47 protein-coding genes, 1 tRNA gene and 4 pseudogenes (1 of these 52 running past the window's edge) are annotated in these 57671 nt (G+C 35.2%); 41 read left to right on the top strand and 11 right to left on the bottom strand.

Annotated features, from left to right (window positions below; all coding sequences use genetic code 11):
* Positions 1-18: the 3' end of a GGDEF domain-containing response regulator gene (locus tag I2490_RS00265; RefSeq protein WP_206457787.1), read on the top strand. 1632 nt of this gene lie to the left of the window's left edge; the window shows 18 of its 1650 coding nt (coding positions 1633-1650); its start codon lies off the left edge, out of view; its stop codon occupies positions 16-18.
* A 102-nt stretch (positions 19-120) separates the two neighbouring features.
* Here the strand turns inward: I2490_RS00265 and I2490_RS00260 are convergent, their stop codons facing one another.
* Together I2490_RS00260 and I2490_RS16500 are read right to left on the bottom strand one after the other, a co-directional pair.
* Positions 121-2253: a methyl-accepting chemotaxis protein gene (locus I2490_RS00260; protein WP_206457786.1), complete on the bottom strand. Its 2133-nt coding sequence runs from the start codon at positions 2251-2253 to the stop codon at positions 121-123.
* Between the two features lie 306 nt (positions 2254-2559).
* Positions 2560-4536 (bottom strand): methyl-accepting chemotaxis protein, encoded by a 1977-nt coding sequence (locus tag I2490_RS16500; RefSeq protein WP_245157031.1) that lies wholly within the window; start codon positions 4534-4536, stop codon positions 2560-2562.
* A gap of 316 nt (positions 4537-4852) precedes the next feature.
* Between I2490_RS16500 and I2490_RS00250 the strand changes: the two genes are divergently transcribed.
* Positions 4853-5437 (top strand): TetR/AcrR family transcriptional regulator, encoded by a 585-nt coding sequence (locus I2490_RS00250; RefSeq protein WP_206457785.1) that lies wholly within the window; start codon positions 4853-4855, stop codon positions 5435-5437.
* A 49-nt stretch (positions 5438-5486) separates the two neighbouring features.
* Positions 5487-6275 carry a tryptophan-rich sensory protein gene (locus tag I2490_RS00245; RefSeq protein WP_206457784.1) on the top strand — a complete coding sequence of 263 codons (789 nt, stop codon included), beginning with the start codon at positions 5487-5489 and terminating at the stop codon, positions 6273-6275.
* Here the strand turns inward: I2490_RS00245 and I2490_RS00240 are convergent.
* Positions 6264-7325 (bottom strand): type IV pilus twitching motility protein PilT, encoded by a 1062-nt coding sequence (locus tag I2490_RS00240; RefSeq protein WP_206457783.1) that lies wholly within the window; start codon positions 7323-7325, stop codon positions 6264-6266. The two genes, I2490_RS00245 and I2490_RS00240, sit on opposite strands and share 12 nt — an antisense overlap.
* Positions 7326-7563: 238 nt before the next feature.
* Between I2490_RS00240 and I2490_RS00235 the strand changes: the two genes are divergently transcribed.
* From I2490_RS00235 to I2490_RS00180, 12 genes are all read left to right on the top strand, one after another.
* Complete coding sequence (locus tag I2490_RS00235; protein WP_206457782.1) at positions 7564-8814, top strand: BTAD domain-containing putative transcriptional regulator; 1251 nt, start codon at positions 7564-7566, stop codon at positions 8812-8814.
* The gene (locus I2490_RS00230; RefSeq protein ID WP_206457781.1) at positions 8811-9260 is read left to right on the top strand and encodes a hypothetical protein; all 450 of its coding nucleotides are present in this window, start codon (positions 8811-8813) and stop codon (positions 9258-9260) included. Before I2490_RS00235 ends, I2490_RS00230 begins: the two co-directional genes overlap by 4 nt.
* Positions 9261-9356: 96 nt before the next feature.
* Positions 9357-9560, top strand: coding sequence for a hypothetical protein (locus I2490_RS00225; RefSeq protein WP_206457780.1), 204 nt, complete (start codon positions 9357-9359; stop codon positions 9558-9560).
* 291 nt (positions 9561-9851) lie between these two features.
* Entirely contained in the window at positions 9852-10709 is an 858-nt protein-coding gene (locus I2490_RS00220; protein ID WP_206457779.1) for a hypothetical protein, read from the top strand.
* 27 nt (positions 10710-10736) lie between these two features.
* Positions 10737-16232: an InlB B-repeat-containing protein gene (locus tag I2490_RS00215; protein WP_206457778.1), complete on the top strand. Its 5496-nt coding sequence runs from the start codon at positions 10737-10739 to the stop codon at positions 16230-16232.
* 175 nt (positions 16233-16407) lie between these two features.
* Positions 16408-17406, top strand: a complete 999-nt coding sequence (locus tag I2490_RS00210) for a transglutaminase-like domain-containing protein (RefSeq protein WP_245157030.1) — start codon at positions 16408-16410, stop codon at positions 17404-17406.
* Positions 17407-17504: 98 nt separating this feature from the next.
* Positions 17505-18533 (top strand): type II secretion system F family protein, encoded by a 1029-nt coding sequence (locus tag I2490_RS00205; protein WP_206457777.1) that lies wholly within the window; start codon positions 17505-17507, stop codon positions 18531-18533.
* A gap of 8 nt (positions 18534-18541) precedes the next feature.
* Positions 18542-18829, top strand: coding sequence for a hypothetical protein (locus I2490_RS00200; protein ID WP_206457776.1), 288 nt, complete (start codon positions 18542-18544; stop codon positions 18827-18829).
* An 11-nt stretch (positions 18830-18840) separates the two neighbouring features.
* The gene (locus tag I2490_RS00195) at positions 18841-19335 is read left to right on the top strand and encodes a DUF4860 domain-containing protein (RefSeq protein WP_206457775.1); all 495 of its coding nucleotides are present in this window, start codon (positions 18841-18843) and stop codon (positions 19333-19335) included.
* The gene (locus I2490_RS00190) at positions 19332-19715 is read left to right on the top strand and encodes a hypothetical protein (RefSeq protein WP_206457774.1); all 384 of its coding nucleotides are present in this window, start codon (positions 19332-19334) and stop codon (positions 19713-19715) included. The genes I2490_RS00195 and I2490_RS00190 overlap by 4 nt, the downstream gene beginning before the upstream one ends.
* Complete coding sequence (locus I2490_RS00185) at positions 19716-20225, top strand: hypothetical protein (protein ID WP_206457773.1); 510 nt, start codon at positions 19716-19718, stop codon at positions 20223-20225.
* A 108-nt stretch (positions 20226-20333) separates the two neighbouring features.
* A complete protein-coding gene (locus I2490_RS00180; protein ID WP_206457772.1) occupies positions 20334-20747 on the top strand; it encodes a PspC domain-containing protein in 414 nt (137 codons plus the stop codon).
* 141 nt (positions 20748-20888) lie between these two features.
* On the opposite strand, the pseudogene I2490_RS00175 reads toward I2490_RS00180, so the two are convergent.
* The 3 genes and pseudogenes from I2490_RS00175 to I2490_RS00165 form a co-directional block, all read right to left on the bottom strand.
* A pseudogene (locus tag I2490_RS00175) lies at positions 20889-21580 on the bottom strand (YoaK family protein).
* A 183-nt stretch (positions 21581-21763) separates the two neighbouring features.
* A pseudogene (locus I2490_RS00170) lies at positions 21764-23126 on the bottom strand (IS1182 family transposase).
* A 180-nt stretch (positions 23127-23306) separates the two neighbouring features.
* Positions 23307-24500 (bottom strand): pyridoxal phosphate-dependent aminotransferase, encoded by a 1194-nt coding sequence (locus I2490_RS00165; RefSeq protein ID WP_206457771.1) that lies wholly within the window; start codon positions 24498-24500, stop codon positions 23307-23309.
* A gap of 298 nt (positions 24501-24798) precedes the next feature.
* Here I2490_RS00165 and I2490_RS00160 point away from each other — a divergent pair, with 298 nt between their 5' ends.
* The 4 genes from I2490_RS00160 (at position 24799) to I2490_RS00145 (ending at position 29275) form a co-directional block, all read left to right on the top strand.
* Positions 24799-26100, top strand: a complete 1302-nt coding sequence (locus I2490_RS00160; RefSeq protein WP_206457770.1) for a phenylacetate--CoA ligase family protein — start codon at positions 24799-24801, stop codon at positions 26098-26100.
* On the top strand, positions 26100-26510 hold the full coding sequence (locus I2490_RS00155) for an ACT domain-containing protein (protein ID WP_206457769.1): 411 nt from the start codon (positions 26100-26102) through the stop codon (positions 26508-26510). Before I2490_RS00160 ends, I2490_RS00155 begins: the two co-directional genes overlap by 1 nt.
* Positions 26511-26622: 112 nt before the next feature.
* Positions 26623-27144, top strand: coding sequence for a cysteine hydrolase family protein (locus I2490_RS00150; RefSeq protein WP_206457768.1), 522 nt, complete (start codon positions 26623-26625; stop codon positions 27142-27144).
* Between the two features lie 163 nt (positions 27145-27307).
* Positions 27308-29275, top strand: coding sequence for a fructose-1,6-bisphosphatase (locus tag I2490_RS00145; protein WP_206457767.1), 1968 nt, complete (start codon positions 27308-27310; stop codon positions 29273-29275).
* A 150-nt stretch (positions 29276-29425) separates the two neighbouring features.
* On the opposite strand, the pseudogene I2490_RS00140 reads toward I2490_RS00145, so the two are convergent.
* Together I2490_RS00140 and I2490_RS00135 are read right to left on the bottom strand one after the other, a co-directional pair.
* A pseudogene (locus I2490_RS00140) lies at positions 29426-30789 on the bottom strand (IS1182 family transposase).
* 190 nt (positions 30790-30979) lie between these two features.
* The gene (locus I2490_RS00135; RefSeq protein ID WP_206457766.1) at positions 30980-32005 is read right to left on the bottom strand and encodes a 1-aminocyclopropane-1-carboxylate deaminase/D-cysteine desulfhydrase; all 1026 of its coding nucleotides are present in this window, start codon (positions 32003-32005) and stop codon (positions 30980-30982) included.
* 262 nt (positions 32006-32267) lie between these two features.
* Here I2490_RS00135 and I2490_RS00130 point away from each other — a divergent pair, with 262 nt between their 5' ends.
* From I2490_RS00130 to I2490_RS00075, 11 genes are all read left to right on the top strand, one after another.
* The gene (locus I2490_RS00130; RefSeq protein WP_206457765.1) at positions 32268-34820 is read left to right on the top strand and encodes an FAD-dependent oxidoreductase; all 2553 of its coding nucleotides are present in this window, start codon (positions 32268-32270) and stop codon (positions 34818-34820) included.
* An 89-nt stretch (positions 34821-34909) separates the two neighbouring features.
* Complete coding sequence (locus tag I2490_RS00125) at positions 34910-35599, top strand: response regulator transcription factor (RefSeq protein WP_206457764.1); 690 nt, start codon at positions 34910-34912, stop codon at positions 35597-35599.
* A 79-nt stretch (positions 35600-35678) separates the two neighbouring features.
* Positions 35679-37076: a sensor histidine kinase gene (locus I2490_RS00120; protein WP_245157029.1), complete on the top strand. Its 1398-nt coding sequence runs from the start codon at positions 35679-35681 to the stop codon at positions 37074-37076.
* Positions 37077-37169: 93 nt separating this feature from the next.
* Complete coding sequence (locus I2490_RS00115) at positions 37170-37796, top strand: M23 family metallopeptidase (protein WP_206457762.1); 627 nt, start codon at positions 37170-37172, stop codon at positions 37794-37796.
* A gap of 28 nt (positions 37797-37824) precedes the next feature.
* A complete protein-coding gene (locus I2490_RS00110; RefSeq protein WP_209010557.1) occupies positions 37825-38073 on the top strand; it encodes a phage holin in 249 nt (82 codons plus the stop codon).
* A 210-nt stretch (positions 38074-38283) separates the two neighbouring features.
* Positions 38284-39303 carry an ornithine cyclodeaminase family protein gene (locus I2490_RS00105; protein WP_206457761.1) on the top strand — a complete coding sequence of 340 codons (1020 nt, stop codon included), beginning with the start codon at positions 38284-38286 and terminating at the stop codon, positions 39301-39303.
* A gap of 20 nt (positions 39304-39323) precedes the next feature.
* Entirely contained in the window at positions 39324-40448 is a 1125-nt protein-coding gene (locus I2490_RS00100; protein WP_206457760.1) for an aminotransferase, read from the top strand.
* A 30-nt stretch (positions 40449-40478) separates the two neighbouring features.
* Positions 40479-41441, top strand: a complete 963-nt coding sequence (locus I2490_RS00095) for a threonine ammonia-lyase (RefSeq protein ID WP_206457759.1) — start codon at positions 40479-40481, stop codon at positions 41439-41441.
* 98 nt (positions 41442-41539) lie between these two features.
* Positions 41540-42160, top strand: a complete 621-nt coding sequence (locus I2490_RS00090) for a DUF4397 domain-containing protein (RefSeq protein WP_206457758.1) — start codon at positions 41540-41542, stop codon at positions 42158-42160.
* Positions 42161-42441: 281 nt separating this feature from the next.
* Complete coding sequence (locus tag I2490_RS00085; RefSeq protein WP_206457757.1) at positions 42442-42855, top strand: hypothetical protein; 414 nt, start codon at positions 42442-42444, stop codon at positions 42853-42855.
* Positions 42856-43606: 751 nt separating this feature from the next.
* Positions 43607-44176: an acetylglutamate kinase gene (locus tag I2490_RS00075; protein ID WP_245157028.1), complete on the top strand. Its 570-nt coding sequence runs from the start codon at positions 43607-43609 to the stop codon at positions 44174-44176.
* Between the two features lie 192 nt (positions 44177-44368).
* Here the strand turns inward: I2490_RS00075 and I2490_RS00070 are convergent.
* A pseudogene (locus I2490_RS00070) lies at positions 44369-45732 on the bottom strand (IS1182 family transposase).
* Between the two features lie 268 nt (positions 45733-46000).
* Between I2490_RS00070 and I2490_RS00065 the strand changes: the two are divergent.
* Positions 46001-47395, top strand: a complete 1395-nt coding sequence (locus I2490_RS00065) for a Kelch repeat-containing protein (RefSeq protein WP_206457755.1) — start codon at positions 46001-46003, stop codon at positions 47393-47395.
* A 556-nt stretch (positions 47396-47951) separates the two neighbouring features.
* The gene (locus I2490_RS00060; protein ID WP_206457754.1) at positions 47952-48428 is read left to right on the top strand and encodes a hypothetical protein; all 477 of its coding nucleotides are present in this window, start codon (positions 47952-47954) and stop codon (positions 48426-48428) included.
* A gap of 235 nt (positions 48429-48663) precedes the next feature.
* Here I2490_RS00060 and I2490_RS00055 read toward each other — a convergent pair.
* Positions 48664-48737: transfer RNA gene (locus tag I2490_RS00055), tRNA-Gly, on the bottom strand.
* Between the two features lie 157 nt (positions 48738-48894).
* Here I2490_RS00055 and I2490_RS00050 point away from each other — a divergent pair.
* On the top strand, positions 48895-49596 hold the full coding sequence (locus tag I2490_RS00050) for a response regulator transcription factor (RefSeq protein ID WP_206457753.1): 702 nt from the start codon (positions 48895-48897) through the stop codon (positions 49594-49596).
* 26 nt (positions 49597-49622) lie between these two features.
* A complete protein-coding gene (locus tag I2490_RS00045) occupies positions 49623-51035 on the top strand; it encodes a sensor histidine kinase (RefSeq protein WP_206457752.1) in 1413 nt (470 codons plus the stop codon).
* A gap of 102 nt (positions 51036-51137) precedes the next feature.
* Here the strand turns inward: I2490_RS00045 and I2490_RS00040 are convergent, their stop codons facing one another.
* A complete protein-coding gene (locus I2490_RS00040) occupies positions 51138-51551 on the bottom strand; it encodes a DUF3788 domain-containing protein (RefSeq protein ID WP_206457751.1) in 414 nt (137 codons plus the stop codon).
* A gap of 335 nt (positions 51552-51886) precedes the next feature.
* On the opposite strand from I2490_RS00040, the gene I2490_RS00035 reads away from it, so the two are divergent.
* From I2490_RS00035 to I2490_RS00005, 7 genes are all read left to right on the top strand, one after another.
* Entirely contained in the window at positions 51887-52753 is an 867-nt protein-coding gene (locus I2490_RS00035) for a phosphate ABC transporter substrate-binding protein (protein ID WP_206457750.1), read from the top strand.
* A 1-nt stretch (position 52754) separates the two neighbouring features.
* On the top strand, positions 52755-53642 hold the full coding sequence (gene pstC, locus I2490_RS00030) for a phosphate ABC transporter permease subunit PstC (RefSeq protein ID WP_206457749.1): 888 nt from the start codon (positions 52755-52757) through the stop codon (positions 53640-53642).
* Positions 53642-54490 carry a phosphate ABC transporter permease PstA gene (pstA, locus tag I2490_RS00025; RefSeq protein WP_206457748.1) on the top strand — a complete coding sequence of 283 codons (849 nt, stop codon included), beginning with the start codon at positions 53642-53644 and terminating at the stop codon, positions 54488-54490. Before pstC ends, pstA begins: the two co-directional genes overlap by 1 nt.
* Positions 54491-54503: 13 nt before the next feature.
* The gene (gene pstB / locus I2490_RS00020; protein ID WP_206457747.1) at positions 54504-55286 is read left to right on the top strand and encodes a phosphate ABC transporter ATP-binding protein PstB; all 783 of its coding nucleotides are present in this window, start codon (positions 54504-54506) and stop codon (positions 55284-55286) included.
* A 97-nt stretch (positions 55287-55383) separates the two neighbouring features.
* Entirely contained in the window at positions 55384-56061 is a 678-nt protein-coding gene (gene phoU / locus I2490_RS00015; protein ID WP_206457746.1) for a phosphate signaling complex protein PhoU, read from the top strand.
* Between the two features lie 140 nt (positions 56062-56201).
* Entirely contained in the window at positions 56202-56879 is a 678-nt protein-coding gene (locus tag I2490_RS00010; RefSeq protein ID WP_206457745.1) for an amino acid ABC transporter ATP-binding protein, read from the top strand.
* A 239-nt stretch (positions 56880-57118) separates the two neighbouring features.
* Positions 57119-57671, top strand: a 553-nt coding sequence (locus I2490_RS00005) for a transposase (protein ID WP_206457744.1), incomplete at its 3' end; no start/stop codon positions are given.

Raw genomic sequence — 57671 nt, 5'->3', positions numbered from 1 at the left:
GTCAGATGTATTGATTAGGATCATTACGTATACATAATCATATTTAAATGGGTTGGTAATTCAAATTACCAACCCATTGTTTTTTATAAAAAGGTATTCCGTTTTAAGGTCTAATTATTATTAATATTTATTATTGTTGCTGTCCTCATAATTATATTGTTTTGATGAAGCATAGGTGTCATCATACTGTGTAGTTGGGTTCACATAATTGTCATAGCTGCTATAGTCAACTTGGCTATTGTAGTCAGTTTGGTTGTTATAGTCGTTATAGCTATTATCGTGATTATTAAGTTTAAACTTTGCAATTAATCCTTTTAATAGGCTGGATTGGCTTGAAAGTTCTTCACTTGCAGCAGCACTTTCTTCGGCAGTTGCAGCATTTGTTTGTACAACAGCAGATATTTGTTCCACTCCTAAGTTAACTTGAGAAATGGATACTGCTTGATGATCAGATGCTTGTGCAATTTTATCAATGATACCAACCGCCTCCATAGCAATCTGAGCACTTGATTCAAGAGAGTGAGCTGTTCTGTCCGCAATGGAAGAACCGTTTTCAACCGCATAAATGGTTTCTTCAATAAGTGCAGTTGTATTTTTTGCAGCTTCCGCTGATTTTCCTGCTAGATTTCTTACTTCATCTGCAACAACAGCAAAGCCTTTTCCTGCTGCTCCGGCACGCGCGGCCTCGACTGCAGCATTCAATGCAAGAATGTTTGTTTGGAATGCAATGTCATCGATTACTTTAATGATTTTTGAAATTTCATTGGATTTTAAAGTAATTTCATTCATTGCTCCAAGCATATTACTCATTTCATCATTGCTCTTATGTAATTCTTTTCCGGCAAGTTCTGCCATACCACTGGCTTTTTTTGCATTGTCCGCATTTTGCTGGATTTCTGTGGTGATTTCTGAAATGGATGCAGATAATTCTTCGATGGAACTTGCCTGTTCGGTTGCACCTTGAGATAGAGCCTGCGCACCATTAGAAACTTGTTCAGAACCACTTGCAACTTGATCTGCTGATTGATTCATTTGCAAGAAGGTTGCATTTAGATTCAAAAGCAGTGATTGCATATTTTCTTTTAGTTTTATAAATTGCCCTACATAATCCTTATGTAATTCAATCATTAAATCACCTTGTGATATTTTACTGAGGGCGTCAGCAATTTCATCAATATAACCTTGATAATTCACTAGCTGTTGAATGGTAAGGTTAAATGCATTTGCAAGCTGACCGACTTCATCTTTTGAGTTAATAGAGAGCTCAACATCAAAGTTACCATTTGCAATTTCTTGTGCAACAACTGTAACCTTTTTAATCGGTTTTGTAATTTTATCACTTACAAAATAGGTAATGACTGCACCAACAATTATTGCGATGAAAGAGAAGATAATCAAAAGGAATTTAATTGCATTGATTTCTTTTAGGATTTCGCTTGTTTCAACGCCAACTGCGACAATCCAAGGGCTACCTTCAATTGGAGCAAAACCTACTATTTTATTGATACCATTATATGTATATTCCCCACTTCCAGATTCACGTTTTATCATTGATTCTGTAAGTTCCCCTAATGCTTTAAGAGATTGATCTGTCTTAGCATTTTCAATGTCATTATCCTGACTTAAAACCAAATCTTTGTTTTTGTGTCCGATGGTAGTACCTTGGTCATTAACCATATATGCATATCCAGTTTCGCGATAACTAACTTGGCTAACGATATCAGATAAAGTTTGTCCATCTTTTCTTCCGTAAAATACACCGATTGTTTGTCCGTTTTTATAAACCGGAGCTGCATAGATAATTACCAATTCACCGGTTGCATTGCTGATAATTACGTCGGAAGCGGCCATTTGACCATTCATAGCGGATTGAAAATATTCTCTGTTAGCAATATTTGTTGTTTCTCTTTTTGTGTTAAATACAGTGCTATTTCCGGATGTATCTGCAAAAGCAAAGGCCAAGTAGCCTGTTCTTGCTGCTTCTGCTTCAAAAAATGCTATTTTTTGTTCTATTGTTGTATTAGGATCAATGAGCAATTGATTTTGCGCCAATGCATCTACATAATTAAGATCACTATCTCTTCTTGCTTGAATGTAGTTGGCTTCTTGTTTTGCGATTTCTTCTAAATCACTATGAGTACCTTTAATTAAATTATTACTGGTAGTGTAAATAGATAAAAATCCTAAAAATGACGTTAGAATAAGTATGACTGTTGTAAAGATAATTAATAGCCTGATTTTTAATGATTTCATGTTACAGAACCTCCTAAGTATGTTATTAAATTCTTGCCAATCTCTATAAACACTTTCTACCCCATTTGTATTGTTTAAAACGAAAATGATTTTATATATTAACAAACTAATACGAGTTAGTTTGTGTAAGTTTATCACGTGAAATGCGGTTCGTCAATTAAGTTAAATAAAATAAGAAAAGAATTATAAATGTTTTTTGTTTCTAGCAATGTACGTTTTTATTATTCTTCTTGATAGATTATTAATAGATATGAACTGATAAGAAAAAGGAATGACTCATTCATAGAATCATTCCTCAGATATGTATTAGTATTTTAGCTTAAACTTTGAAATTAACCCTTTTAGAAGATTCGACTGACTTGATAATTCCTCACTTGCAGCAGCACTTTCTTCTGCAGTTGCAGCATTTGTTTGCACAACGGCAGATATTTGTTCAACCCCCAGATTTACTTGGGCGATGGATGACGCTTGTTGATTGGAGGCTTGTGCGATCGTATCAATAATTCCAACAGCCTCTTTTGCAACCTGTTCACTTGATTCAAGAGAGTGCGCCGTTCTTTCTGCAATGGAAGAACCATTTTCAACGGCAAGAATGGTTTCTTCAATAAGTGTTGTGGTGCTTTTTGCAGCTTCTGCTGATTTTCCTGCTAGATTTCTTACTTCGTCTGCAACGACAGCAAAGCCTTTTCCCGCAGCTCCTGCACGTGCTGCTTCGACTGCAGCATTCAATGCAAGAATGTTTGTTTGAAATGCAATATCATCAATTACTTTAATGATTTTAGAAATTTCATTGGATTTTAAAGTGATTTCATTCATTGCTTCAAGCATAAGATTCATATCATCATTGCTCTTATTTAATTCCTTACCGGCAAGCGCTGCCATACCGCTGGCCGTTTTTGCATTGTCCGCATTTTGTTGGATTTCTGACGTTATTTCAGCAATGGATGCCGATAATTCCTCGATAGAACTTGCCTGTTCTGTGGCACCTTGTGAAAGTGCCTGTGCACCATTGGAGACTTGTTCGGAACCACTTGCAACTTGATCTGCCGACTGATTCATTTGCAAGAAGGTGGCATTTAAATTCAAAAGTAAAGATTGCATATTCTCTTTTAATTTAATGAACTGCCCTACATAATCCCTTTGTAATTCAATCATGAGGTCTCCTTGCGATATCTTGCTGAGTGCCTCGGAAATTTCATCAATATAGCCTTGATAATTTACTAGTTGCTGAATGGTAAGATTAAAAGCATTTGCAAGTTGCCCTACCTCATCTTTTGTATTAATGGAGAGCTCAACATTAAAGTTCCCATTTGCAATTTCTTGTGCAACCCCCGTAACCTTTTTAATGGGTTTTGAAATTTTATCACTTACAAAATAGGTGATAATTGCTCCTGTAATAATTGCTGTTAAGCATAGGATTAGAAGTAAGTTTCTAAGAGCATTTACTTCTTTTAATACCTCTTGCTTTTCAATTTCCATTACGACTATCCAAGGACTACCATCAACCGGTGCAAAACCTGATACTAAATTTTCTCCATCATATGTGTAGCTTCCACTACCAATTTCTCTTTTTAACATATAATTTTGAGTAAGATCAGCCAATGCTTGGAGTGAGCTGTTGTTTTTTGCATCCTCTATTACATTTTCTTGTCTTAAAACAAGATTAATATCTTTTTCTGCAATGGTAACACCGTTGTCATTAATCATATAGCAATAGCCCGTTTCTTTATAGGTAGCTTCACTTGCGATATTGTTTAAGAATGTACCATCTTTTCTTCCATATAAAATACCAATGGTTTCTCCGTTTCTATATACAGGAGCTGCAAATATAATTACTAATTTTCCAGTTGCGCTGCTAATAATTATGTCAGAAGCAGCGGATTGTCCATTGATAGCCGATTGAAAATAGTCTCGATTTGCAACATTGGTTGTTTCCATTTTTGTGTTAAATACGGTACTATTTCCAGTTTTATCCGCATAAGCAAAGGCTAAATATCCTGTTCTTTTTGATTCTGCTTCAAAAAAAGATATTTTTTGTTCGACTGAAATAGATGGGTCTGTAAGTATAGAATTTTGTGCGAGAGCATCCACATATTTAAGTTCAGCATCCCTTTTTGCTTGAATATAGCTTGCTTGTTGCTTTGCGATTTCCTTTAAATCATCATTTGTATCAGCAATTATGTTCTTACTTACTGTACGTATAGACAACAATCCTAAGAATGAAGTTAGAATAAGTATTATAACTGTAAAGATGACGACTAGTCTGATTTTTAATGATTTCATGTGACAGAACCTCCTAAGTATGCTACAAGTGATATGTCATTCTCTATTCACATTTTCCCTTATGAATTATAAATCCTTCTAATAAATGTTAGAAGGCACTAACGAACGTTAGTTTTTAAAAGTTTATCATGGTAAATTTTATTCGTCAATCCATATTAAAAAAATTGACAAGACTTTTAAAATTGTAAAAAATCAGGTTAATATAAAAAGTCAGAAGAAATGGAGATTCGATAGTACTTTATATTGACACTTTAACTTGGGTTATAGTATTGTAAAACTGATACAATTAAGTGAATCGTACTTAACGGAGGGTATAATGGGGAAAAAGGAAGAGATATTAAATGTTGCACATATGCTTTTTTCAGAAAAAGGATATAACTTATCAATGTCCGAGCTATCTAATGCTGTAAAAATAAAAACTCCATCTATATATAGTCATTTTAGGAGTAAAGAAGAAATTATTGAATGTATTGTAAAACAGGAAATTGAAAACTGTTTTAGCTATCTTCAAATTACCATTAATGAAATGGAAGGTAAAAAATGTAAAGATAAATTTGAAGGCGTTCTTTTTGCAATCTTTCATTATTTTAATCAAAATAAGAGATTGGGATTTTGGAAAAACATATCACTGATACAAAACACTAAACTTAAAAATGAGTTTCATAAAATAATCAAAGACAAGGAAGATTATTATCTTAATAAATTAAAACAATGTGTGGAAAAGGGAATTGCAGAAGGACAAATCAAAGAGTCTGTTGGTGAAGGAGCGGTTTATTTATATTTTACCATGATGCAAGGCATGATGGATTTAATGCTCCTTTATGAAAACCAACCACTTGATGTCAATGAATACGTAAAAAAAACATGGAGTGCGTATTGGGAAGGAATTAAAGCGATATAAGAAAAATATATTGTATTAATTACTTTAAAAAGAATTAGGGGCTGATGAGATGAATACACGTGTTAATTTTGGGATTCGATTCTTTGTTGTGCTTACTTTTTTATTAATGATAGTAATAAATGCAATTGCAAATATAATACCTATTAATGGAGTGACGACTGGAGAAGTATCGGATTATTATGCAAATCTTTTTTCGCCTGCAGCAATAACGTTTTCTATTTGGGGATTGATTTATTTATTGCTTGCAGGTTATACGATTTATCAATTATTCCGTTTTAGTGATGGGAAAAAAGTAGCCCTATTGAATAAAATCGGGCTTTATTTTTCCATTTCATCACTTGCGAATGCTACTTGGATTCTTTGCTGGCATTATTATAAAATTCCGTTGTCAATGTTATGTATGATTATTATTCTCATATGTTTAATAATAATAGTTTCAAATACAGTAAAATGTCAGTTAACACTTAAAGAATGGTTCTTTATTCGATTACCTTTTAGTATTTATTTTGGCTGGATTACAATAGCGACCATTGCGAATATGACGACACTCCTTGTTTATTTTGATTGGGATGGATTCGGCATTTCCGAAGTAGTATGGACGGTTATTGCTATTACATTAGGTACTATCATTGGTATCACAACAATGCTGCTTTATAAAGACATGGCTTATGGATTTGCAGTCCTATGGGGTTTTATTGGAATTTTGATTAAGCAGTTGTCACCTAATGGGTTTCATGGCGAATATCCAGCCATTATTATTACTACTGTCGCAGCTCTTACGTTACTATTTATTGCTGAGTTATATTTATTTTTCTTAAAGTTAAATTCAAAGAGTTAGATTTAGTTTTTTTCTCATTGTGTCTTGATTCATACTATGTAATAAAGCATTGTCTGCAGAGATATATCCTTGCTTATATAATTGAAGAATGCTATCATCCATTGTAATCATCCCCTGATCCGAAGAAGATTGAATGGTGAAATCAATTTGATGTGATTTGGATTCTCGAATTAAATTTCGTATCGCATGGTTGCAAAACATTAATTCAAAGGCTGGAACAAGCTTTCCGTCTAATGTTGGTATTAATTGTTGGCAAACGACCGCTTTTAAGACCATGGAAAGTTGAACACGTATTTGTTGCTGTTGATTCGGAGGAAATACATCAATAATTCGATCTATGGTATTTGCAGCACCCAGTGTATGTAAGGTCGAAAACACCAACTGCCCTGTTTCAGCAGCAGACATAGCTATGGAAATTGTTTCTAAATCTCGCATTTCTCCCAGTAGAATAACATCAGGTGCTTGGCGGAGTGCTGCACGAAGACCTTTTGTATAACTTTCGGTATCCATAAAAATTTCTCTTTGCGTAACAATGCTCTTATCATGTCGATGTAAGTATTCAACTGGATCTTCTAATGTTATTATGTGATTTTCTCTTGTTTTATTAATTTTATCAATTAAGCAAGCTAGCGTTGTTGATTTTCCGCTGCCAGTAGTACCGGTTACTAAGACCAGCCCTTTCGAAAATTTATGGATATCAGTGACTATTTTAGGAATTTTTAGCTCTTCAGAATCTGGTAGATGAAATGCTACGATACGTAGCACTGCTGCCATAGAACCTCTTTGCATAAAAGTATTGACTCGAAATCTTGCTAAATTTGGTATGGAAAAAGAAAAATCATCATCATGTTTTTTTATAAATGATGAATGATCGCGCAGTGCCATATTATAAATTTTTAATACCAATGCTTCTGTATCAGGTGGCATTAATTTATCACCGACTGATATAATACGGCCGCCACATGAGTAGGAAAGTGATTTTCCCGCGATAATAAAAATGTCACTTGCGTTTGCTTGAATGCATTCTTTAAAAAATTCCTCTAGATTCATCTCATTTCCTCCATGTATATAAAATCGTCATAGTTTTTAATTGAGTTTACGTTAAGTAATATACGGATTAATTTGATTATAATGGAAAAGAGAGAATCGCTGCAAGTTGTTTGGAAAAAATTGATTTAATTATTAATATAATATAACCTTATATATACAATATATTTCGTGACAGTTGTTTGAATAAAAGTTATAATGAGAGACACTAGCTTTTTTATTTGATAGGAGATTGATGATTATGCTATTAAATACCGATTTTAAAACACAGGGAAATAAAGAAGGGGTACTTTATATTCAGCTATTAGGGGATTTTCTTATTGAGTATAATCAAAATACCTTATCAGGCGAGAAAGTACATGCTAAACAGGTTTGGAACTTATTAGAATATCTAATTGTAAATAGAAAGAAAGAGACCTCTTTGGATACATTAATTGAAATCTTGTGGAATGAAAAAGAAGTTGAAGATCCGGCAAATGCTTTGAAAAATTTAGCTTATCGTTTAAGAAATACAATTAAGAAAAATCTAAAGTTGGATTCGAATAATTGCATAGTATATAAGTATGGTTCTTATGCATGGAACACGGAAGTTCCTTGTGTATTTGATGTGGATTTATTTGAAGACTACATAAAGGAAGCAGAAAAGCCAAGCATTGAAAAATCTTTGGCTTGTGATTATTATTATAAAGCTTTTCAAATCTATAAAGGCAATTTTTTACCACAGTCTGAATATAAAGAATGGGTACGTCCTATTGCTGTATATTACCAACGTATGTACATGAAGGTTTGTGAAAAATTATGCGAACTCTTAATGGAGCAGGAAAGCTATGATATAATTGAAGAGGTTTGTAGAAGAGCGATTACAGTAGACCCTTTTGTAGAAATAAATCATGTCAATTTAATTAAAGCTTTAATTGCAACCAATAATCAAAAAAAAGCAGTTGCTCATTATAACGAAGTAAGCAATATGTTTTATGATGAACTTGGAGTACAGCCTTCTGAAGCAATTACAAAGCTGTACAAAGACATTATCAATAAAAATTTGGATTTTGAAAAGGATATTGCAGTAATAAAGGGGGATTTGGCAGAAACGAACGATGTTACAGGAACTTTACAGTGTAATTATGAAATGTTTAAGATCATTTATCGTTTACAGGCAAGAGCGGCATTGCGTAATGGTAAATCTATCTTTATTGCATTGTTGACAGTAACTTCAAAAAATGGTAGTAAGATTCCTTCCAATCAACTAGAAGAAACTCTGGATAATTTAATACATACACTTTGTTCTTTTCTAAGAAAAGATGATGTTGTAACTCGTTACGGGAGAACGCAGTTTTTATTGATGCTATCAAATATTACATATGAAAATACTGTAAAGGTTTTAAATCGTTTAGTAAATCGAATTAATAAAAGTGAGATTGGTAATAAGGTAGAAATATATGGTCAGATGGAATCTATCGATCCGCTTGAATTGGGAGATTACAAGAAATGATTGATTTAGAGAATAAAATAATAACGAGTAATATTTCTATTTTTTATGTATATATAAAAAATGATGTAAATATAGATAACGGTGATTTTTTTGGTACCATACTAAATGAAAGTTATAATTTTGCTATTGATTTTAATAGCTTTCGAAATATGATGGAAGTATTAGAGGGTTTGTTTAATTATGTAAATTTTCCTATGGCAACTCATGAAGAACGAACATTTCAAAAAAAGGAAAAGAAAAATCATACTTTGCCAAAAGAGTTGTATCCTGCAACGTTAGAAATGTTTAAAAATCAAAAACCAGATTTTCTTTTACATGTACAATTCCGTCAGAATGCAACATGGCAGGGAACATTACAATGGATTTCAACGAGAAAAACAAAAAGGTTTCGAAGTGAATTAGAATTGCTAGAACTGATACTTAATGCAATGCATTGTGAATTGTGACCTAGTTGTGACTCAAGCTGTTATAATAGAAATTGTTTAATGTAAAAGCATATCTGATTATGTAGTGAGGAGTTATTAAAGAGGAGACTGTAAAAAATGGTGGATGTTGCGCATATAAATGATGGAAAAGCGACGTTTACAATACAAGTGCAATTTACTTGTAATGCAACATGGCAGGGAACAATTTCATGGATGGAAGGTCAAAAGACACAAAAATTTAGAAGTGAGCTTGAGATGATAAAGCTAATGATGGAAGCGATTCATGGAGAAAGTGAAACCAAGCAATTGCAAACATGGTAGCGGGAAATATACTTTTTATAATAAGCATTTATGTAAGTAAAAAAGCAGAAGTATGCCTCTGCTTTTTTTTTATGCAAGAAATTCTTTCATTGATCACATAGGATGAAAATCTATAAAAGAGAGAATTCTACATTGGTATAAAATTTTTTTTAAAAACATAGTTAATTTATTGAATAAAAATAATAAAAATATGGAAAATATTTCGTATATGTGACTGTACTGTGACTATCACATGGAATAATAAGATTAATATAGATAGAGTATCAAAATTATTAAGAGGGATGTGAAAATATGATGAGAAAAAAATTGAGCGCAGTGTTCGTCTCCCTTCTTGTCGCAGCAAGTGCATCAAGTGCTGCATTTGCAACTGAAATAAACCAGGAAGATGCTTTAGCAGAATTTATTGTGCCTACAGCTGAGTCTTCTGTAATGAATTTGCAGAGCGAAGAAGCGGTTGAAATGCATAATGGAGATGCAGCGGATGTAACACAAAGTGAGACAACGGAAAATGCTGACCAAGCAGGGGGAGAAGCAACAGAAGAAGGTGTATTGCAGGAACCTGCAGTAGTGACGCCGATTGCAGAGGAACCGGTAGTGGAAGAGCCTGTAGTGGAAACACCGGTTGTTGAGGAACCAGTAGTGGAAGAACCTGCAGTAGAAACGCCGGTTGTTGAGGAACCAGTAGTGGAAGAACCTGCAGTAGAAACGCCGGTTGTTGAGGAGCCAGTAGTGGAAGAGCCTGCAGTGGAAACGCCGGTTGTTGAGGAACCGGTAGTGGAAGAACCTGCAGTAGAAACGCCGGTTGTTGAGGAACCGGTAGTGGAAGAGCCTGCAGTGGAAACGCCGGTTGTTGAGGAACCTATAGTAGAAGAGCCAATTGTAGAAGAAGTTATTGAAGAACTTCCAGTCGTTGAAGAACTGCCTGTAGCTGCAACGTTGACGATTATATATCATGGACAATATGAAGATATATCGGAGACGATTGAAGAAAAAGTTGTAGGATATTCGATTGGTGAAACAGTGGATCTCAATGAATACATCGAAAAAATGATAACAAGAGATTGTATTGTTTATCAAGGTGATATTAAGGAGATTACTTTAGATAAATCTGAGGTGACGGTTGAATTGAACTATACGTATGAGTTTTAAGTCTAGTCAAGAGAATGGAGGGGAGATATGAAAAATAAAAGAATCTTATCATGGCTTTTGACGTTAATGATGATTTTTACGTTAGTTCCGGCAAATGTATTTGCTGATAGTTTGTCTGAGGGTGATGTCGTTGCAACTAAAAGTGCTGAGTTTGATCCGGAGACAGGAGAAGCAACCGTAACGCTTACTGTTACTGGCGAGGATAAGGAAACTCATTATGGTGCAGATATCATTCTCATTGTAGATGAATCAGGCGGTATGGGCGGTAAGCTTGGTAAAATAAATTACACTTGTAAAAGTAAAGAATATAATACCGCAGTATGCGAATCTACAGAGTATGAGGAACATGAATGCGGATGTGATGATTTTACTAAAGATAAAAAGGTGTGTGGAAGTAAAACTTACTATAAAAAAGACATAGGTTTTTTCACAACAAAGATTCGATATTTTTGCAGTGATTGCGATTGCAAACTGGGGAAAAATGAGCCAGATGATAATTGGCAATGCGAAAATCGAATAGACACTTATACTTGTGATAAATGTGGCTATGAAACAACTGATTGGGATGAGTATGTAGATGCTATTGTTTGGGGATGCCCTAACATTGTATCACACACTTGTTCAAAGTGTGGCGCAGAATTAGGAGCAGAAGAGCCGCCTTCTGGCTGGAAGTGCTCTAGTGAAAAATATACTTGTGCTGAATGTGGAGAAGATTTGGGCTATACAAAGCCGGATGCGGATTGGCAGTGTAATACGGTTCATAATACTGACAGAATGACGCTTGCAAAGGCTGCATCTAAGGAATTTGCTGCGAATGTTCTTGGCGGAGATAATCGATTAGCGATAATTGGCTTCTCTTCCTCTTCGGGCAATAATCATTCACAAGGATTTACAAGTAGTTTAGAAACTGTTAATGGTGTCATTGATCAGTTTAGTGCTGGTGGTGGCACAAATTATACTTCAGCATTAAATACTGCGATTGGATTTCTGAATGGAAGAAATAAAGCTAGACCATTATATGTGGTTATGATGTCTGATGGCGCTCCTGGTAAGTATGGAGAAAGTGCAGATGATTTAAATTGGAATGGTATAAATCAAGCAAAATCTTTGAAGGAAGATTATAGTGCTACTATTTATACAATCGGAATTGGTCTATCTGGCGATGCATCTGCATTAAAGGCACTTTCTTCGAATAAAGATGGCGAGAAATTATATCAAAACGTAAATGTAAACTCCATGGAAAAGGATTTAGGAAACGTTTTAGATACCATTGCAGGAGCAATTGAAAAAACACCTGCCGGCAGAAACACCGTAATGACGGATAAAGTCAATTTGGAAGAGTTTGAATGGGTAGGATTTGAGGGTTCACATGAAGGTGCGAACTATGAGAACGGAACGATTACGTGGGATATCGGTAACACTTCGGAAAACGTGCAGACATTAAAATTTAAAATTCGATTAAAACAAGAATATTTCGAAGCCGGTGGTACGTACAATACAAATGAAACGGTATGGGTTACCTATACGGATGTAGGCGGAGTTGAAGGAGTTACGATTCCGAAGGAAGAAATTGGTCACCCAAATGTTACAGCTGATGCGAAAAATATTACTGCAACTTATATAGCTGAAACTGGCGGAAGCGTAAGCAATGCAAGTGAAACGATTCGACCAAGCCAATCATTTACAGGATCAACTGCAACATCAGATGCAGGCTATACTTTCTTAGGATGGTTTGAGGGAAGCGATAAAATAAGCGACAATGCTCATTTTATACCAACTGATAAAGTATCAAAAACTTACACGGCTAAGTTTGCAGAAAATACAGTAACCATTAACTACATTGCTGGTGAAAATGGTGAGGTAGGAAGAAAAACGGAAACAGTAGGTGTAGTAAATGGAGAGGTTCAAGGATCAACTGCAACAGCTGATACCAATTATCACTTTGTAAACTGGACGGATGCAGATGGAGAAGTAGCAAGTACGGAAGCTGCAATCAAACCAGATAAGGCAGATGGAACTTATACGGCTAATTTCGCAGAAGATCAAGTAACGATTTCCTATGAAGCAGGAGCTGGTGGAAGCATCGATGAAACTAGTGAAGTGATAGGAGTGGTAAATGGCAGTGCACAGGGATCAACTGCAACTCCAGATAATGGATATCATTTCCTTGGTTGGTTTGATGGAAGCAATAAAGTAAGTGATGATGCAGCCTTTGCACCAGAAAAAGTAGATGGTGTAAACCAAGCAAAGACTTATACCGCAAAGTTTGCAGAAACTATGGTAACCATTAACTATGTTGCTGGAGCAAATGGAAGCGTAACAAAAGATAAAGAAACAATTGGTGTAGTAAATGGAGAGGTTCAAGGATCAACTGCAACACCGTTTGAAAACTATCATTTTGTAAACTGGACGGATGCAGAGGGCAATGAAGTAGGAACAGATTTAGAATTGGTACCTAGTCTGGCAGATGGAACGTATACTGCAAACTTTGCAGAAGATCAAGTGACGATTCAATATAAAGCTGAAACTGGCGGGAGATTAACAGGAGCAGCACAGGAAAGTGTATTTGTTGTAAACGGAGATCCAGCTGGTACTACAGTAGAGACATTACCTGGTTATACCTTCTTAGGTTGGTTTGATGGAGATATAATTGTAAGTCCAGACCTCAATTTTATACCACAAAAGGTAAATGGGGTAAATGAAGCAAAGGTTTATACAGCTAAGTTCGAAGAACATGAAGTAACAATTCTGTATGAAGCAGAGCTAGGCGGAACCGTAAACAGGAGTTTTGAGACGATAGGGGCTTCAACCGGAGTTGTAGAAGGTTCTACTGCGACCGCAGATACAGGCTATACCTTCTTAGGTTGGTTTGATGGTGATACAAAGGTAAGCCCAGACTTTACTTTTAAACCAGAAAAAGTAAACGGCATAAACATTGAAAAGACCTATACCGCTAAGTTTAAAGAAAATGAAATAACGATTTTATATGAAGCGGAGCAGGGTGGTACGGTAAGCTTAACAATGGAAGTCGTTGGAGAAGTAACTGGAGAGATTAAGGGTTCTACTGCAACTGCAAACGATGGCTATACTTTCTTAGGTTGGTTTGATGGTGATACCAAGATAGATGATAATGAAATATTTGAACCGACTGAGAGAATTAGCAATAGTTATATTGCTAAATTTAAAGAAAATACAGTAACCATTAACTACATTGCTGGTGAAAATGGTGAGGTAGGAAGAGAAACGGAAACAGTAGGTGTAGTAAATGGAGAGGTTCAAGGATCAACTGCAACAGCTGATACCAATTACCACTTTGTAAACTGGACGGATGCAGATGGAGATGTAGCAAGTACGGAAGCTGCAATCAAACCAGATAAGGCAGATGGAACTTATACGGCTAATTTTGCAGAAGATCAAGTAACGATTTCCTATGAGGCGGAAGCTGGCGGAAGCATTGACGAAACTAGTGAAGTGGTAGGAGTGGTAACTGGCATTGCAAAGGGATCAACTGCAACGCCAGATGATGGATATCATTTCCTTGGTTGGTTTGATGGAAGCAATAAAGTAGGTGATGAAGCAGCCTTTGCACCGCAAAAAGTAAATGATGTAAACGTAGAAAAAACTTATATCGCAAAGTTTGCAGAAACTATGGTAACCATTAACTATGTTGCCGGAGCAAATGGAAGCGTAACAAGCGATACTGAGACGGTAGGCTTGGCAGGAGGATCGGTTCAAGGTTCCACTGCAATACCGTTTGAAAACTATCATTTTGTGAATTGGACGGATTCAGAGGGCAGTGAAGTAGGAACAGATTTAGAATTGGTACCTAGTCTGGCAGATGGAACGTATACTGCAAACTTTGCAGAAGATCAAGTGACGATTCAATATAAAGCTGAAACTGGCGGGAGATTAACAGGAGCAGCACAGGAAAGTGTATTTGTTGTAAACGGAAATCCAGCTGGTACTATAGTAGAAACATTACCTGGTTATACCTTCTTAGGTTGGTTTGACGGTGATATGAAGGTAAGTTCAGATCTTGCTTTTATACCACAAAAGGTAAATAATATAAATGAAGCAAAGATTTATACAGCTAAGTTCGAAGAAAATAATGTAACGATCCGATATGAAGCAGAACCAGGTGGAACTGCAAACAGAAGTAGTGAAACTATAGGAGCTTCAACCGGGGTTGCAGAAGGATCAACTGCAAGCGCGGATGCAGGGTACAGCTTTTTAGGATGGTTTGATGGTGTTAACAAAGTAAGTTCGGAATTAAGTTTTGTTCCACAAAAAGTAGATAATCTTAATATAGAAAAGACTTATATTGCGAAGTTTACTGAAAATCTAGTAACTATCAACTATATAGCAGAAGAAGGCGGAAGCGTTAGCCTTCCAAGCGAAACAATTGGAGGGGTTACTGGAACTGTAGCAGGATCAACAGCCACGGCAGACCTTGGATATGAATTCGTAGGTTGGCATGATGAAGAGGGTTTTGTAAGCGATGATGCAAACTTGATACCTGAACAGGTAGAGGGTATGTATGTAGGAAACACATACAAAGCAGTATTCGAAAAATTAATAAAGGTAACTTACTATGTAGATGGAGCACAAAGTGGAGATCCTGAATACTACCATTGGGAAGAAAAAATAACAATAAGAGAAAATCCAACAAAGAGCGGGTATAGATTCAGTAATTGGAATTTATCAGAACTGAGCTCTTACGAGGGTGAATATTATGTAATAGATGAAAACGAAGATTATGAAGTTAGTATTACGGGTACATTTAGTAAAAAGAAAAAGCATAAAAAGGATGATCCAATAGTAACAATCGAGGATGAAGAAGTTCCATTAGCTGGAATGCTTCAACTGAACAAAGTGGATCACTTCAACTATGTTGCAGGATATCCGGCAGGTGATGTTCGACCAAACAATAACATTACCAGAGAAGAAGTTGCAATGATCTTCTATCGATTGTTAACGGACACTTCCAGAGATATGTTCTTTACAGCAGAAGAAAACTTCACAGATGTAGCTTCCAATCGCTGGTCAGTAAATGCAATTGCAACACTGGCAAACGGAGATATCATAAAAGGTTATAATAACGGAACCTTTGGAGCAGGGAAATCCATTACAAGAGGAGAATTTGCAACCATTGCATCGAAGTTTGATGCATTAGAAGAAGTTGATAAAGAACTGTTCACAGATGTTGAAGGACATTGGGCAAAATCTTATATTAATTCAGCTGCGACAAAAGGTTGGATTAAGGGTTACGAAGATGGTTCCTTCAAACCGGATCAATATATTACAAGAGCAGAAGCAATGACATTGATTAATAAAGTTCTTGAAAGAAGAATCAATGAAGCAGGGTTAATCGATGGATACAAGGTATTCCCGGATAATAAAAAGGGTGCATGGTATTACTATGAAGTAATCGAAGCGACCAATAACCACAACTATGCAGAAAGAGCTAGTATGTTAGATATGGAAACTTGGACGGAAGTATTACCAGATAAAACTTGGAAATAAAATAAAAACAATTCAGCGGTAAGTTTGGAATGAACTTACCGCTATTGTTTTGCATAAAATAAAAATCTAAGTTAGTTAAGGGAATTTTGAATGCTATAAATTGATTTTTAGTAAATATAGGTATATAATAAAGATAAGTATAGGCTTATTTAATGATTTGAAATTGGTGAGGATTATGATAAATTTAAGACAAAAAATGATAGCATATACTATAATTGGAATACTATTCGTAGTACCGCTGTTGACTGCTTGCAATCAACAAGAGACTCCTTCACAAGAGGTTTCGTCTGCAGATCAGATGGATTTGATGGTAGAAGAGATTACAATTCAAGATGAAGAGGTGCCACTTGCAAATCTACCTGAGCAATTGCAGATACTTCTTCCTACAGCCTCTGGTGAAAAGACATTTAGTGGCAAGAATGTGATTGTGGATGCTTCGAATGTAAGCCAAGGATATGTGATGGTTAAATACACTGGAACCAATTCTAAGATAAAAGTACAGATTTTAAAGTCATCTGGTACAACTTACACATATAATTTAAATGCAAGATCAACTTACGAGGTATTTCCTCTTTCAGAGGGGAATGGGAGCTACACTATAAAACTATTCGAGAATATATCCGCAAGTAAGTATTCTCAGGCATTTAGCCAAAGTTTGCAGGTGAAATTAGAAAATCAATTCTTACCATTTTTATATCCAAATCAATATGTTAATTTTACAGCAGAAAGTGCAACCATTGCAAAAGGTCTGGAATTAACCAATGGGATTACGGATGATTTGAAAAAGGTAGAAACGATTTACAATTATGTTGTAGATACTTTTACTTATGATAAAGCAAAGGCGAATGCGGTACAATCCGGCTATTTACCAAATTTGGACCGGGTATTGACTTCTAAAAAAGGGATTTGTTTTGATTATGCTTCGGTTATGGCAGCAATGCTTCGATCTCAAAATATTCCTTCAAAATTGGTGGTCGGGTATACAGGGGATGTATACCATGCATGGATTAACGTGTATACCAAAGAAACCGGATGGGTTGATGGGATGATTTTCTTTGACGGCAGCAAATGGCAGATGATGGATCCGACTTTTGCTTCTTCCGGAAAGAGAAGTGAATCCATTATGAAGTATATTGGAAATGGAAGTAATTATAAGGCGAAGTACATATACTAAGCCATGAAAATAGCATGGAAGGGCAGGTAGTAATATCTGTCCTTTTTTAAAATTATATTTTAAAATAAATAGATATTTTTGCTAAATGGAGGAGTTAAATGAAAGCAAGAGATTTATCAGAATTTTGCATGCAGATGTCTTTTTTATTAGAAGCAGGTATATCTTTAGATGGCGGATTAAACATTTTAGCAGAAGATGCAAGTACAGAGCAGGAAAAGCTAATGTTGATCAATATGGCAAAGCGCATTGAAGAAGGTGTTCCGTTTACTGTTGCCCTTCAAGAGACAGAAGAATTTCCTGTATATATAGTAAAGATGGCCGAGGTAGGAGAGGCAACAGGAACTCTTGAGGGAATCATGCATTCTTTGGCTGACTACTATGAAAAGGAAAATATGTTGGCGAAATTAATAAAAAATGCAATTACATATCCAATGATTATGATTGTAATGCTTCTTTTGGTACTCTTTGTTCTATTGACAAAGGTTATGCCGATTTTTGAAAGCGTTTATCAACAGTTAGGGGCTCAGCTTTCTCCTATTACAAAAAGTGCAATGCAAATTGGAAGTGTGTTTAGCGGTGTTCTCCTTTTAATAAGTCTTATATTTGCAATTTTTATAGCAACCGCACTTTTTTTTAAGAAAAAAGGACACAACCTAAAGTGGACAGAGCAAATATTAAATTATATAAAGGGAAGAAGTAAGATTGCATATCTCTTATCAAAGCGACGCTTATCTGCTATTTTAGCGATTTCCATTCAGAGTGGATTAAGCGTGGAAAAAGGAATTGAAATGGCACAGGACATCGTTCATGAAAAAAAGATACAACAAAGGATGAAAGAATGCAAAAATGAAATTCAAAAAGGTGAATTGCTATATGATGCATTGAAAACAGCTGAGCTTTTTGGCGGTATCGATTTACAAATGATTAAGGTTGGAAGTCAATCGGGTAAATTGGACCAAGCATTATTTAAGATGTCGCAAAAATACGAGGATGAGGTTGATACAGCAGTAGAAAATATGATTGCTCGTTTTGAACCGACAATGGTCGCAGTTTTGGGTTTAATAGTTGGAATGATTTTACTTGCTGTTATGATGCCGCTAGTTGGAATTATGGCAACGATAGGTTAGGTGAAAATATGAAACAATATATTGTACCCATACTGGGATTTATTTGTGTAATTATAATTTTTTTATTTGCATTTAATGAAATTTCGAATAAATCAGTAGAAGAAGGAGCACTTACTTTAGACCGTGCCATCCATCGTGCAGCAGTACAGTGCTATGCAATTGAAGGAAGGTATCCTTCGTCTGTGGAATATTTGGTAGATAATTATGGCATTCAAATTGATGGAGAAAAATATGTAGTTTTTTATGAAGGCTTTGCTTCTAATTTAATGCCTGATATCACAGTTAGTTTGCGGTAGGGGTGAATGAGATGGTACGAAAAAATGTAAGAGGAAAAGGGCAATCTGCACAGTTTTTGTTTATTATGTTGTTGTTTTTCGCCCTTGCGATCAGTGCATTGTTTACTATTTTATTTGGTGCAAAGGTCTATGAAAATATAGGTCAACGTATGGAAGACAATTTTAAACAGATAACACCTTTGGCATATATATCGAATCAAATCAAGCAGTCAGATCGATTTGATTCTGTTTCCATAACGACACTGGAAGGTATCTCTGTATTGAAGCTATCGCAAACTTATAATGACCAAGAGTATGAAACCTTGATTTATTATCAAGATGGTTCCGTAAAAGAACTATTTACATCTGTGGATAGTGGATTGACCTTAGATGCAGGCATTGAAATTATGAAGACAGATGGAATTTTCTTTGAAATGATCTCAGAGGATTTATTACGTGTAGAGACTAAGGGATCAGAGGGACAATCCATTTTGATTTCACTTCGAAGTGGAGGTCGGCAAAAATGATGAAATATCGTGACTCAAAATCTCAAATATTTCTTATGGAGTTTATTATAGTGATTCTGTTTTTCTCAATTTGCGTAACGATTTGTTTAAAAGCTTTTGTTGAAGCAAATCAAATGAGTGAGGAGAGTAAAAGGATCAATCATGCAATTTTAATTGGCGAAAGTGCTGCAGAATGCATTAAGGCTTCCGATTATAAAGAAATTGATGATAAACTAAGTTCATTGGTGTATCCACAAGTAAAAGAAAAGGAATACAATATTGAAGTAAAAAAACAATTAAAAAATCAAATGCTCGAAGCTACAATTATAGTAAGTGATATAGAAAAAAAAGACATTTATGAATTAAAGGTAAAAAAATATACTCCTGGTGAGGTACAATAAATGAATAAGCAAAATAAGAATGAAGTAAAGAGAGGGACAATACAGATTGGAATCAGTTCACTCTTATTGGTTTTTACAGTACTTTGCTTGGTAGTGTTCAGTGTGTTGGCGTTGTCAAGTGCAAAGGCTGATTGGAAACTGGCACAAAAAAATAAGATTAATGTAAAGCAATATTATGAAGCAGATAGCTTGGCAGAAGAAATGGCAAAGAAAATCAATGAATATATAATGGATTCAGTTTTTTCAAACTCTGCGATTATTAAGAATCAGGAACTTTTAGGGAAATCCTTAGAAGAAAACTTGGATGTATCATATAATAAAGATGATAATACAGTATCTTATCAAATTGATATAAGTGATGAACAATTGATGATAGTTTGTTTAAAAATTAAGCCTTACAATGAAATTCAAGAAGGAATTAAAAACTATGAGGTTCTATCATGGGTAGTGCAAAATAAAATGGATTATGAAATCGACGAGAGCATACCTGTTTGGAATGGTGAAGAATAATAAAATAATCTTTTGTATTATTTTATCGTATTTTGAAATTATAACTGTTGACATAAAAATAGAAAAGCAGGATAATTATTTGGTAAACAGAAAAGGGAGGAATATTTTATGGAGAAGAGATTATACAAGTCAGCAAAAGATCGAGCAATAATGGGTGTGTGTGGAGGAATTGCCGAATATTTTGAGATGGATTCGGTTATTGTCCGCTTATTGGCCGTTATTTTTACTCTTATAGGAGGAGCCGGTATTTTAGCCTATATAATCGCAGCAATTGTGATTCCGGAAAGACAAAGTGAACCACTGAATGAAGCTTATAATCAGACATATGAAAATGGTGAGTATAAAGAAAAGCCAGCTTCAACTGAAAAAGGAAAGCAAAGTTCGAAGATTGCCATTGGAATTGTGTTTGTATTTTTAGGAGTGTATTTACTCCTGAAGGTATTCATGCCATTCTTTGATGGAAGAATACTTTTAGCAGCAGCTTTAATTCTTATAGGGATTGGCGTAATTGCAGTAAAATAAATTCTTAGGAAAAGCTATTAGAGAAAAAACGAAAATATTAAAATGAAACTTGTAAATTGCTTCGTTTAATTGGGTTAGATAAAGAGATCTAACCCTTTTTTATTTATTAAATCAGACTTTATTTATTAAAAAAGGTTTGCATTAATTTGAAGAAGCTGGTTTTTCCTTTGCGAACATCATAATAAATACAAAAAGAAGCATTATGCATGCACCTAAAACGGCTTTTTCAACGAAACGGGATGTAATAGATGCTCCTAGTACTGCACCCAAAAGAAATGAAAAAATAACAAAGAAGTAGTGAAAACTTTTTTCAATCGAAGCGTTTTTTTTGTATATCAAACCACTGTAGAGTTTTTCCGTTGCACTCCTTAGATTCCCAGTACACATTGTAGTCGCAATGGAATTACCTTTTATTGTTCGAAAGCTTTCCACCTGCATAGAGCAGACAAAAGAAATGATTACATTTGCTATCATATTTTTTGAACCTATAGGAATGAATGCTACGATAAAAAGAGAAAGAATTTCGATTGCTATGATAATTTGCCGCCAATGGATTAGACTCTCTTGTTTTTTATATTTATTTTTTATCATTTCAACAATAACAACACCAAGGATAAAAGCTAAAATTGGGAGCAGATAATAAATCATATTCACCCAGTTTTTTCCATTATATTGATGCCTAGAAGAACAATATTTCCAGTTTGCGCATTTGCAAAAACATGATCTCGGGCAACATAGGTATAAGCATCAAGAAATCCCCCGACAAAAGCTAGGAATAATCCTAGAATCAAAGATTCTGATGGTTGATTGGAAATAGGATATGAATGTTTCATTTTATAGAAAACCCCTTACGAAAAGAATATTGAATAAAAAGTGAAAGGAGCTGTCCTATAATAAGAACAGCTCTCAGACTGTAGACAAAATACCTTGCTAAATTTATATTCTTATAATTTCTGCAAGGTATTTTCTATTTTTTCTATAAAGCTTTTAAAAAAAGAAAAAATAAAAGGATATCTCTATGCCATTTGATTCCTTCTTTCAGATTTATGAATCCATGTTGCTAGTTTTTTTAGATTCATGGACGCAAAAAGAAGATTCAGTTCCATTTCTATCTTCTGAATCCCTCGATATTGTGTATAACGCATATTATGTTTTTCTTTTGCATCTGCAAAGACTCGCTCAATGGTTTGACTCCGTAGTTTGTAAAGATCTCGATACTTTGGAGTATGACGAATGTCCTCACATTGCTCTATGTAGTTTTCCCATATATGACGTGTGACTACTTTTACATGGTCTTTACTTGCTGTGCATTCTGATAAGGAAGGGCAACTCTTGCAAATTTCTCCTTTACTCTTATATTCCCGATACCCTTCTCTATTTGTTGTAGTATAGTTTAACACTTGGTTTTCTGGGCATACAAAGCAATCATAGTATTCATCATAAGCATATTCGTGTTTTTTAAAATAACCATTTTTTGTCATAGGTCGTTTGTATGGTAGGATAGGAATTCGTTTATCTTTGAGTATTTCTCTAGCAATTGCAGGTGTTTTATATCCGGAATCCATTACAATATTTTTTACACCTTTATATCTTTTTACTTTTTCATAAATCTTTGGGAATGCAACTGAGTCATGTACATTTCCTGGATTTGTATGAAAAGCAAGTATGTAATTGTTTCGATCGCAAGCTACATTTGCAGCATAAGCAAATACTACCTTATGCTTTCCTTTATGAAATACGCCGCAATCCGGATCTACGGTACTTTTCTTGATTACTTTTGTCTTTTCTTTGGCTTCCGTTTTTTTTACAAGCTTGTTTTCCTCGTTCAATGCGATCTTCGTTAATTTCTTTCATTAGTTCTTTTTCATAGTATTTAACGGATTCCAAAACGGTTTCTTTTTCACTGTTATGGTTATTTGCACTTGCTTTAATATGTGTACCGTCAATGAAAATGCTTTCTGAATTAATGAATTCATATTCCATGATTTCAGCAATGACTCTTTGAAAGATTTGTTCGAATAAGTCAGTATTTTGAAACCGACGAGAGTAGTTTTTACCAAAGGTAGAAAAGTGAGGAATTTCTTCCTCTAAACTATAACCAAGATACCATCGATAAGCTACATTCGTTTGAATTTCTTTAATGGTCTGTCTCATGGATCGAATACCAAAGGTATATTGAATGAGGGTAATTTTAATTAAGACAACAGGATCGATGCTTTCTTTTCCCACATCAGAATACAAATCTTTTACAAGGTCATAAATGAAAGAGAGATTAATCGCAGTATCTATCTTACGAATAATATGATCTTGTGGAACAAGAGAATTCAAGGTTACCATTTGAAATTGATCACGACCTAATAAATCTTTCTTACCCATCATAAAGCAAATACCTCCATGTATTTATACATATATTTTACCATAAATACAATAAAATGTATTACATTATGTAAAAAAAACTGTAGGCAAAGATAGAGATATCCTTGTCTACAGTCTGGGAGCTGTCCTATAATAAGAACAGCTCTTTTTTCATCATTTAATACGGTATGCTAATTTTTTGAATTAATGAGTTTCGTTGTATTTCTTAATTCCTATAGCAAGAAGATCCATTGCTCTTTCAAGATCTTTTTGGTTTAATACATAAGCAAGTCGAACTTCATTTTTGCCGCAGTCTGGAGTTGCATAGAAACCACCGCCAGGAGCAAACATTACTGTTTCGCCGTTGTCGTCAAATTCGGTTAACAGCCAAACTAGGAAGTCTTCAGCATCTTCAACCGGAAGCTTAGCCATTACATAGAAAGCACCCTGAGGTTCTTTGCATACAACGCCATCAATTTGAGAAAGCTTTGCATAAATGGTGTCTCTTCTTTTTTTGTACTCTTCTCTTACTTCATCAAAATAGTTTGCTGGTACACTGTAAAGTGCTGCAGAAGCTACCTGATCTAAAGTTGGTACGGAAAGTCTTGCCTGACAGAATTTCATAATATGCTGCTGTAATTCCTTATTTCTTGTAATAACAGTACCAATTCTTGCACCACAAGCACTAAATCTCTTGGAAACAGAGTCGATGATAATTACATTGTCCTGAATATCTTCAAAGTGTCCCATGGAAGCAAGTTTTTCACCGCCGTATACGAATTCTCTGTATACTTCATCACCAATCACAAACAAATCATGTTCTTTTGCGATATCAGCAATCAAACGCATTTCTTCCTGTGTTAGAACAACACCGGTTGGGTTTCCTGGGTTAGTAAACATAATGGCTCTTGTATTTTCATTGATGCAAGCTTCAATCTTTTCTCTTACGGCATAACGGTAACCTTCTTCAACCGAAGTAGTTAAAGGACGAATGGTAGCACCAGTTGTTTTTACAAAGGTATTGTAGTTTGGATAGAAAGGTTCTGGAATGATGATTTCATCTCCATTGTCAAGGATACAGTTTAAAACAATCTGTAGCGCTTCGCTACCGCCTGTTGTAACAACAATATCACTTTCAGCATAGTCAATGCCAATTCCCTTATAATATTTCTGAATGGCCTGAACCATTTCAGGAATACCAGGGGATGGGGCATATGCAAGAACAGGAGCATTGAAGTTTTTAACAGCTTCAAAGAATGCTTCTGGCGTTTTAATGTCAGGCTGTCCGATGTTTAACTGATAGATTTTTTTGCCCTTTTTCTTTGCTTCTACTGTATATGGGTAGAATTTACGAATCGGGGAAAGATTACATTGTTTGATCTTGCTTGAAAATTTCATGCGAAATACCTCAACTTTCCTATTTACATTTTGTATTTGGCGTTTTTTACGCAAATATCCACTGTGATTAGTATAACAAGAAATAACATTTCTTGAAACCCCGTAATGCAAAAAAGTATAAAATTTTTTGTACTTTTACCTCTTGAAAAAGAAAACGAGCTATGATAAACTACTTTTGTAGTTATGTAGATTAGTAGGATAGAAAAAAGTAAGGATTTTGTACAGCGGTACTTCTATTTTGCTATAGGTACGGCTCTTTTTTTTATCAATAGTTGTAGCACAGGAGGTAAGTAGGAAAATGATATGGAGTAATATGGAAACCCTGGATAGGGAAGCATTTCGAAAGATTCAATTGGAACGGTTGAAGAAAACCGTTCCACGTGTATATAATAATGTACCTTTTTATAAAAAGGCATTTCAGGAAGCCGGTGTTGAACCCGGTGATATTAAAACGTTAGAAGACGTATCCAAACTGCCAATGACGGTAAAGCAAGATTTTCGGGATAACTACCCGTTTGGTCTTTTTTCTTCTCCGCAAGAAGAAATTGTCCGTTTTCACGCATCATCCGGAACTACGGGAAAACCGACAGTAGTCGGATATACACGCAACGACATGGATACATGGTCTGAATGCGTTGCTCGTATGGTAAGCATGGCAGGCGTTACAAACAAAGATACGGCTCAAATTTCTTTTGGCTATGGACTTTTTACAGGTGCGCTTGGATTACAACAGGGACTTGAACGTATTGGTGCTTCGGTCATTCCAATGTCAAGCGGAAATACGAAAAAGCAAATTATGATAATGAAGGATTTTCGTACCACAACATTAATCAGTACACCATCTTATGCACTTCATATGGCTGAAATCGCACGAGAAATGGGTGTTGATCCTAAAACGGATTTGAATTTAAAATTTGGTTTGTTTGGTGGGGAAGGTTCAACCGAAGCAATGCGAAATGAACTGATTGATAGCTGGGGACTGTTTGCTACAGAAAACTACGGCATGAGTGAGCTCATCGGACCTGGTGTTTCTGGAGAATGTGAAGCGCTTTGCGGAATGCATATCAATGAGGATCATTTCTTGCCGGAAATCATTGATCCAAAGACTGGTAAAGTACTTGGTGAAGGTGAAGTGGGAGAGCTTGTTATAACGACGATTACAAAGGAAGCACTCCCGATTATTCGTTACAGAACAAAAGACATTACTTCCTTGCATTATGAAAAATGTGAATGTGGCAGAACGACAGTTCGTATGTCAAAGATTCAGGGAAGAAGTGACGATATGTTGATTTTGGGAGGCGTAAATGTATTCCCGTCACAAATTGAGGAAGTTCTTCTTAACACGGAAGGCATTGGACCGCATTACCAGATTAAAGTATTTAAAAAGGGATACTTAGATAAAATTGAAGTGGATGTTGAGTTAATTGATGCAAATCTGTTAGATTCCTTTTCACTTTTGGAAGCATTGCGCAACACAATTAAAGGAAGACTTCGAACGGTATTGGGTATTGATGCAAAGGTTACTTTACTTGAGCCTAGAAGTTTAGCAAGATTTGAAGGAAAAGCTCAAAGAGTAATTGATATGAGGGGGGCTAAATAATGTTGGTAAAACAAATTTCTATTTTTATCCCAAATGTAAAAGGGTCTTTGGCGAAATTAACTTCTATTTTAGTGAAAAACAATATTGATATTCGTGCCATTTCTGTTTTTGATACAACTGAGTTTGGAATACTCCGTTTGGTTGTAGACAATCCGGAGGAAACCGTATCTATATTAACAAAGGAAGGAATTGTTGCAAAAATCAGCGATGTATTAGCCGTTGAGCCTGAGGATAAACCAGGCAGCTTAGATGAAATTTTTCAGATTTTGAGCGACAATGATATTAATATTGATTATATTTACTCATATGTAATGCGGATGAGGGAGCTGCCTTATATTGTCTTAAAGACAGATCATATGGAAAAGGCTGCTAAGATTTTAATAGAACGAGGTATTAAGGTAATACAATAAAGTAAAGGGAGCTACGTAATCAGTGGCTCCTTTTTTGTCTGGCAGGAAATATATCGTTAGATTGTTGGATTTTCTGCTGAACAAAAAAGAAAGTGCAGAGGGGAGAAAAGAGATGAAGGAATTGCTGGTTGTGATTGATATGCAGAAAGATTTTGTAGATGGTGCGTTAGGTACAAAGGAAGCCGTAGAAATTGTACCAAAAGTAGTGAAAAAAATAAAAGAATTTGAAGAAAATAGTCAAGACCTTATTTTTACAAAGGATACACATACGGAAGAATATTTGGATACGCAAGAAGGAAAGAAATTACCCGTAGAACATTGTATAAAGGGAAGCAGCGGCTGGGATTTTGTAGATGCATTACAGCCATTTGCAGAAAATTGCCTTGTTATTGAAAAGCCTGGCTTTGGAAGTGTGAAGTTAGCAGAACTAGTTGGAGAAAAAAACTATGAGAAAGTAACTTTAATAGGACTTTGTACAGATATTTGTGTCATTTCCAATGCCCTGATTTTAAAAGGACATCATCCAGAACTTCCAATTTATGTTGATGCAAGTTGTTGTGCCGGGGTTACTCCTGCTTCTCACAAAAATGCATTAGAGGCTATGAAGATTTGCCAGATTACTATTGTAGAATAATAAGTTCTATAAATTTAGTCTAGTAAAAAGAGAAAGACTGGTACTCTATCATTGAATATGATAAAATTAAAAAATGGCCTTCTGAATCTAAAGCTTTTCTATAGAAAAGTGTATTTTATAATGGATTGCGGAAGAGTTTTTTAATAAAGGAAAGGGAAGGGAAATGGAAATCAATCAAAGTGATCTGAAGTACCTTGAGTTATTGTCCGAACAGTATAAAACGATTGGAGAGGCAAGTACAGAGATCATTAATCTAATGGCGATTTTAAATTTACCAAAAGGTACCGAGCATTTTATCAGTGATTTACATGGAGAATACGAATCGTTTCTTCATATTTTAAAGAATGCGTCCGGTGTCATCAAGTTAAAGATCGATGAAACATTTGGAGATCGAATGACGGTTGAACAAAGAAAATCACTGGCTACTTTGATTTATTATCCGGAACAAAAGCTAGATATTATGAAGCAGGAGGTTGAGGATTTAGAAACATTTTATCGAGAAACTCTTGCTATTTTAATTGAACTTTGCGGAATTATTACCTTTAAATATACAAGATCTTATGTAAGGAAGCAGGTTCCAAAGGAATATGCTTATATTATTGAAGAATTGCTTTATGGCTTAAGCCGAAGTGAAAGTGAAAACAAGTTACAGTATAGAGAAAGTATTATCAATACCATCATTGAGATTCATGCTGCGGATGACTTTATTATAAAAATGGCAGAATTAATTTCTCGAATTGTTGTAAATCGCCTGCATATCATTGGAGATATTTTTGATAGAGGCCCAGGGGGCGATATCATTTTAGAAGCTTTGATGAAACATCACAGCGTTGACATTCAATGGGGAAATCATGATATTTTATGGATGGGCGGTGCAGCCGGAAATAAATCATGCATTGCAAATATCATCAGAATTTGTACGCGTTATGATAATTTACATACTTTGGAGGTTGGCTACGGAATCAGCATTCGTCCGTTGGTAACATTTGCATTAAGTACTTATGCAGATGACCCTTGTCCAAACTTTAAACCAAAGGTAAGTACTACAGATGCCTTATATGCATCTGATGTAAATTCACTTGCGAAAATAAACAAAGCCATTGCAATCATTCAGTTTAAACTAGAGGGACAGCTTATCGAAAAGCATCCTCTCTATGAAATGGATGAATTACGTTTGCTTCATAAAGTCAATTATCAAAATGCTACAGTAGAAATTGATGGAAAGCAATACGAGTTAAATAATAAGTTCTTCCCTACAATTGATCCGGATGACCCGTATAAGTTAACGGAAACGGAAGAAGCTGTTATGAATCGTTTGCAGCAGGCATTTTTAGAAAGCGAAACTTTGCAGAGACATATACAATTTTTATTTGCGAAGGGAAGTATTTATAGCTGCTATAATGACAATTTATTGTTCCATGGATGCATTCCGATGGAACCAGATGGATCATTCTCTGAGATCAAGACAAGTACCGGAACTGTAAAAGGTAAGGCTTGGCTGGATCATGCGGAACGTATTGTAAGAGAAGGTTATTTTGGAGAAGAAGGGACGACGGAAAAGGAACGTGGCGTAGATTATTTTTGGTATTTATGGTGTGGTTATAAGTCTCCGCTATTTGGGAAGAAGAAAATTACAACCTTTGAACGATGCTTTATTGAAGATGAATCTACTTGGTATGAAGCAAAAAATCCTTATTATAAATTGATTGATGATGAAGAAGTCGTTGATAAAATGGTTGGGGAATTCGGATTGCCAAAAGGAGAAGCACGTATTATCAATGGACACATGCCGGTAAGTAAAGGAACCAGTCCACTTCATGCAAATGGAAGAGTTTTTGTAATTGATGGCGGATTTGCAAAGCCATATCAAAAAAAGACAGGCATTGCAGGCTATTCTTTGATTTATAATTCCTATGGCTTTATTTTAACTTCGCATGAACCATTTGAATCCGCAAAAATTGCGGTGGAGCAAGAAAAGGACATTCATGCAACCATGGTTGCGAAAGAGGATATTACGAAACGTATTTTAAATAAGGATACCGATCTAGGTAAGCAAATGCAGGGGAAAATCATAGATTTAAAAAAATTGCTGCATGCATATCGTTCTGGTTTGGTAAAACAAAAAGCTTAATAAAAAAACGAAAAGAGAAATTTATATTTTTCTTTTCGTTTCAGACTGTAGACAAAATACCTTGCTAAATTTATATTCTTATAATTTCTGCAAGGTATTTTCTATTTTTTCTATAAAGCTTTTAAAAAAAGAAAAAATAAAAGGATATCTCTATGCCATTTGATTCCTTCTTTCAGATTTATGAATCCATGTTGCTAGTTTTTTTAGATTCATGGACGCAAAAAGAAGATTCAGTTCCATTTCTATCTTCTGAATCCCTCGATATTGTGTATAACGCATATTATGTTTTTCTTTTGCATCTGCAAAGACTCGCTCAATGGTTTGACTCCGTAGTTTGTAAAGATCTCGATACTTTGGAGTATGACGAATGTCCTCACATTGCTCTATGTAGTTTTCCCATATATGACGTGTGACTACTTTTACATGGTCCTTACTTGCTGTGCATTCTGATAAGGAAGGGCAACTCTTGCAAATTTCTCCTTTACTCTTATATTCCCGATACCCTTCTCTATTTGTTGTAGTATAGTTTAACACTTGGTTTTCTGGGCATACAAAGCAATCATAGTATTCATCATAAGCATATTCGTGTTTTTTAAAATAACCATTTTTTGTCATAGGTCGTTTGTATGGTAGGATAGGAATTCGTTTATCTTTGAGTATTTCTCTAGCAATTGCAGGTGTTTTATATCCGGAATCCATTACAATATTTTTTACACCTTTATATCTTTTTACTTTTTCATAAATCTTTGGGAATGCAACTGAGTCATGTACATTTCCTGGATTTGTATGAAAAGCAAGTATGTAATTGTTTCGATCGCAAGCTACATTTGCAGCATAAGCAAATACTACCTTATGCTTTCCTTTATGAAATACACCGCAATCCGGATCTACGGTACTTTTCTTGATTACTTTTGTCTTTTCTTTGGCTTCCGTTTTTTTTTACAAGCTTGTTTTCCTCGTTCAATGCGATCTTCGTTAATTTCTTTCATTAGTTCTTTTTCATAGTATTTAACGGATTCCAAAACGGTTTCTTTTTCACTGTTATGGTTATTTGCACTTGCTTTAATATGTGTACCGTCAATGAAAATGCTTTCTGAATTAATGAATTCATATTCCATAATTTCAGCAATGACTCTTTGAAAGATTTGTTCGAATAAGTCAGTATTTTGAAACCGACGAGAGTAGTTTTTACCAAAGGTAGAAAAGTGAGGAATTTCTTCCTCTAAACTATAACCAAGATACCATCGATAAGCTACATTCGTTTGAATTTCTTTAATGGTCTGCCTCATGGATCGAATACCAAAGGTATATTGAATGAGGGTAATTTTAATTAAGACGACAGGGTCGATGCTTTCTTTTCCCACATCAGAATACAAATCTTTTACAAGGTCATAAATGAAAGAGAGATTAATCGCAGTATCTATCTTACGAATAATATGATCTTGTGGAACAAGAGAATTCAAGGTTACCATTTGAAATTGATCACGACCTAATAAATCTTTCTTACCCATCATAAAGCAAATACCTCCATGTATTTATACATATATTTTACCATAAATACAATAAAATGTATTACATTATGTAAAAAAAACTGTAGGCAAAGATAGAGATATCCTTGTCTACAGTCTGAAACGAAAAGAGAAATTTATATTTTTCTTTTCGTTTTTTATTATTACGAATTAGTTAAAAAATTGTACTAATTAATTATAAAATTGTTACACCATCAATTAATTCTTTTTCCATTTCAATACGATGGAATGGCGTATTGATACCCGGATGGCCACCAGTGTGTAAGAAAATAATGGTTTCTCCTTTTTCTATTTTCCCTTCTTGTACCATATCTAAGATTGCAGCAAAGGTTTTGCCGGTGTAGCAAGGATCCAAAATAATTGCTTCTTTGCGAGCCATTTTATAAATTGCTTCACGCACTGCTGGATTTGGTTTGTTATAACCTTCTCTAATATAATCAACCTCAACATCAAAATCAGATCCTGTTGGAGTTAGCGGAAGATCATAAAAATCCTTTACTTTTTCAAAATAACGCATTATATGAGTGTCCTTGTCTGTTTCAAAAGGCAGAATGGCTACGCCAGTTAACGACAAAGGAGATTTCTCATTTTTTAGTCCGCAGAAGAGACCCATATAAGTTCCCATACTTCCTACTGTTGTAATAACGCGGGCATTTTTAAGGTTTTTTTCTTCTGCTTGTTTAGTAAGTTCCATCGCACACTCATAGTAACCTAAGATTCCGAGTTCATTGGAACCACCGATTGGAATCGAGTAAACAATTTCACCATTGGATTCATAACGTTTTGTTACTTCTGCCTCTAATTCTTCATATTGTGTTGTAACATTTCTGCCATCACTCTTTTTCAATACTACTTCAGCACCCATAAGACGATCCAATAGAATGTTTGCAGAAACTTCTCCTGGATATTCATCAATGCATAAAATGACACATTTCATACCATATTTTGCAGCAACGGCAGCGGTGAGACGACCGTGATTGGTTTGTGCTCCTCCCATCGTTAAAAGGGTTGTTGCTCCCTTCGCCTTTGCGTCATAAAGGAGGTATTCCAGTTTTCTAAGTTTATTGCCTCCCATACCGATTCCGGTCAAATCGTCACGTTTTATGTAAAGTTCAATTTCCAATTCCTTTGAAAGAGTGGGTAAGTATTCTAAAGGTGTCGGTAAATGAAGGAAATTAATTTTTTCATGATTTAACAGCATAGGTATATTCTCCTTTTTCTTTTTATGATACGATAATTAAGAATGAAAATAAGCATATTTTGGCATATTAAATAAATATGCGAAATAATATACTTGAGTGTATTATATACCGAATTTACAAGAAAGAGAAGGGAAACTTTGGTTTTAAAAGAACGGAAAAAGGGTATATATAACGCTAGCAAAACGACATAAGACATAATTTTTATTCATATAAAGAGTTATTTTAAATAAGAAAATGAAAGAATAGAAAGGAAAAGGGAAGATGAAGACAGTAGAGTTGACAAAGGACTTACATTGGATTGGGGCCTTAGACCCTGATTTAAAAGTATTTGACATTATTATGTATACAGAGTTTGGTACGAGCTATAATTCTTATTTGATTCATGGCTCCGAAAAAACAGCGATCTTTGAAACAGCAAAAGAAAAGTTTTTTGATGAATATTTAGAAAAATTAAAGAAACTTGTATCAATCGATGACATTTCTTATATTATTGTAAACCATACAGAACCGGATCATTCTGGATCGATTGCAAGACTTTTGGAAATAAATCCAAAAATTAAGATTGTAGGTTCTGCTGCAGCAATTAATTTTGTAAAGGAAATTTGCAACCAAGATTTGAATGCTATTGTTGTAAAGGATGGTGATACATTATCCTTAGGCAATAAAACACTTCGCTTTATCAGTGCACCGAATCTTCATTGGCCGGATAGTATTTATACCTACATTGAGGAAGAAAAGACTTTGATGACTTGTGATTCTTTTGGAGCACATTATACCTTGGATGAGGTGACAAATGATAAAATTACGAATACAGAAGACTATATGAAAGCGCTTCGCTATTACTTTGATAATATTATGGGCCCGTTTAAAAAAGATTTGCTTTCAGCCATTGCAAAGATTGATAAATTAGACTATATAAGAATTTGTCCCGGCCACGGACCTGTTTTGGTGAACAATCCAAAAGAGGTAGTTGAACACTATCGTGAATGGGCAACGGAAGTAAATCCGAATGAAAAGAAAACGGTAGTTATTCCATATGTTTCTGCCTATGGATATACAGAAATCATGGCAGAAGAAATTCGAAAGGGTATACATGCAGCAGGTGACATTGATGTTCGTTTGTATGATTTAGTAACAGCAGAACAAAAAACTGTTTTGGATGAGATGTATTGGGCGGATGGTTTATTATTTGGGACGCCAACAATTATTGGGGATGCATTAAAACCAATCTGGGATTTGCTTACTTCTATATTTGCAAAAACACATGGAAAGAAGCTTGCTTCTGCATTTGGTTCCTATGGTTGGAGTGGGGAAGGAGTTCCTCACGTATTGGAACGATTAAAGCAGCTTAATATGAAAGTGTATGGAGAAGGACTTCGCATAAGATTCAAGCCAAGTTCTGCCCAGCTTCAAGAATGCTTTGAGTTTGGATTTGGATTTGGCGCATCTGTTTTAGCAGGAAAAGTGGTAGAGAAAAAACCGGTAAATTCTGCGACACGGAAATGGAAATGCTTAATTTGCGGTGAAATAGTAGAGGGAGAGGAACCTCCTCAAGCTTGCCCAGTATGCGGTGTGGGACCAGAACAGTTTGTAGAGGTAGAGCAGGATGTAGTAACATACCAATCTTCCACTAACGAAAGATTTATCGTTATCGGCAATGGTGCAGCAGGAATTTCCGCTTGTGAAGAAATTCGAAAGAGAAACAATACTTGTTCGATTGAAATCATCTCTTCTGAAAAAGAAAATGCTTACAATCGACCAATGCTGACAAAGGGAATACTAACAGAAATCGATGATTTGAATTTCCATGTCAAAGAAGCTGAGTGGTACAAAGAAAATAATATTAAAGTTACATTAGGAACAACCGTGAAAGAACTCAATGGTGAAGAAAAGAGACTGGTATTAGATAATGGCGAAACAAGAAGCTATGATAAGCTGATTTTGGCAATGGGTGCAGAATGTTTTGTTCCACCGATTAAGGGTGTGGATAAAAATGGAGTTTTTACAATTCGTAACATTGAGGATGTTCGTCAAATACAAAAATATCAACAGGGAGTGGAATCTGCCATTGTCATTGGTGGCGGCGTTTTAGGTCTTGAAACTGCATGGGAATTACATCAGGCAGGAATGAAGGTGGCTGTAATTGAATTATCACCGGGACTTATGAGTCGTCAGTTGGATGATAGAGGTTGTGAACTATTAAGAGATTCCGTTGAAAAAGTTGGAATTTCTGTGTTTACTAATGTGGGAATTGATGAAATTATTGGAGAGAAAGAAGCTTCCGGGATACGCTTAAATGATGGTGTTGAAATCAAAGGCGGTTTGGTTGTTTTGTCAACAGGAATTAAACCCAATGTGGAATTAGCAAAGAATGCAGGGATACAAAGCGGACGTTCCATTACAGTAGATGAAAAGATGCAAACGAGTGTTGCTGATATTTATGCTTGCGGTGATTGTGCTGAGTATAATGGAATCAATTATGCGATTTGGAGTCAGGCACTTGAAATGGGTAAGACTGCAGGGGCTAATGCGGCAGGAGATGGAGCTGTTTATGAGACAGTCATACCTTCCAATGCATTCAATGGTATGAAAACTTCCTTATTTGCAATTGGTGACAATGGAAAAGATCCGGAAAAGAAATATAAAAGTATAGAACTTTTGGATGACGGAAAAGGGACGTATGAAAAATTGTATTTTTGGAATGATCGTTTCTGCGGCGGAATATTGCTTGGTGACGTCAGCCGATCTTCAAGACTTCTTACTGCATTTCAAAAGAAGGAATCCATGCGGAGCATGCTTTCTTTGTTAGGATAAAGAAGGTGGAACGGAGTGCTTTTCAGCACTCCGATTTTTATACATACATTGATTAAAGGGAAAGCGGTATCTTTTTAGGAGGCATTTTTATGACTAAAATACTCATCGCAGATGATAATAAACAGATTACATCAATTTTAGAAGAATATGTAAAAAAAGAGGGGTTTACATCGGTTGTTGCATTCGATGGCGAAGATGCCGTAATAAAGTTTGAGACGGAACAGCCGGATTTATTGCTGCTTGATGTAATGATGCCAAGAAAAGACGGATTTGAGGTCTGCAGAGAGATACGAAAAGTATCCAATGTTCCCATCATTATGATAACAGCAAGGGGTGAAGACTTTGAAAAAATAATGGGATTGGAGATTGGAGCAGATGACTACATTGTGAAACCTTTTTCGCCGGGGGAGGTAATTGCTAGAATCAAAGCAATTTTACGTCGGATTGCTCGAGAAGAAAAAAATGTTCAGGTCTTTTCCTATGATAATTTAAAAATAAATCTAGAAGACTATACCGTTATAATTGATGAACAGCTAATTTCTCTAACGAAAAAAGAAATTGAGATTTTATGGACATTAGCAACAAGTAAAAATAAAGTATTTTCGAGGGATAATTTGTTAAATTCTCTTTGGGGTTATGACTACTTCGGAGACAACCGAACGGTGGACAGTCACATAAAGAGACTTCGTGCAAAGCTGGATCAATATAGCCACCCAAATTGGGAGATTAAGACAATATGGGGCGTAGGATATAAATTCGAGGTACTGGAACATGTTTAAAAATAAGATTGCACTGAAGTTGACTTTAAATTTTGCAGTTGCTTTATTAATATTATCAATTATAATAGGAAGCCTTTTCATGGTTTTATTTCGAAACCATACCATCCGATTGCATCGGGAAAAATTGTCAGATCAAGCAAATACCATAGCAGATATTTTCACAGATTATACGAGAGTGGATTCTGGTTTCGGGGGAAAAGGCGGCTTTGGCCCCAACGGAGGCTATGGAGCGTATCTTCGTTTTATGCGAGAAATTGCAGGCACAGATGTTTGGGTTGTCGACGAGCAATTAAATTTGATTACTCTTAATAATCGGAATGCAATGGGAATGGGGCGGTTTCATTATGCCGAATTGCCTAGTGAAGCAGAAGGCTTGATCGATGATGTGTTTCGTGATCAAACCGTATTTAGTGAAGATTTTAGTTCTGTTTTAACGGAACCTACATTGACAGTCGGAGCACCGATTAAAAATGTAGATGGTGTAGTAATCGGCGCAGTGCTATTGCATACACCAATAAAAGGAATTGAAGAAGCCACTCAAAAAGGGTTTCAATTGTTAGGAATTAGTATTTTAACGGCACTTTTGATTGCCTTTTTGTTGTCGTCTCTTTTTTCGTATCACTTTACACAGCCTTTGACGAAGATGAAAAAAAATGCACTCCTTCTTGCTGAGGGTAAATACATGGTTAAAAATCACATCAATCAAAAGGATGAAATTGGTGATCTTGCAAACACCTTGGATCTTTTAGCGGATCGATTGGATGAAGCAAGCAGACAGAGCGAGAAATTGGAGCAGCTTCGGCGTGATTTTGTAGCAAACATATCACACGAATTACGAACACCAATTACAGTAATCAGGGGTTCTCTAGAAGCTTTAGTAGAGCAAGTGGTAACAGATGAAAAACAGGTAGAGGAATATCATAGCCAGATGCTCAAAGAAGCAAAATATTTACAACGCTTGATTGGTGATTTACTCGACTTATCTAGATTACAGAATACTGATTTTAGTATGGAAAAAACGGAAATGCTATTATGTGATGTGATCGAAGATGCAGCAAGAAGCATCTCTAAAATTGCAGAAAAAAAGGGTGTTTCTATTCATCTAAATCTAGAGGAAAGTGAGAAATTAGATTGTCATATTCTTGGAGATTATGGTCGCCTTCGACAAATGTTCATGATTATTCTTGATAATGCAGTGAAATTTTCAAAAGAGGGTGGCAGTGTAGAGATTCATTTAAAGGGAAGAGAGTTGTCGATTTGCGATCATGGTCAAGGAATATCAAAAGATGAGCTTCCCTATATTTTTGAACGTTTTTATAAAACAACTTCCGAACAAAATAAGACGGGAACAGGTCTTGGACTTGCCATTTCAAAGCAGATTGCAGAGAGGCATGGTATCGAAATTCAGGTTGAGAGTACGGTTGGAGAGGGGACGAAATTTAGTTTATATTTAAAAAAAGATATGAGTCATAAGTAATTTCTAAGTTAATTTATTTAAAATATTTGACTTTTTTTAAAAAATTGGAGCCTTTGGGCTCCTTTTTGAATAGGATAAAGGGAGGTGAAAGCGATGATAGTGTTTGATCATTTGCCAGTAATCCCAATACGAGTTACAAGCAAATATGGAACGAGACAAACAGGAATTCGAGGAGCAACAACAAATCATAAGGGAATTGATCTTGGAAGAAATCGAAGTACTTTGGATACTCCGATTTTTTCTGTCAGTTCAGGCAAGGTTAGTAATAACTATTGGAATGCCTATCGAGGATGGGTCTTGATTATTAATCATGGCAATTACAAGACACTGTACCAGCATTTAAAACAACAGAGTCCATTAAAAAAAGGGCAAAAGGTTGTTGCTGGTCAGCGGATTGGCTTGATGGGAAATTCGAGTGATAAAACCAAATTATCCGTAAGCACACATCTGCACTTTGAATTAATCATAAATGGTTTACAGGTTGACCCGCAGCCATATTTAGAAAATATCAAAGGAGTTGATGATGTGACAAGAGAAGAAGTGATTGCAATCGTCAAAGAAATATTAAAAGGAAATGGGGATTTACCTTCTTCATGGGCAAAGGAACGTTGGGAACAATCCATTGCCGATGGAATTGTAACCGGGGTAGGTCCAAGAAAGTATGCAACGAAAGAAGAAGTTGCATTTATGATTCAGTTATCGAAAACAGAAAAGTGGTAGATAACAAAAAGAGAAAGGACGATAAATTATGAAAATCAACTGGATATTGCGGTTAAAAAACAAAGCAACTTTAACGGCTCTTCTAGCTTGTGTGGCAACATTTGTATATCAAATTTTAGGTATCCTCGGAATCACCGCATCCATCTCACAGGATGAAGTAATGCAAGTAATTGGGCTTTTAGTGAATATTTTAGTTGCGATCGGAATCGTGATTGATCCAACCAGTCCCGGAGCTTATGATAGCGATCGTGTTATGGAATATAAAGAACCAAAATAAAATCGACGATTTAGATTCAGAAATGTTTATTTTGTAGAAAAAAGGGCATCCCAAAAGGATGCTCTTTTTTAAATGTATCAGTATTTATTTCTTTTATAACATTATACAAAAAGTATCCGTAATTTTCTCATATCTTACAATTCTTTATTGAGTTTACTATGATATATTAAAAGAAAGAATTGTTGGACAAATCATTGAGGAGGGATATTTATGAGCAATGTAAGAATATTAAATGCAGAGGAAACAAAAAAATTGCTTTCTATGTCAGACGTTATTCATACCGTAGAACAAGTATATAGTGAAAAAGCAAAGGGCGATACGGTTGTATTTCCGTTGGTGTTTCATGAATTTGATCCGGGACATGCAGATATGGATATAAAATCCGGATGGGTAAAGGGTGCCGACGTATTTGGACTTAAGCTTGTGGCTTGGTTTGAGGGAAATAAACAAAAGAACTTACCGATGCTTAGTGGAACCATATTAGTTTGTGACGGAAGTACCGGTCAGCCTGTTGGTATTTTAGATGGCGCATACATTACTGGAATTCGTACAGGTGCGGCAGGTGCATTAGGTGCCAAATATTTAGCAAGACCGGAGTCGGAAAATCTTTTAATCGTAGGGGCAGGACATGTTGCAACGTTTCAAATTGCAGCTACCCTCATGTTAATGCCAAAGATTAAGAAGGTACGAATTTATGATCCTATCGTATCTGAAGGGGCAAAACAAATGGCCGATAGCATTCGTGAAACGCTGGTACATGATTTTAAAATGACCATAGCAGAGGATATTGTATTTGAGGCAGTAGAAGACGTTCAGGAAGCAACAAAAAAGAGCGATGTGGTCATCACGGTAACCCCGGCTAAAAGTCCGATTATTCTTAAGGAATGGGTAAAGCCGGGAACGCATTTTAGCTGCATTGGTGCAGATATGGAAGGGAAACAGGAAATAGATGGAACTATTTTGTCAGCTGCGCGTATTTTTGTAGATGATGTTGCACAAAATTGCAATGTTGGTGAAATCGAATTGCCGTTGAAAGACGGACTTATTTCAAAAAAGGATATTATTGGTGAACTGGGTCATATAATTAATGGTGTTGCAGTCGGAAGAGAAAATGATGAACAAATAACTGTATATGATGCAACCGGTACCGCGCTTTTGGATTTGTTAACGGGAAAATTAGCGCTTGATATGGCAGAGAAACAGAATGTTGGAGTTTGTGTTACTTTATAACAATCAGAGAGGAGAAAAAAATGAAAATCAAAGATTTTGGTGTGGAAATTTGGATGAACCTTTATGAAAATAACTGTGAGTATAATTTAGCCGAAACGTGTGTGGAATCTTTAACTGTAGATGAAATTTTAACTTTGAGTGGAGAAAAGGAAAGCTTTTATGACAAATTACTGAATATGAAATTGACCTATGGTGCAATTGAAGGTTCTATTCCGCTTAGAGAAGCCATTACAACGCTTTATCGAAAGGTTAAGGTAGAAAACTTAACCATCACACATGGGGCAATCGGAGCCAATGCACTTTCCATTATGACTTTGGTTGATCGTGGAGATCGAGTTATTTCAGTATTGCCGACCTATCAGCAGCATTATTCCATTCCGGAATCCATTGGTGCGGACATTCAAATTCTAAGATTAAAAGAAGAAAATAATTTTCTTCCTGATTTAGATGAATTAAAAGAATTGGCGATTCCAGGGACAAAGTTAATTTGCATTAATAACCCAAATAATCCAACCGGTGCGGTAATGGATGAAGAGTATCTTTTAAAAATTGTTGACATTGCAAAAGGATGCGGAGCTTATTTGCTTTGTGATGAAGCATATAGAGGTTTGACGCATGACAGTGAAAACAGCTTTACTGCTTCGGTTGCTGATCTTTATGAAAAGGGAATTAGTACGGCAAGTATGTCAAAGACATTTTCAGCAGCAGGTCTTCGCCTTGGATGGGTAGCTGGTCCGGAAGATTTTATTGAAAAAATTAACCGTCAGAGAGATTATCATGTAATTAGTGTGGGCATGATCGATGATGCATTAGCTACAATTATTCTTAAAAATAAAGATAAGATTGTTAAGAGAAATATAGAAATTGTTTTAAATAACGCAAAATTACTGGATGAATGGGTAGCGAAGGAACCATTGATTTCTTATGTAAAACCAAAGGGTGGGACCACAGCATTTTTAAAATATGACATTGATATGTCATCCGTTGATTTCTGCGTAAAATTATTAGAACAAACCGGTGTTATGCTTCTTCCGGGTTCTGCACTTGATATGGAAGGCTATTTAAGGATTGGATATTGCAACAACCCGGAAATTATTCGCAAAGGATTGGAAAAGATTTCTGAATTTTTGAAGCAATATTCGTAGACAGTCAGTTAAAATTTATTGGAGGCAGAAATGGCATTTAATTATCAGGAAGTAAAGGATGCGTACGAACGAATTAAAGGAATCGTTCGTACCACACCTTTAGAAGAATCGTACTACCTTAATCAAGATGGAAGAAAATATTTCTTTAAATTAGAATCCTATCAAAGAGCAAAAAGTTTTAAAATTCGTGGAGCCGTCAACAAGATGGCAACCTTGACAGATCAGGAAAAGCAGCTTGGCGTAGCAACCATATCTTCTGGAAATCATGGGAGTTCAGTCAGCTATGCTGCAACTTTATTGGGAATTAAAAATGTGAAAGTGATTGTTCCTAAATGTACTCCGCAGAGTAAAATTGATAAGATTCGTTACTTTGGAGGAGAGGTCATTCTGATGGGTGAGAATTATGATGAAGCACATATTTTGGGAATGAAATACATTCAAGAGCAAAGTATGATTTTTATCGATGCTTATTATAATGATCCGAAGGTATATGGAGGTCAGGGAACAGTAGCCATTGAAATATTAGAGCAGAACCCGGAAATTGACACCATTGTTGTTCCAATTGGAGGCGGCGGACTCCTTACCGGAGTTGCCGTTGCGGCAAAAGCAATTAAACCGGATATTCGTATTATTGGTGTTCAAACGGAAGCTTGTCCAGCAATGGTAAAGGCTTTTGAAGATAATGTGTTCTATGAGGAATATCCAACGGAAGAAAGCATTTGTGACTGTCTTGTAGGAGGGATTGGGAAATTAAGCTTTGAAATGGCAAAAGATTATGTAGATGATTTTATTGTTGTTTCCGAGGAAACGATAGGAAGAGCTACAAGTTTTCTGGCAAAAGAAGAAAAATACATTGCAGAAGCAGGAAGCTGTACAACGATAGCGGCTATAATGGATTTTAGAGAAAGAGTTGGGGGTAAAAATATAGCTTTAGTCATTTCAGGCGGTAACATTGATGGAGAACTATTAACTAACCTTTTAAATAAATATTAAATTGAATAAAATTTTCTATCCTAAATGAAAGCATGGACGCATATATTTATTAATAGTGAATTTAGATTTATTTCTATTAGAAATGATGAGGTAAGACTATGAATGTAAAAAAAACCAAAGTCTATTTTAATTTAGGATATTTTCGCATCTTTCATACCATGCCGGGTGTGCCTAGTGTAGACATATATGTGGATGATAAGTTAGTTGCAGAAGATTTAGCTTATAGTACCTATACTGCGTATTTACCAATGCTTCGAGAAAATTATAAAGTTTCTATCTACGAAGCAGGGACAAATAATCTTCTTTTAACTCGAATTATAGCGATTGCGGAAGGTGAAAAAATAACCTTGGCGCTTGCGGAGAGTGAAGTTGGTGGCATCAATTTTTTAATCATACCCGATGCACAGGTGATTATTGATCCAACCAAATCTATGATTCGTTTTATACACTTATCTCCAAATGCACCTGCAGTTGATATTACTTTTCCTGAGGGCACAGTCATTTTTAGAAATGTAGAATACAGGCAGATAACACCATATCTTTCGGTTGATCCAGGAACTTATAATTTGCAGGTAAGGTTGGCGGGAACATCAGATGTGGTACTAGAAGTGCCAGAGATTAAGCTGGATCCAGATAATTATTATACGATTTATGCAATAGGATTAGTTGACGGAGAGCCTCCGCTGGAAGCAATGTTTTTGCTGGATAGTTTTAAATGATGGAAAGAAAATTTGGAAATTGAAAATATTGCAATTAAAAAACGGCGATGTTAAATAAAATTGATATTGCCGTTTTTTGGTGAATTTATTATTCTTCTTTGTAGCGGATATTCATAGTTACCTTATCACTTTTATTCTTAAAAATAAATTTAAAGATAAAATAAGATATTTGATAAGAAATATATTTAATGAAATCCTCTTCATAGTTTTCACATTTAATAAAAATACTCATAATATGCATAAGAGTATATATCTATTAAATTTTTTAAATGGAGGGAACTATGCAAAATCCTTATCTCAATCAAGACCTCAGTCAGTTACCATATATGCCGATTGGGGTATTGCCTGTTTCGGACGAGAATATGTATTGCAACCTATGTTATCCGGAAGTCTATTATAAAGTGCAGCCGTTTGTTATGTCTGTCTGTGACCAAATGAATCCTATGGGAAGATTAATGCCCGGCCAGGATCTGTTTGATCAAATAAGTGATGATATTTATATGAATGTATGTACAATGTATCCGGATTTGGAACAATATGCAGCCTGTTATGACATGAAGTCATCAGTAGAGAGCACACAAAGAGGCAGAGACGGTTATCGTAATTATCGCTTTCGTAGAAGAGGACTATTTCGAGATTTTATAGATCTTCTTTTACTTAATGAATTACTGCGAAGAGGTTATGGCATCTTTTAATAAGAAAAAATTTAGACATTGACAAATCGTATACTAAGATAGAATCATTTCCTTAATATAATTGTATAGACTGATATATTTGTTAATTATAAATTGATTTATTTAATAACCAGGTAGGGTACAAACTAACTGGTTATTTTATTTTTACCAGAGTTTTTGAATATTTTTCCTAAAAAATGTAAATATTATAATAAAATATATACCATAGAAATAAAGAAGAATGGGAGAAGTAAGAAGAAAGGGTAAACAATATGTTAGTTCTATTATCAATGTTCTTTTTGCACATTGTGAATGATTTTTATTTCCAAGGATGGTTGGCCAACGGAAAGCAAAAGCAATGGTGGGAAATTAACGCACCTCAATCAATGTATCGTTATGATTATCTTTGTGCGTTATTCATGCATTCCTTTAGCTGGTCATTTATGGTGATGATTCCGATTATATTTGCATATACGTTTCGCTTAGATACGATGTTTCTCATTTGTTTTATTAGCAATATTATAATACATTTTATTGTCGATCATCTAAAAGCTAATGTGAAAAAGCTTAACTTAATTCAAGACCAGTGCATTCATATTGTACAAATAATCCTCACATATGTAGTACTTATATTAATTTAATTAAATGTTAATCAAAGACTCAACATGAAAAAAGGCATACGATAAAATTATCGACTGCCTTTTTTTTAATATTAGAACAAAATACTTCGAAACATCATAGAATAATCTAGTTAAACACAGGAGGCAATATAATGTATAATCAAAATAACAATTTTATAAATCGCTATATCACACTAAGACAATTTCGTTTATTTAATGTATTACGGCGTCTTTGGATGGAACATGTTATGTGGACTCGTTCTTTTATAATCAGTACGGCGTCAGATTTAGATGACTTAGAAGCTGTAACCAAACGTCTTTTACGTAATCCTGATGACTTTGCAAAACTATTAAGACCATTGTATGGTGATAAAAAAAGTATGGAATTTAAAGACCTCTTCACAGATCATCTACTCATTGCAGCTAATTTAGTCAATGCGGCTAAAGCTGGAGACACGAAAACTGTTGATGAACAACGTAAGAAATGGTATGAAAATGCAGATGACATTGCAAATTTATTAGGGAATATGAACCCCTATTGGAATAAGCGTATTTGGAAAGAATTACTGGATCAGCATTTAAAAATGACCGAAAATGAAGCAGTACAGATACTTACAGGTCAATACGAAGCAAGTATTGATCAATATGATGAGATAGAGAAACAAGCGCTTCAAATGGCAGATGAAATGGCTTATGGAATCATTAATCAGTTTCAGATTTAGTTATTTAAAAGGAAGTATTAAATATAAACGGAATTAATTAAATAAATGGAACAATAAATAAAACCGCCTTTTTAAGGCGGTTCCAGACTGTAGACAAAATACCTTGCTAAATTTATATTCTTATAATTTCTGCAAGGTATTTTCTATTTTTTCTATAAAGCTTTTAAAAAAAGAAAAAATAAAAGGATATCTCTATGCCATTTGATTCCTTCTTTCAGATTTATGAATCCATGTTGCTAGTTTTTTTAGATTCATGGACGCAAAAAGAAGATTCAGTTCCATTTCTATCTTCTGAATCCCTCGATATTGTGTATAACGCATATTATGTTTTTCTTTTGCATCGGCAAAGACTCGCTCAATGGTTTGACTCCGTAGTTTGTAAAGATCTCGATACTTTGGAGTATGACGAATGTCCTCACATTGCTCTATGTAGTTTTCCCATATATGACGTGTGACTACTTTTACATGGTCTTTACTTGCTGTGCATTCTGATAAGGAAGGGCAACTCTTGCAAATTTCTCCTTTACTCTTATATTCCCGATACCCTTCTCTATTTGTTGTAGTATAGTTTAACACTTGGTTTTCTGGGCATACAAAGCAATCATAGTATTCATCATAAGCATATTCGTGTTTTTTAAAATAACCATTTTTTGTCATAGGTCGTTTGTATGGTAGGATAGGAATTCGTTTATCTTTGAGTATTTCTCTAGCAATTGCAGGTGTTTTATATCCGGAATCCATTACAATATTTTTTACACCTTTATATCTTTTTACTTTTTCATAAATCTTTGGGAATGCAACTGAGTCATGTACATTTCCTGGATTTGTATGAAAAGCAAGTATGTAATTGTTTCGATCGCAAGCTACATTTGCAGCATAAGCAAATACTACCTTATGCTTTCCTTTATGAAATACGCCGCAATCCGGATCTACGGTACTTTTCTTGATTACTTTTGTCTTTTCTTTGGCTTCCGTTTTTTTTTACAAGCTTGTTTTCCTCGTTCAATGCGATCTTCGTTAATTTCTTTCATTAGTTCTTTTTCATAGTATTTAACGGATTCCAAAACGGTTTCTTTTTCACTGTTATGGTTATTTGCACTTGCTTTAATATGTGTACCGTCAATGAAAATGCTTTCTGAATTAATGAATTCATATTCCATGATTTCAGCAATGACTCTTTGAAAGATTTGTTCGAATAAGTCAGTATTTTGAAACCGACGAGAGTAGTTTTTACCAAAGGTAGAAAAGTGAGGAATTTCTTCCTCTAAACTATAACCAAGATACCATCGATAAGCTACATTCGTTTGAATTTCTTTAATGGTCTGTCTCATGGATCGAATACCAAAGGTATATTGAATGAGGGTAATTTTAATTAAGACAACAGGATCGATGCTTTCTTTTCCCACATCAGAATACAAATCTTTTACAAGGTCATAAATGAAAGAGAGATTAATCGCAGTATCTATCTTACGAATAATATGATCTTGTGGAACAAGAGAATTCAAGGTTACCATTTGAAATTGATCACGACCTAATAAATCTTTCTTACCCATCATAAAGCAAATACCTCCATGTATTTATACATATATTTTACCATAAATACAATAAAATGTATTACATTATGTAAAAAAAACTGTAGGCAAAGATAGAGATATCCTTGTCTACAGTCTGAAACCGCCTTTTTAAGGCGGTTCTTGAGTTAAACTTATATTATATATTAGAAATATATGGAAATATAGAATGTTAATTTAAACTATAATATGAGATAATATTATAAAATATTACAAAATTCAGTCAAAAGACGGTATATAAGGGAGGAAAAAAGTGAAACGATTTATAGTAATTTTAATGACTTTATGTATGGTACTGGGAATGTCCAGTATTGGTGTATTTGGGGCAGAAGAGGGTTGGATGATGGAAACCCCAATGTCAGAAAAAAAATATGATATTACCGCTGCAGCTATCAACGAGAAAATTTATGTGTTTGGAGGAGATACTACAATTAATGGAGTTGGTGGCATAGAAAATAAAGTTGAAATTTATGATATAGCGACTAAAAAATGGACACAAGGAAAACCTATGCCTACTGCTAGATCTTATGCAGCAGCAGTTACGATAGGATCTAAAATCTTTGTAATGGGTGGTAGAAATGATGAAGGGCTTTTAGACACAGTCGAAATTTATGATACGGTAAATAATACTTGGGAATCTGGTATCCCTTTACCTACACCAAGAAGTCATTTTGGTTCAGTTTCTGTTGGGGACAAGATATATGTACTCGGTGGATCTGATAATGTAAAAATGTTAAACACATTGGACATCTATGATACCCAAAGTAAAACTTGGTCTACCGGTGAGCCTATGCCGACAAAAAGATATGGATTAACAGCATCCGTAGTGGGAAATTATATTTATGCAATAGGCGGAGCAACTACAAATATACAAGCAGGAATTGTAGATAAAATGGAGATATATGATATAAAAAATAATACTTGGACTGTTGGAAAACCTATGTCTACAGCAAGGAGGAATGCTGTAGCAGCTGTAATAGGAAATAAAATTTTTGCGATAGGTGGGTTCGGTGAGTCTGGTTATATAAAAACTGTAGAGATTTATGATACTATGGAAGATGCTTGGACAAATGGCCCTTCTATAGAGGCTACAAGGAGTAACGCTGGAGCTGCTACGATAAAAAATAAAATCTATGTTATAGGTGGTTATTATCCGACAGATACAATGATTTCCCTCCAAGTAGGAGCTCAAACTACCACGCTAAAACTATCTGTATTACTCAACATAGGCGAAAACGTTCAACTCAGCACATCCTATAATTTAGCCGATAATGCTAATTATACATGGAGCTCTACTAATGAAGCGGTTGCTACAGTTGATGCTAATGGTAAAGTTACAGCGGTAGCGGTCGGAGAAACAGATATTTACGCTCAAAATGCAGATGGCACATTCAAAGAATATATACCAGTAAAGGTAGTAGAAGGAATTGCGGATGAATTACGTTTAGCTGTACATTTAAAAGCAGGAGAAAAAGCTAAGCTATATTTAACGGATAACCCCGGTGAGGTTATATGGAGTTCAATGGATGAAAGTGTAGTCACAGTTTCTAGTGATGGCCAAGTTACTGGGATTAAAAAGGGTTTAGCTATTATTCAAGGTGAATTGGCAGGGCAGACTTATCAAATCTACGTTCGTGTGAATGGGTAAAATCATACTTTATTGCGGCAGTCTTAATGGCTGCCGTTGTTTTGTTTTTATCTAATTTTCGTGTTGCATTTTTATAAAAATCATGCAACACAAGCAACTTTTTTGCTAAAAAATGTAACATAATCATTATTAGTTAAATCCATGAATCCGTTGAAAAATAAGAAGAACCGCTACTTTATCGGTTCTCTGTTTGGAACGGGTACCTCCGCGACTTATAGTCGCTACGCTGTCCGTTTTTCCAACAAATCTCCTGCTGAGATTTGGGAAAAAAGGCGACCGGAATCGAACTCATAAAAAAAGTCTGGAATTGATGATTCAGAAGTAATATGATCCACGAAAGAGTTTGATAAATCTATAAATTTCTGCTGTTTTTAACGAACCAACCTTGAATATTGGGAATATTTGGAGCATAATAAAAACAAAAGAAAATAGTAGTAAATTTGATTTAAAAAAATGATATGTAAGTTTCTAATTAAAATACTATATGAGTCTTCAAGAAAGATTTATTAATTGCTTTTTATAAGAGCGCCATAATACTATGTGAGGATATAATTGTATGAGTGATCTATATATAAATATTATAACAAGTATAATTGCAACAGGTTGTTCAATTTTGGTAGCCTTGATTGTGATGAGTAAATCAAATAATTATAATAGAAAACTTCAATTAAGAGATGAAAAAATAAATATTTGTAATGATATTGAAGTGCTAGTTGCAGAGCTTTCTCCGTTATTACATAATTTATTTTTGAAATCTAAGTATTTTAGAAGAGAAGGTATAGCATTAAATCTTATTACAATGGAACAAACTGGTATATCTGATTGCAAGGATAAAATAGATATTATTATTTATAAAATTCAAATGAAAACTAAGTCAATTAGAGAGTTTGATTGGCTTACTAATCGAATGATTGATCTTAAAGAAAGTGCTTGCAGCGGGGTCGATGATAGTGAAAATGATTATACAAAAAAAACAAAACAATTAAGAGAGAAATTATCATCGCAGATTAATGAATATATTGAAACTTTATAAAACATATTGGTAACCGCAGATGTAAAACTGCGGTTTTTTTATCTTAGAACCTGTTGAAATAATCGGATTTTGATAAAGTTGGAGCGGGTACCTCCGTGACTGATAGTCACTACGCTGTCCGTTTTTCTAACAAATCTCCTGCTGAGATTTGGGAAAAAAGGCGACCGGAATCTTCGATTCCCTCTTATCCTACTAATCCAAAATAAAAAAGCACCCCAAGGGTGCTCTTTTGTTTTGGAGCGGGTGAAGGGAATCGAACCCTCGTATTCAGCTTGGGAAGCTGATGTTCTGCCATTGAACTACACCCGCATAACACTTTTTGAGTATACCAAATTTACTCGGAATATTCAAGACTATTCAGGAAGAAACTGTATTGTATTTGTATTTTTTTTCTATATCACATATAATAAATGCAAATAATAGAACGTGTAATAAAAAAGAAGATAAATGAAAAAGGTGGAAGACAATGCAAAAGATATTAATGATTGAGGATGAACCAAACATTCGAGAATTGGTAAGCTACCATTTGGAACAGAATGGTTATAAATATTTGATGGCAGAGGATGGAATCGAAGGCATCAATATGGCAAGAAAAGAAATACCGGATCTGATTTTACTGGATATTATGCTGCCAGGGAAAAACGGATATGATATCTGTAAAGAGCTGCGTGCAGAGGGAAACAAAACACCGATTATTATGCTGACTGCGAAAAGTGATGAGGTGGACAAGGTATTGGGTTTGGAATTTGGTGCGGATGATTATTTAGCTAAGCCTTTTAGCACAAGAGAACTTATGGCACGAATCAAAGCGGTTCTTAGACGTGCACCTCAAAAAGGAAATGAGATGATAAATCAAGCGGCAGTGACATCTGATATCATAAGAATACATGATCTTACCATTGATAAGTTTCGTCATGAGGTCAAGTTAGATGGAGAAATCATTACGCTGACATTGAAGGAATTTGATTTACTGTTAACTTTAGCTGAAAATCGTGGAAGAGTTTTTACAAGAGATCAGTTTTTAGATAAAATATGGGGCTTTGAATATGTTGGAGAAACCAGAACTGTAGATGTTCACATTCGATATCTTCGAAAAAAATTATGTGAGGATGATAAGGAAGGAAAGTACATTCAAACCGTACGTGGAATTGGCTATAAGATGCCGTAAAGGTTTAAGCGGCTTAGGAGGCTCGGATGAAACGAAAAATATTAACGTTATCCATATCCCTTATTTTAATTAGTGTCATGATTACCAGTTATCTCTCCTTTCATTTAAACATGGATAGTTTGGTGGATCAAAAACAAGGAGAACTGTTAAGTTATTGTAAGCTGATTAATAAGGCAATTGAAGAGGATTTGCAGCATGGTTTAATCATTGATTATGGTTATTATGCAGAAACATTTTCTGAGCAAATTGGGGAGCGCGTTACCTTTGTGAAAGCAGACGGAGCGATATTAGCGGACTCGTTGATGGGTGAAGACTATGTAAATATGGACAATCATAAAAACCGTGAAGAAATCCAAAAGGCTTTAGAGAAGGGATTTGGAGCTAGTAATCGTTCCAGCAGTACCTTAGGCAAGGAATTTTTATATGTAGCGGTAAATCTTGTTGATAACGGTGAACTGGTGCTGATTACTAGAGTTGCTATGGAAATTGATCGACTGGATATGATGGGAGATTTTCTGAAGGATGCGGCGTTGAAATCTGCAGCGGTAGGGATAGCCATTGCGATTATTCTCAGCATTATCTTTGCTTTTTGGCTGACAAGACCAATTAAAACTTTAGTAGAACATGCCCGAAAAATTTCTGGTGGAGATTATACAAGCCGTGTTGCATTCCAAACAGAAGATGAGCTTCAGGAACTTGGCGAGACGCTGAATGAAATGGCAGAAAAATTACATTTGGCAGTCGAGGAGATGGAAAAAGCAGAGAACATTCGACGAGAATTTGTAGCCAATGTTACACATGAATTAAAAACTCCATTAACTTCGATTACCGGTTTTGTTGAGACGCTTCAGGATGGTGCAGATGAAAATCCGCAGATTCGAAAGAAATTTCTAGATATCATCGCTGTGGAAACCGCACGATTGAAGCGTTTGATTAATGATATTTTAGCGATATCCGACATTGAAAGCGGTAGAGAAGTAAATACAGATACCGATATTAACGTAAAAGAAGTAATTGAAGAAATTATAAATTTCCTAGAACCTGTTATCGTGAAAAAAAGTATTACCGTCAAAACACATTATCCATATGAAATTTACATTGGTGGAAATAGAGATCGTTTCAAGCAGATGATGCTAAACCTTATAGAAAATGCAGTTAAATACTCCAATGAAAATGGGATGATAAAAATAGACGTACAAAAAACGGAGGAGATGATAAATATTATGGTAGAAGATAATGGAATTGGTATTGCCAAAGAGCATTTACCAAGACTTTTTGAACGTTTCTACCGTGTCGATAAATCTCGTTCGCAAAAAGTTGGTGGTACGGGACTCGGGCTCGCTATTGTAAAGCACATTGTTGCACTTTTTGACGGCGACATTAAGGTCGAAAGTGAAGAAGGAAAAGGAACAAAATTTACTGTAAGATTGCCAATATAATAAGCGAAATAAATATAATAAGCGAAATACAAATTAAATTTATACGTCTTAGGGGGATTATCATTTTAAACGATAGTCCCCCTACTTTATTGTCTTTAAATCTTATTTTTTATTTGGCTTTCGTTTGATTGCCAATAATTTTTTCATATCGTCAAACAAAGAAGTATCAACAAGTTCAAACATCAGCCATTTTCCATCATGATAGGTTTTAGTATTATCATATATTTGGCAAACAGCAGTGGAATAATTTTGTCTATCTGCTTCAAATTTTGCTCTTTCAGCTTTTCCCAAAATCACCATAAATCCAAAACAGTTTTCTTTTGCGTATAAGGCGCATAAAGTCTTTCCGCCACGACGATATTTATACTCGTAGTCCCATGATTTCCCACCACGATTCCACAATTTTTCCATATCATAGAGATCATCAATCATACCGCAAAGTTCATTCCAGACTTTAAATTTTTCGCTGCCAATCAACAGAGATAATGTTTCCTTTGATGGTATTTGTTCTAACAAATAGATACACCCCCACTTTGTAAATTTAACAAATATTATTTTTTCATGCCCCAATAATAATCTATATAGTCAATGTATCACAACATATTTAAGAAAACAATAAATACTCTATTGATTCCTATTCTGCAGAAATAAACTTGTTTTTTTATGATTATAATTTATTTTTTATTCATTTATTTTTTAATTTAACATTCTCTTAACATTAAGATTATTTGTCTTTAACAAAACATCGATAATATTAAGCTAAAGCAAGGGAATACTAAAATAAAAATTTATCCTTTGTTGGTTTATTAAGTAAATCAAAAAAGAAGATAAAAGAAAAGAGGAATGAAAAAATGTTAAAAGCAAAAAAAACTTTAGTAATTGGACTTATCGCTGCAATGACAATGACAGTTGCTTTAACCGGATGCGGTAATGACACGGTGTCAGAAAACAATGAAAATGGATTGAGCGGTACCGTTGTAATTGCTGGTTCTACTTCTGTACAGCCATTGTCCGAAGAGTTAGCAGATGCATTTATGGATAAATATCCGGATGTCACTGTAGAAGTACAAGGAGGCGGTTCCGGACAGGGTATTAAATCCATTGAGCAAGCGATTGCAGATTTCGGAGCACTTTCCCGACCTGTTAAAGAAGAAGAAAAAGCTTCTGTAAGAACGGAAACGATTATTGCAAAGGATGGTGTTGCAGTTGTTGTAAATCCGGATTGTAGTGTTAAAGATCTTACTTTGGAACAAATTCAGAAAATCTATACCGGTGAAATTAAAAACTGGAAGGAATTAGGCGGTGATGATGCTGAGATTGTTGTTGTAACTAGAGAAGAGGGTTCCGGAACGAGAGGTGCTTTTACAGAAATCACAAAGGTTCTTACAAAGGATGAGAACGGAAATGAAATCGATCAAACCATTTCTCAAGCGATTGTACAACCATCTACAGGAGCAGTAAAGCAAACCGTTGCTACAACACCGAATTCGATTGGGTATGTATCATTAGGAGCACTTGATGAGACCGTAACCGCTGTAGCGGTTGAAGGCGTTGCACCTTCCTCCGAAACAGTAGTGGATGGAACCTATAAAATTTCAAGACCATTTATCTATGTAACCGGAACGGATATTTCAAAAGCAGCACAAGTATACGTAGACTTTGTAATGAGTGAAGAAGGTCAATCTATTGTAGCAGAGGAATTTATACCGGTGAAATAATATGAAATCATATGAAAAAGTAATTGAAAAAATAATATTAATTTGTGCAATCCTATCGACTTTGTCGGTAGGATTGATTACCGTTTTTATTTTTCATTCCGGACTTCCCGTATTAAAGGATTACGGGGTTCTTTCTTTTATTTTCGGAATGGATTGGAAACCGACGAATGGGCAGTATGGGATTTTTCCTTTAATTTTGGGCACTTTGTCCGTTACATTTGGAGCTTTAATCATCGGCATTCCGACAGGAATTGCCTGTGCCGTTTTTTTGGTGGAAATTTTACCTTCTAATATTGCAAAAATATTTAAAAGCGCGGTAGAGCTTTTAGCTGGAATTCCGTCTGTTGTTTATGGTTTCTTTGGACTGGCGGTGCTTGTACCAGCCATTCGTACTTATTTTCTACCGATTTATCAAATTTTTAGACCGGAAGCAACCACAACCGGATTCAGCATATTAGCAGGAGCCATTATTTTAGCCATTATGATATTACCGACAGTTGTAAGTATTTCGGAAAATTCATTGGCAGCTGTTCCTCATGAATATAGAGAAGCATCCTTAGCACTTGGGGCAAACAAACGAGAAACTATAGTAAAAGTATTGATACCCGCAGCAAAATCCGGTATTTTATCTTCCGTCATTTTGGGAATGGGAAGAGCAATCGGAGAAACAATGGCAGTATTATTGATTACTGGAAATATGCCGGTTGCACCGAAAAGTATGCTGGACTCTGTCGCAACATTGACTGGAACGATTGCAATGGAAATGTCCTATGCAACACCAACTCACCAATCAGCATTGTTTGCTGTAGGCATTGTGTTGTTTGTTATCATCATGCTGCTTAACATTCTAGCACAGCTTATGATGAAAAGAATGGGAGGTGGACAATAATGACTGAGAAATTGAAACAACGAAATCAATACAAATCCATTAAAAATGGAGTGTTTTACGGAATTATAGGATTTTTAGCAGCGATTACACTTATAAGTTTAATTGTTATTGTGGGATATATTTTAATAAATGGACTTTCTCATATCAACTGGGAGTTTCTATCACAGGAACCAAGAAGGATGGGAAAAGAGGGCGGTATTTTTTCTGTCATTATCGGTACCATTTATATTACAATTGTTGCGATGGTAATTGCTACTCCGGTTGGCGTTGCAGCGGCTATTTATTTCAATGAATATGCCAAAGGAGGAAAAGTCGTTTCCACCATCCGATTCTTTACAGAGATTTTAGCTGGGATTCCATCTATTATTTTTGGATTGTTTGGCTTTGCATTCTTTGTTGTATTTCTGGGAATGGGATGGTCGGTACTTTCCGGAGGACTCACCTTATCCATGATGGTACTGCCGACACTCGTCCGAGCAACTGAGGAATCTCTAAAGACGGTCCCTATGACTTACAGAGAAGGCAGTCTGTCTTTAGGAGCAAGCAAATGGCAGACTATTATAAAGGTCATACTTCCTTGTTGTAAGTCAGGAATTTTAACAGGACTCATTTTAGGAATCGGAAGAGCCGTTGGAGAAACTGCTGCAGTTATGCTTACCGTAGGAGGCTCGCTGAAACTTCCAAACACTATTTTCGATTCCACAAGAAGTATGGCAGTGCATTTGTATATGCTGGCATCGGAAGGTTTGTCGAGGGAAAAAACTTATGCAACAGCTGCATTATTGATACTTATGGTGCTTTTGATTAATACAGCGGCAAATTTCATCAGCCGCAGGCTTGGAAACTAAAAGGAGAAGACATATGCAGATAAAGGAAACGATAGAAAGCCTGGAAAAGAAATTTGAAGTAAGAGATTTAAATCTTTTTTATGGCAGCTTTCAGGCATTAAAAAACATAGATATGGATATTTATGAAAATAAAATTACAGCATTAATTGGACCGTCGGGCTGTGGTAAATCAACGTTTCTTCGTACATTAAACCGAATGAATGATTTAATTAACGGTGTGAAGATAGAAGGACATATTACATTTGACGGTAAGAATATTTACGGAAAAGATTATGATCTGATTGCCTTAAGAAAAAAAGTAGGCATGGTGTTTCAAAAACCAAACCCATTTCCAAAATCCATTTACGAAAATATTGTATATGGACCCAAAATTCATGGGGAAAAAAATCGTGACGTTTTGGATGGAATTGTTGAACGTACCTTACGTGAGGTTGCACTTTGGGAGGAAGTAAAGGATCGTTTACATCGTCCAGCAACTGGTCTTTCGGGAGGACAACAGCAGCGTCTTTGCATTGCTAGATGTTTGGCAGTCGAACCAGAGGTAATATTGATGGATGAACCAACCTCAGCGCTTGATCCTGTCGCTACATCAAAGATTGAAGAATTGTTAAATACACTTTCAGATAAATACACCATTGTCATCGTAACGCACAATATGCAGCAGGCAGGGCGTGTGTCAGATTTCACCTCTTTCTTTTTAAGCGGAAAGGTAATTGAGAGTGATAAGACGGAAAAAATCTTTTCCAATCCGGCAAACAAAAAGACTGAAGATTATATTACGGGACGGTTTGGTTGATCATTTCAAAAGGGATTTCAAAAGGGAAACGAAATTAAGTAAAAATAAAAATTATTAAATAAATATATTAAATCGTATAGAAAATGGAGGTTAATACATGGTAGCGAGATTACAGATGGATCAGGAAATGGCCATGATTAAAGCGGACTTGCTAAGTATGACCGCACTTGTTGAAGAGACAATAAGAGGTGCGATTAAATCTTTGAAAGAAAAAGACGGAAATTTGGCAAGAAGCATCATCGATAACGATGAAAAAATCGATGATTTGGAAGATCAGATTGCAGACAAAACCTTAAAGTTTTTAGCAACACAGCAGCCCCTTGCCGGCGATTTGCGTATGTGCGTTTCCATCATGAAAATGATTCGAGATTTGGAGCGAATCGGAGATCACTGTGAAGACATTGCAAAATACACATTGCGACTTGAAAACGAAGAATATATGAAAGAATTGATTGATATTCCTCGTATGGCGGAAATGGCAACTAAAATGGTAAAGAATGCAATTGATGCTTTTGTAAACAAAGATTTGAGGCTTGCAAGAAAGGTTTGGATTTTTGATGACGAGGTTGATGAGCTATTTCGCAACATTTATGAAGAATTGATTGGATTGATTGGAGAAGATGCCGCAAAGAACCGCCAAAGTGTAACCTTTTTGTTTATTGCAGCGCATTTGGAACGAATTGCGGATTATGCAACAAACATTTGTGAAGAGACCGTATTTGCTATGGAAGGCTCTACAGATTTTGGAGAAAAAAAAGAAGAAAAAAATAGTTAAAATATACTTGAATATTTATTCTTTAGGTAGTATAATCATGCATATGCATTAAAAAGAAGTGATTTCAATGTAAACGAGCCGAAAATTACATTGCAGTAAATAGATTTGAGACATGAAATCCAAAGAAAGGAGCATTTGCTATGATAAAAGTAACAAACTTAAAGAAAACCTTTGGTCAAGTAGAGGCATTAAAGGGTATTAATGAAAGCATGAACGAAAATGAAGTGGTTTGCATCATGGGACCTTCAGGCTGTGGAAAGAGTACTTTCTTGCGTTGCCTGGATTTGCTTGACGTTCCTACAGAAGGCGAAGTCATTATTGAGAATATGACGTGCAATGATACAAACGAAGATCAACTTCGAAAAAATATGGGTTTTGTATTTGGAAACTTTAATTTATTTCCACATATGAACGTAATGGATAATGTTGCCATTGGAATGCTCCGAGAAAAAACAGCGGATTGTTCGAAGGCAAAAGAGCAAGCCATTGCTGCCTTGCAAAAGGTTGGAATGGAAGAGAAAGCATTCCTTCATCCTAACCAAATTAATGGTGTGGAAAAACAAAAGATTGCGATTGCCAGAGCATTAATCAATAATCCGAAGGTATTATTGTTTGATGAACCAACACAAGGTTTATCCTCTGAAATGGCAGAAGAAGTTGTAGATTTAATCAAGCAGCTTGCAAATGAAGGAAAAACTGTTATCGTTGCTACAAACGAAAAAAACCTAGCAAAAAAGGTTGCTGATTCTGTTTTGGTTATGGATCAAGGAACCATTGTTGAAAAGGGAACCCCTGGGCAAGTCCATTATTTGAATTAGAGCTTGTCGCCGCGGTTTTTCGTCACTCCCGGACAATGGTAAAGCGGTCATAAGCGATAAAGATAATATAGGATAGATAAAATAAGTCACCATGAAAAAATCAGTCTGTAAAAACAGGCTGATTCAGACTGTAGACAAGGATATCTCTATCTTTGCCTACAGTTTTTTTTACATAATGTAATACATTTTATTGTATTTATGGTAAAATATATGTATAAATACATGGAGGTATTTGCTTTATGATGGGTAAGAAAGATTTATTAGGTCGTGATCAATTTCAAATGGTAACCTTGAATTCTCTTGTTCCACAAGATCATATTATTCGTAAGATAGATACTGCGATTAATCTCTCTTTCATTTATGACCTTGTAAAAGATTTGTATTCTGATGTGGGAAAAGAAAGCATCGATCCTGTTGTCTTAATTAAAATTACCCTCATTCAATATACCTTTGGTATTCGATCCATGAGACAGACCATTAAAGAAATTCAAACGAATGTAGCTTATCGATGGTATCTTGGTTATAGTTTAGAGGAAGAAATTCCTCACTTTTCTACCTTTGGTAAAAACTACTCTCGTCGGTTTCAAAATACTGACTTATTCGAACAAATCTTTCAAAGAGTCATTGCTGAAATCATGGAATATGAATTCATTAATTCAGAAAGCATTTTCATTGACGGTACACATATTAAAGCAAGTGCAAATAACCATAACAGTGAAAAAGAAACCGTTTTGGAATCCGTTAAATACTATGAAAAAGAACTAATGAAAGAAATTAACGAAGATCGCATTG

It is taken from the genome of Anaerovorax sp. IOR16 (genome assembly GCF_017168145.1).
Classification (GTDB): Bacteria; Bacillota; Clostridia; order Peptostreptococcales; family Anaerovoracaceae; genus IOR16.
Note: the sequence above shows the minus strand (reverse complement) of the source record. Positions and strands in the feature narration are given on the sequence as shown.

Excerpts from the sequence above, each read along its gene's own strand:
- I2490_RS00085 (WP_206457757.1), top strand. The coding sequence starts at position 42,442 with ATGCAAAATCCTTATCTCAATCAAGACCTCAGTCAGTTACCATATATG.
- I2490_RS00125 (WP_206457764.1), top strand. The coding sequence starts at position 34,910 with ATGACTAAAATACTCATCGCAGATGATAATAAACAGATTACATCAATT.
- I2490_RS00155 (WP_206457769.1), top strand. The coding sequence starts at position 26,100 with ATGTTGGTAAAACAAATTTCTATTTTTATCCCAAATGTAAAAGGGTCT.
- I2490_RS00215 (WP_206457778.1), top strand. The coding sequence starts at position 10,737 with ATGAAAAATAAAAGAATCTTATCATGGCTTTTGACGTTAATGATGATT.
- I2490_RS00160 (WP_206457770.1), top strand. The coding sequence starts at position 24,799 with ATGATATGGAGTAATATGGAAACCCTGGATAGGGAAGCATTTCGAAAG.
- I2490_RS00045 (WP_206457752.1), top strand. The coding sequence starts at position 49,623 with ATGAAACGAAAAATATTAACGTTATCCATATCCCTTATTTTAATTAGT.
- I2490_RS16500 (WP_245157031.1), bottom strand. The coding sequence starts at position 4,536 with ATGAAATCATTAAAAATCAGACTAGTCGTCATCTTTACAGTTATAATA.
- I2490_RS00205 (WP_206457777.1), top strand. The coding sequence starts at position 17,505 with ATGAAAGCAAGAGATTTATCAGAATTTTGCATGCAGATGTCTTTTTTA.
- I2490_RS00100 (WP_206457760.1), top strand. The coding sequence starts at position 39,324 with ATGAAAATCAAAGATTTTGGTGTGGAAATTTGGATGAACCTTTATGAA.
- I2490_RS00240 (WP_206457783.1), bottom strand. The coding sequence starts at position 7,325 with ATGAATCTAGAGGAATTTTTTAAAGAATGCATTCAAGCAAACGCAAGT.
- I2490_RS00075 (WP_245157028.1), top strand. The coding sequence starts at position 43,607 with ATGTATAATCAAAATAACAATTTTATAAATCGCTATATCACACTAAGA.
- I2490_RS00225 (WP_206457780.1), top strand. The coding sequence starts at position 9,357 with ATGGTGGATGTTGCGCATATAAATGATGGAAAAGCGACGTTTACAATA.
- I2490_RS00245 (WP_206457784.1), top strand. The coding sequence starts at position 5,487 with ATGAATACACGTGTTAATTTTGGGATTCGATTCTTTGTTGTGCTTACT.
- I2490_RS00235 (WP_206457782.1), top strand. The coding sequence starts at position 7,564 with ATGCTATTAAATACCGATTTTAAAACACAGGGAAATAAAGAAGGGGTA.
- I2490_RS00105 (WP_206457761.1), top strand. The coding sequence starts at position 38,284 with ATGAGCAATGTAAGAATATTAAATGCAGAGGAAACAAAAAAATTGCTT.
- I2490_RS00185 (WP_206457773.1), top strand. The coding sequence starts at position 19,716 with ATGAATAAGCAAAATAAGAATGAAGTAAAGAGAGGGACAATACAGATT.
- I2490_RS00010 (WP_206457745.1), top strand. The coding sequence starts at position 56,202 with ATGATAAAAGTAACAAACTTAAAGAAAACCTTTGGTCAAGTAGAGGCA.
- I2490_RS00190 (WP_206457774.1), top strand. The coding sequence starts at position 19,332 with ATGATGAAATATCGTGACTCAAAATCTCAAATATTTCTTATGGAGTTT.
- I2490_RS00145 (WP_206457767.1), top strand. The coding sequence starts at position 27,308 with ATGGAAATCAATCAAAGTGATCTGAAGTACCTTGAGTTATTGTCCGAA.
- I2490_RS00200 (WP_206457776.1), top strand. The coding sequence starts at position 18,542 with ATGAAACAATATATTGTACCCATACTGGGATTTATTTGTGTAATTATA.
- I2490_RS00050 (WP_206457753.1), top strand. The coding sequence starts at position 48,895 with ATGCAAAAGATATTAATGATTGAGGATGAACCAAACATTCGAGAATTG.
- I2490_RS00110 (WP_209010557.1), top strand. The coding sequence starts at position 37,825 with ATGAAAATCAACTGGATATTGCGGTTAAAAAACAAAGCAACTTTAACG.
- pstC (WP_206457749.1), top strand. The coding sequence starts at position 52,755 with ATGAAATCATATGAAAAAGTAATTGAAAAAATAATATTAATTTGTGCA.
- I2490_RS00115 (WP_206457762.1), top strand. The coding sequence starts at position 37,170 with ATGATAGTGTTTGATCATTTGCCAGTAATCCCAATACGAGTTACAAGC.
- I2490_RS00210 (WP_245157030.1), top strand. The coding sequence starts at position 16,408 with ATGATAAATTTAAGACAAAAAATGATAGCATATACTATAATTGGAATA.
- I2490_RS00120 (WP_245157029.1), top strand. The coding sequence starts at position 35,679 with ATGGTTTTATTTCGAAACCATACCATCCGATTGCATCGGGAAAAATTG.
- I2490_RS00095 (WP_206457759.1), top strand. The coding sequence starts at position 40,479 with ATGGCATTTAATTATCAGGAAGTAAAGGATGCGTACGAACGAATTAAA.
- I2490_RS00165 (WP_206457771.1), bottom strand. The coding sequence starts at position 24,500 with ATGAAATTTTCAAGCAAGATCAAACAATGTAATCTTTCCCCGATTCGT.
- I2490_RS00220 (WP_206457779.1), top strand. The coding sequence starts at position 9,852 with ATGATGAGAAAAAAATTGAGCGCAGTGTTCGTCTCCCTTCTTGTCGCA.
- I2490_RS00035 (WP_206457750.1), top strand. The coding sequence starts at position 51,887 with ATGTTAAAAGCAAAAAAAACTTTAGTAATTGGACTTATCGCTGCAATG.
- I2490_RS00260 (WP_206457786.1), bottom strand. The coding sequence starts at position 2,253 with ATGAAATCATTAAAAATCAGGCTATTAATTATCTTTACAACAGTCATA.
- I2490_RS00195 (WP_206457775.1), top strand. The coding sequence starts at position 18,841 with ATGGTACGAAAAAATGTAAGAGGAAAAGGGCAATCTGCACAGTTTTTG.
- I2490_RS00060 (WP_206457754.1), top strand. The coding sequence starts at position 47,952 with ATGAGTGATCTATATATAAATATTATAACAAGTATAATTGCAACAGGT.
- pstA (WP_206457748.1), top strand. The coding sequence starts at position 53,642 with ATGACTGAGAAATTGAAACAACGAAATCAATACAAATCCATTAAAAAT.
- pstB (WP_206457747.1), top strand. The coding sequence starts at position 54,504 with ATGCAGATAAAGGAAACGATAGAAAGCCTGGAAAAGAAATTTGAAGTA.
- I2490_RS00130 (WP_206457765.1), top strand. The coding sequence starts at position 32,268 with ATGAAGACAGTAGAGTTGACAAAGGACTTACATTGGATTGGGGCCTTA.
- I2490_RS00230 (WP_206457781.1), top strand. The coding sequence starts at position 8,811 with ATGATTGATTTAGAGAATAAAATAATAACGAGTAATATTTCTATTTTT.
- I2490_RS00090 (WP_206457758.1), top strand. The coding sequence starts at position 41,540 with ATGAATGTAAAAAAAACCAAAGTCTATTTTAATTTAGGATATTTTCGC.
- I2490_RS00150 (WP_206457768.1), top strand. The coding sequence starts at position 26,623 with ATGAAGGAATTGCTGGTTGTGATTGATATGCAGAAAGATTTTGTAGAT.
- I2490_RS00135 (WP_206457766.1), bottom strand. The coding sequence starts at position 32,005 with ATGCTGTTAAATCATGAAAAAATTAATTTCCTTCATTTACCGACACCT.
- I2490_RS00180 (WP_206457772.1), top strand. The coding sequence starts at position 20,334 with ATGGAGAAGAGATTATACAAGTCAGCAAAAGATCGAGCAATAATGGGT.
- phoU (WP_206457746.1), top strand. The coding sequence starts at position 55,384 with ATGGTAGCGAGATTACAGATGGATCAGGAAATGGCCATGATTAAAGCG.
- I2490_RS00250 (WP_206457785.1), top strand. The coding sequence starts at position 4,853 with ATGGGGAAAAAGGAAGAGATATTAAATGTTGCACATATGCTTTTTTCA.